Source organism: Gammaproteobacteria bacterium (assembly GCA_016716465.1).
Classification (GTDB): Bacteria; Pseudomonadota; Gammaproteobacteria; order SZUA-140; family SZUA-140; genus JADJWH01.
This window is the reverse complement of the sequence record JADJWH010000001.1, coordinates 170,171-224,715: the sequence shown is the minus strand read 5'-3', so window position 1 is coordinate 224,715 and position 54,545 is coordinate 170,171. Positions and strand designations below refer to the sequence as shown.

The following is a 54,545-nucleotide window of genomic DNA, read 5'->3' as shown; positions in this document are numbered from 1 at the left end:
CGGTCGCGGTCGCCATCGGCGACGGCAGGAAGGTCTGCACCTGGTCGGCGCGGAAACCGTTGTGCTTCAGCCACAGTGCGAGCTGCAGCATGTCCTCGTCCGTGGTGCCGGGATGCGCGGCGATGAAGTACGGGATCAGGTACTGCTCCTTGCCCGCCTCCTTCGAATACTTGTCGAACAGGGCCTTGAATCGGTCGTAGGCGCCCATGCCCGGCTTCATCATCTTCGACAGCGGGCCCTGCTCGGTGTGCTCGGGCGCGATCTTCAGATAGCCGCCCACATGGTGCGTCACGAGCTCCTTCACATAAGCCGGCGACTTCACCGCGAGGTCGTAGCGCAGACCGGAGGCGACCAGCACCTTTTTGACGCCAGGCAGCGCGCGCGCCTTGCGATAGAGCTGGATCAGCGCCGAGTGGTCGGTATTCAGATTGGAACAGATGTCCGGATACACGCACGACGGTCGCCGGCATGCCGACTCGATTTCAGGATCCTTGCAGGCGATGCGGTACATGTTCGCGGTCGGGCCGCCGAGATCCGAGATCACCCCGGTGAAACCGGGTACGGAGTCGCGGATGGCCTCGATCTCGCGCAGGATCGAACCCTCGGAGCGGTTCTGGATGATGCGGCCCTCATGCTCGGTGATGGAGCAGAAGGTGCAGCCGCCGAAACAGCCGCGCATGATGTTGACCGAGAAGCGGATCATCTCCCAGGCCGGGATGTTCTCCGCGCCGTAGGCCGGGTGCGGCCGGCGCGCATAGGGCAGGTCGAACACGCTGTCCAGTTCCGGCATGCTCAGCGGGATCGGCGGCGGGTTGATCCACACCTCGCGCGCGCCGTGGCGCTGGATCAGCGCGCGCGCGTTGCCCGGGTTGGTCTCCAGGTGCATCACGCGCGAGGCATGCGCGTACAGCACGGCATCGTCCTTCACCGCCTCGAAATCCGGCAGGCGAATCACGGTGCGCGCACGGTCGGCGCGCGGGATCTGGCGCTCGAAGCGCACGATCTTGGCGCCGTCCGCGGTCGTCGTCTGTTCGGCGCAGGCGGAACCTCCGGAACCGGCCGGGGCCTTCATCGCGTAGGGATCGGGATGCGCCTCTACCGCGCCCGGCGTGTCGAGATGGGAGGAATCGAGTTCGTACCAGCCGGCCGGCGCTTCCTTGCGCACGAAGGCGGTGCCGCGGATATCGGTCAGCGCGGACACCGGCTCGCGCGCGGCGAGGCGGTGAGCGATCTCGACCACCTGGCGCTCGGCGTTGCCGTACACCAGCAGGTCGGCCTTGGCGTCGAGCAGCACCGAGCGGCGCACCTGGTCCGACCAGTAGTCATAGTGGGCGATGCGGCGCAGGCTGGCCTCGATGCCGCCGATGAGGATCGGCACGTCGTTGAAGGCCTCGCGGCAACGCTGCGCGTAGACGATGACCGCGCGGTCCGGCCGCTTCCCCGCCGCGCCGCCGGGCGTGTAGGCGTCGTTGCTGCGGATGCGCCGGTCCGAGGTATAGCGGTTGACCATCGAATCCATGTTGCCGCCGGTGACACCGAAGAACAGGTTCGGTCGCCCCAGCGCGGCGAAGGCCTCGGCGCTGTGCCAGTCCGGTTGCGCGATGATGCCGACGCGGAAACCCTGCGCCTCCAGCGCGCGCCCGATCACCGCCATGCCGAAGCTGGGGTGATCGACATAGGCGTCGCCGGTGACCAGGATCACATCGCAGGAGTCCCAGCCGAGCGCCTCCATCTCGGCGCGCGACATCGGCAACATCGGCGCGACGCCGAAGCGCGCGGCCCAGTACTTGCGATAGGAGGAAAGCGGACGTGCGGTCTGCATCATGGCTGCCCGGGGATGACGCCGCCGCCCGGAACGCGGACTCAGGGTGAGCGGCCATTATACCCGAGAATCCGCGGTGAATCGCCGCGCATTTTGATTATCCACAAAGGAAGGATGCGATCATTCCGCGGGGGCTATATATCCGCCCCGTTCAGCGCCGCTCGTCCATATGCCGCAGCATCTGCTGATAGTAGCCGGATTCCACCCGCAGATCGGTATCACCGCCGCGGGCGGCGGCAAGGCAGGCGAGCAGATGATTGAGCCGGCGCGCCAGGCGACCTGACTCCTGCGGCTCCTGGGCCATGCGCAGCAGCGCGCGCACGTCATGGATCTCGCGCCGCAGCTGCAGCTCGGGCGGCAGATAGCCGGCATTCCTGAGCAGGCGATAGCCGGCGCGCAGTTCCTCCGGCACCAAGGTATCATCATCGAGATCGAGCGGCCGGCCGGCACCGGGCAGGTTAGCGAATTCACCCCGTTCCACCGCCTCCGCGATGCGCGCCTCGGCGATTTTGTCGATCAGCCACATGAGACGCGCCTCTGATCGGATCGCCGCCGCGAATGCCTCGAAGGACAGGCAAACTCACGCATAACGGACAAACAGGTAGGCGACCGTAGCCGCGACGGGGATCAATACGATTATCGCGACCAGGGTCTTCAGGAATCTTTTCCTTCTCCAGCCACGGAACAGTGCGAGTGCGATCAGTGGAGACCCATAGAGCGCTATCACCATGCAGATATACAGGATATAGCCGGCATGACTCATCGTCATGCGACCCTCACGCGCTGCATACCGGACATGGGTCCAGCCTTACTTTTGTCGTTGCTGTCCGCGGAATCCACGCTGGTACAGCAGCGCGGAGACGGTGATGATCACTGACGCGATCGTCGCATTGACCAGCGCCTGCCTGGCATAGGCCGGATCGGCCCCGAAACCTGAAAAAATGATGTCGTACAGCGCCACCGACAGCATCTGGCCGTTGCCGCCGGCGGTGTACGTGGGCGTGAACACCAGGGAGATTCCGAACACGCGGACGGGGATGCGGATCCATGCCGCCCGGATCTTCGCCGTCGTGAACCAGGTCACCGCCCAGACCGCCAGGGCGGCGATCACGTAGGGAACGAGGAGCAACCACATCAGTGGTGAAAAATCCGACGCCAGGGCGGCGGGCGATGCCAGCAAGACTGCCAACACCGGCACGCCCATCTTATTCATGCCGTCTTCTCTTCCGGCCGGAAGAACTCCCGAGCCCCTCCGCCGCCTTCTCCCGCCCCAGCGCGATCAGTTCCCGCGCGCGGTAGAATTCGAACAGGCGCGCCGAATCGCGCGGGATGGTAACAATGACATCCGGCGTGTAGGCCGCGAGCTTGAGGCGAGTGATGGTGTTCTGCATGGTCTCCATCGACAGGGTGATGATGTCGAAATAACTCCAGTCCGGCTCGCCCTCCTCCGGCAGGAACCGCTCCTGCAGTTCGTCGATGAAGGCCTGGATGCGCGCGCGATAGCTGTCGCCCGCGCCCGTCGCGGGCTCCGCGGCCGCGGCCGCGGGCGCCGGCGTGGCGTTCTCCGGCGGTCCGCTCAGATTCACCGCGATGGTGAGGTCGGTCGCATCGCGCAGGGTCGGGGCGATCGGCAGCGGATTGACCAGGCTGCCGTCGAGCAGGCGGCGTCCGTTGACCCGGTGGGGCGTGAACACCAGCGGCACGGCGATGGAGGCGCGGATGGCGTCGAACAGGGGTCCACGGCTCAGCCACACCTCCTTCTGTTCCTCCACGTCGGTGGCGACCGCGGTAAACGAGATCGGCAGGTCCTCGATGTCGCGCTCCCCGAGCAGCTCGCGCAGGGTGTCGATGATGCGCGCGCCCTTGAACAGGCCCGAGAATCCCAGGTTCGGATCGAGCAGGCGGAGCACGTCGCCCTTGTCGAGCGCCGTCACCCAGTGCCTGTAGGCGTCGAGCTTGCCGGCGGCGTAGATGCCGCCGACCAGCGCGCCCATCGACGAACCCGCGATAGAGCGGATCTCGAAGCCGTTTTCCGTCAGCCACTCGATCACGCCGATATGGGCGAGGCCGCGCGCCCCGCCGCCGCCCAGCACCAGTGAAACCGTCTTGCCCGTCTGCATGCGTCCTTCCGTCCTCCGACGGATCATCATGGTCTGGATGGGGACATGGCGCAAGCCAGCGCGAGGACGTGAACCGCCGGAGGCGCGCCCCGCCCAAGTCAGCCGCCGCCCGGGCGACTGGACCCGCCGACGTCCCGGGGCGTAATATCCTTCCAATTCCGTCAACTACCGGTGTTTTGCTACGCTACGCGCATACTAAAACCCATTGCGAGGAAAACATTCATGACCGGACCCCACAAGCACAACGATCCCGCCCATCAGCCCCGGCGCGACCGGATGTACGAGGAGCACGTGCAGGATCCCTATGTCGCGCGCGGCAAACCGCCGGAACCGGCGGCCTGCCCGGACTGCGGCGCGGTGTTCCACAAGGGACGCTGGCAATGGGGCGAGGCGCCCGGCAAGGCGCACGCGCATCGCTGCCCGGCCTGCCAGCGCATCCATGACCGCGTGCCGGCGGGCGAGCTGGTGCTGGAGGGTGAGTTCTTCGCCGCCCACCGCGACGAGATCACGCACCTGATCCGCCACATCGAGACGAAGGAAAAGGCCGAGCATCCGCTCGAGCGCATCATGGAGGCGCGCGACGACGGCGGCCGCCACGTCATCACCTTCACCAGCCAGCACATCACGCGCGGCGCGGGCGATGCGGTGCACCACGCCTACCAGGGCTCGCTCGATATCCGCGCATCCGAAAAAGACGGATTACTGCGCATTCACTGGCGGCGCTGAGGCGAACCGGCGGTTCCGCCCGGGCGTCACGCCTCCGCGCCGGTGCCGGCCGGAGGCGTGCGCCGCTCCCACATGTGCAGGGTTCCCAGCGCGCGATAACCAAGCCCGGCATACACGGCCGTGCCGAGCGGACTGGCCTGCAGCAGCGAGGTACCCACCGCCCCGCGTCCGCGCGCCTCCGGCACCGTGGCCACCCCGGACACCCCGCAATCGCCGCCCGCTATCGCGTGGGCAAGTACTGCGCCAACCGGTTCTCCGGCCAGTCGCGCGACATATCCCCGCCAGTCGCCCGATGGCCATCTGTTCAGCACCGCCTCGAATGCCGGCGGCGGAAAACCAAAGGCGCGATCGTTGATCCGGCCGATCACGCCGGGATCGCTCGTCTCCGACCAATCGAGATCGCCGGCCTCCGCGAGATCCAGGTCGTTCAGATAGGCCGCCATCGCGACAGGTCTCGAGTCGATCCGATGTCCCCGCGCGGCGAGGAACCCGGCTGCGCCGGCCTCGTTCTCGTCCAGCCAGACGGTCCATGCCCGCACACCCGCCGCCGCATAGGCGTGCTCCAGTTCCTGATAATGGGTAGCCAGGGCGTCGGGATACTCGGGGGCCACCCAGTTGAAGGCGGAACGATCCGGCGTGGCGGGAACGATGGCTGCGACAATCCCGGGCAGATTCAGCAGGCGGCCGTCAGGCGAAGACGCGGCGAAAAGGCGACATTCCTCGCGCAGCAGTTCGCAGACGCGCAGATACAGCGGATCCCTGCCCATTCTCTCCTCCCCTGAACCGCTACGGCGGGTTCTCTATGTTGGCGCGCGCGTCTCCTTCAGACAAGGGCGATCGGTCATGGCGCCAAGCCAGCGCGCGAGAGCAGGATACTGCCGGCGCCAGTCGTGCGCGTAACGCATGTCGATGTACTCGAGCGCTACGGCAAGCGCGATATCGGCGATACTGAAGCGCGCGCCAACCAGCGGCGTGCCGTCGGTGACGTGCGCCTCGGCAAACCTCAGCGCGCCCGCGACCTTGCCTTCCTGCTTCACGAGCACGGCCGGATCCTGCAGTTCCGGCGTCCGCCGCGTCTCCATCAGTCGCGTTACCACCGCATCCAGAACACCCTGCCCGAGCGCGTGCCACCGTTGCGCGCGGAAACGTTCCTCGCCGATCGGCGGTATCAGCGGCGCGCCCCGCAGTCCGTCCAGGTAGTCGATGATCACCGGCGAGTCGAACAAGGCCTCGCCGTCGTCGCGCAACAGTACCGGCACCTTGCCGAGCGGATTCAGCCGCGGCACGTTGCCGGCGGCATCCGTGGGGGCCTCGATGACGAATTCATGCGCGATGCCCTTCTCGTTCAGGAAGGCGCGCACCTTGCGCACATAGGGTGATGTCAGCGTGCCGTACAGTTTCATGATTGCGATACCCTCCTCATCCTGGCCTCATAGAAGCACTATACCCGAGCGATTTGCTAGGGTATAACTCATTGAAATATAGAAATTATTTGTTGACTCCACGCCCGCGCCCGCTTATAAATGTATCCAATATACATTTTTAAGGCCGGCACGGAAATCCTGCGGCCATTTCTGTTTCACAACAACCGACATACCCAAGGGAGGAGAAAAAAATGGCTCAATCACTCTACGATCAACTCGGCGGAGAACCGGCGGTCAATGCGGCGGTGGACATCTTCTATCGCAAGATGCTGTCCGACGATCGCGTCAGCCGCTTTTTCGAAGGCGTCGACATGGACCGGCAGGCCGGCAAGCAGAAGGCCTTCCTGACCATGGTCTTCGGCGGTCCCAACAAGTACACCGGCAAGGACATGTACGAGGGCCACAAGCACCTGATCAAGATGGGCCTGAACGACAGCCATGTCGATGCGGTCATCGAGAACCTGGGCTCCACGCTGAAGGAACTCGGCGTCAAGGATGAATTGATTGCCCAGGTGGCCGCGCTCGCCAACAGCGTGCGCGATGATGTGCTCGGCCGCGGTCACTGACCGATCCGCGCAAACGCCGCCTGCCAGGGACAGGTAGGCGGGCGTCGCTGTTTTTCTTGGACAAACTATAGTCACCGCACCGATGCCGACTCTGATCTTCGAACAGCAAACCTATCAACGCAATCCCGAAGAAACCGTCCTCGACTGTCTGTTGCGGCACGGCGTGGCCGTGCCGCACTCCTGCAAGAGCGGCGTGTGCCAGTCCTGCCTGATGCGCGCTGTCAGACGCCCCGCCCGCCGCGGCGCAAAACGGGCCTAAAGGACAGGCTCAGACAACAGGGCTATTTCCTCGCCTGCGTCTGCAGGCCCGAACAGGATTTCGCGGCGACGCTGAGCGGTCCGGAGCTCATCCGCGTGCCCGCGCGCGTCATCTCGGTAGCGAAACTCTCGCGCAGGATCGCCCAGGTCAGGCTCGAACCCGGCGATGCCATCGAGTACCGCGCCGGCCAGTTCCTCAATCTGTCGCGCGGCGACGGCCTGACGCGCTCCTACTCCATCGCCAGCCTTCCCCACACCGACGATTTCATCGAATTGCACGTGGCGCGCGTCGACCAGGGTCGCATGAGCAGCTGGATCCATGACGAACTCCAGGCCGGCGACGACATCGTGCTCAGCACGCCACGCGGCGAGTGTTACTACCAGGCGGGAAATCCCGACCAGCCCCTGCTGCTGATCGGTACGGGAAGCGGGCTGGCGCCGCTGTACGGCGTCCTGCGTGACGCCCTCTATCATGGACATCGCGGCACGATCTGGCTGTATCACGGCAGCCAGGACCCGGACGGTCTGTACCTGGGCGAGGAACTGCGCGCGCTCGAGCGCGCACACGACAATTTCAACTATGTGCCCTGTCCTGACGCAACGCCCGGGGAAGAGGCCTGCCGCCGCAGTTCGCGCACGAAGCCGCCCTGACCCGGCATCCGGAACTGAAGGGCTGGCGGATCTTCCTGTGCGGTCATCCCGAGATGGTGAAGCAGACAAAGATGAAGAGCTATCTCGCGGGCGCCGCGCTGACGGACATCCACGCCGACCCGTTCCTCCTCGTCGCCCGTTGAGGGCGCGAGGAAATCACCGAAAAAAACGGCCGGACCCGGGCATCCCCGGATCCGGCCGCGCTACTGCCCTACAATGCCACGCCCTTACTTGGACTTCTTCGTGGCGGGCTTAACGGCGGTCTTTGCCTTGGCCTTCAGCTTCGTCAACTCACTCTTGGCGGAATTAAGTTCACCCTTCAACCGTTCCACCTGACTCGCGGCCTCGTCACGCTCGGCCTGAATCGACTGCACCTGCGACTGCAACTGCGCCACCTCGCTCTCCCGCGCCGCGAGAGTGCTGTTGGCCTGAGAGAGCTGCTGTTCCAGGGTTGCCACCTGGTTACGCAACTGTTCGCGTTCCTTTGCACCACACCCCGACAAAAGACCAATGACAACCACAGCGGTCGCCGCTGCGACAGCCATCCGTTTCATATGTACTCCTTGATTGGAAATGCTGGGAAATACCCGAGATAAGAACCACTGCCCAAATGTACCTGGACAGCGCGCGCCTATTATACGCAGGCGCAAACGCGCTTCAATCGGGGGCATCGGCCCGCGCCACGGAACATCACCCTTCCGCAGCGTCCTCCCATACACTCCTCGGGTGCGCGGGCGACTCGCCGCCACGCCCGCAGCCTACCGCAACAATTTGTCGCATTGCCATGTTTTATATGAATTTATCCTCGACATAAACGGCTGCCTGCCTGCGGGACTTGTATGGAAAGACAGCACTGCCGACACCCGCCGCGCTGGTACCGACGCAGTGGGTGGCGATCCTGCAGAAACGGCTGCGGCAATTCGGGATGACGGAGCTGAACGAGGAAGAGTCCGCGGCGGTGCCGGCGTCTCTGGGCGCGGCGCCGCGCGCGCTGATCACCGGTTCCCGGCCCGGGGATGTGCTCCGCGGGCCGGGGATCGGGAACGGCGCGGCGGATCAGGCGCTCGGTTTCTTGCAGGTGTTGATCCCGAGCATCGAATAGGGAGGACACCAGCCCAAGATCGCGGTGGCGATCAGCACCGCTCCAATCGCTCCCCACCAGCTCTGGTACACCAGACCGGCACCTGCAATAGCGAGACCGGCGATCAGGCGCACGGCCCGGTCGATTCCACCCACGTTCTTGGTCATGACTGTTTCCTCCTTGCCAGAATATTCAAATTACCGGAACTGCGATGCACCAAGGATGGAATAGAAAAGCGCCACCCTCGCTGCCCGTGACTAATATACCTTCCCGCCGCCGTCCCGGCACGCGAGTTGCCGCAGTCTGCGGTCAGCACAAGGCCTTCAGGCTGTCGCAGAACTCGGTTTGCCAATCGGGGGCGCACCGCCCTGATCGATCATACCTCCCGCCTACCCCCCCGTTCTCCCGGACTATAGCCCAGGTCCCGCCACGCCCCAATGCCCCGCCCCGGCCGACTGTGACCAATTACAATCGCGCGGAACCTTGATGTACCATGTGTCCCCGACTTCTCCCCGGTCCGCGCCCGTGAACGATCCGCAATTTTTCGCCTCCGCACCGAAAAACCTCGAGGCCTTGCTGGCCGAGGAACTGCGCGGGCTCGGGATCGGCTCGGCCGTCGAAGGTCGCGGCGGGGCGAGTTTCAGCGGCACCCTCGCCGACGCCTACCGCGCCTGCCTGTGGTCGCGCCTGGCCAACCGCATCCTGCTGCCGCTGGCGCGCTTCCCGGCACCGACGCCCGAGGCCCTGTACGAGGGCGTGCAGGGCATTCCCTGGCACGAGCACTTCGACCTCGGCCAAACCTTCGCAATCGACATCATGACCGCCCAGGCGGCCATCAGCCACAGCCATTACGCCGCGCTGAAGGTGAAGGACGCCATCGCCGACCAGTTCCGGGCGCGCACCGGCGAGCGCCCGTCGGTGCGGACCGAGCGCCCGGATCTGCAGATCAACGTCTACCTGCGGCGCGACGAGGCGGTGGTGAGCCTGGATCTCAGCGGGGAATCGCTGCACCGGCGCGGATACCGCACGGCCGGGGCGGCGGCGCCGCTGAAGGAGAACCTGGCCGCCGCGATCCTGTTGCGCGCGGGCTGGGGCGACATCGCGCGCGCGGGCGGCGCCTTCGTGGATCCGCTGTGCGGCTCCGGCACGCTGGTGATCGAGGCCGCCCTGATCGCGGCGGACATCGCACCCGGGTCGCGGCGCGACTACTGGGGTTTCCAGGCCTGGCGGCAGCATGACGCCGGGATCTGGCGCGAGTTGCTGGACGAGGCGGCCGGGCGCCGAGCGCGCGGCCTCCCGCAGCTGCCACCGATTCACGGCAGCGATCTCGATGTACGCGCGGTGCGCGATGCCCACGCCAACGTCGAACGGGCCGGCCTCGACGGACACGTCCACATCGGGAAACACGCGCTGGCGGACTGCACACCCCCCGCCACGGGCGCGAACGGTCTGCTGGCGACCAATCCGCCCTACGGCCAGCGCATCGGCGACGCCGAAGCGCTGCCCGCCCTGTATGCCCTGCTCGGTCGCGTCATGAAGGAGCGCTTCCAAGGCTGGCGCGCCGCCGTGCTCACCGCCGATCCCGAACTGTGCCGCGGCTTCGGCCTGCGCGTGCGACGCATGCACACGCTCTACAACGGCGCGATCGAATGCCGCCTGATGCATTACGAACTCACGCCCGAATGGTTCCACGCCGAGAACGCCGGGCCGGAATCAGGACCGCGTCCGCTGCCGGCGGCCGAGCGCGGCGAGGGGGCGCAGATGTTCGCCAACCGCCTGCTCAAGAACCTGCGCCATCTGCGTTCCTGGCTCAGGCGCGAGGACATCCACGCCTATCGCCTGTACGACGCGGACCTGCCGGAGTACGCGCTTGCGGTCGACGTCTATCAGGGCGAGAAGCTCTGGGTCCACGCCCAGGAATACCGCGCACCGGCCACGGTGGACGAGCGCCGGGCGCGGTTGCGCCTGCGCGAGGCGCTCGGCGTGATCCTGGAGGTGCTGGAGATCCCGCGGGAACAGCTGTACTTCAAGGTACGGCAGCGGCAAAAGGGTGCGGCGCAATACGAGAAGCTGGCGGAGAAGCGCGCCTTCCACGAGATCCGCGAAGGCGGCCTGCGCTTCCTGGTCAACTTCGAGGATTACCTGGACACCGGGCTGTTCCTCGACCATCGCCCCACGCGCACGCTGCTGCGGCAGCTCGCGCCCGGCCGCGCCTTCCTCAACCTGTTCGCCTACACCGGCGCCGCCAGCGTCTATGCCGCGGCCGGCGGCGCCGCCTCGACCGTGACGGTGGACATGTCGAACACCTATCTGGACTGGGCGCGCCGGAACATGATGCTGAACGGCTTCACCGGCGCCGCGCATGAATTCATCCAGGCGGACTGCCTGGAGTGGCTGACGCGGACGGCGGGGAAACGGCGCTTCGATCTGATCTTCCTCGATCCGCCGAGCTTCTCCACCTCCAAGCGCATGGAAGGAACGCTGGACGTGCAGCGCGATCATGTCGCGCTGATCCGCAGCGCCGTCGATCTGCTGAATCCCGGCGGGCTGCTGGTCTTCTCCACCAACCTGCGCCGGTTCAAGCTGGACCGGGACGGGCTGGCCGCGCTCGGCCTGCAGGCGGAGGACCTCTCGCGCGCCACCTTACCCAAGGATTTCGCGCGCGACCCCAGGATCCATCACTGCTGGAAGATCAGCGCGCCGGACGGGCCGCCCGCCGGTCCCGGCGCCGGCGAAACCGCCTGGGAACGCGCCGTCAGGAAGACACGCGGCGGCGCAGGGTCCACTCGGTAAGCAGTTCGCCCGGGGCGATGATGACGCGGTTGCGGCCGCTGCGCTTGGCCTGGTAGAGCGCCTGATCGGCGCACTCGAACAGGGTGACCGCGGTCGGGCAGAAGAACTCCTCGTCGACCGCGCGATAGGTCACCACGCCGATGCTGAGGGTCACCCGTCCCGTGGTCGGCGAAAGGGGATGCGGCAGGGACTTCTCCCACAACTGGCGCCGCATCGTCTCGGCCAGGGTCGCGGCCTCGGCCGCATCGACGCCGGCCATCACCACGACGAACTCCTCTCCGCCGTAGCGCGCCACCCGGTCGCCGCCGCGCTGGAAGCAATCCTGGAGTTCCCGCGCGACGTCGCGCAGGCAGTCGTCACCCTGGCTGTGACCGAAGTGGTCGTTATAGAGCTTGAAGTGGTCCACATCGCACACCAGCACCGACAGCGGCTGCCGGCTGCGGCAGGCGCGCCGCATCTCCTCGTCGAGGATGCGATCCAGATAGCGGCGGTTGAACAGGCCGGTCAGGGGGTCGGTGAGCGCGCTCTCATTGAGCATTTCATTCGCGGCCCGCAGTTCCTCGTTGGTCCGCCGCAGGGCGGCCTCGAGCTGTTTGCGCTCCGAGATATCCTGGATCATGACGGTCAGGCAGCGCGCACCGCCGGCGCTGAACTCGCTGATCGAGAGCCGGACCGGAAACGGCATCCCGTCCTTGTGCCGCGCGATCACTTCCTGGCTGGAGCCGTCGAACCCGCCGCTGCCGGAGACGAAATAATCCTGGCCATCCTCCGGCGCCGGCACCAGCAGCGAGACATGCCGCCCGATCATCTCCGCGGGCCCATAGCCGAACAGGCGGCCGGTGGCGGGGTTCACCGTTTCGATGGCGCCGTCGGCGTCGGTGGCCAGGATCGCGTCGCTCACGCTCTCGAACACGGAACGGAGGCGCTGTTCCTTTTCCAGTATCGTGCGTTCGCCGCGCGTGATGCGGTCGAACATCCGGTTGATCTGGCGTTTGAGCTGCACCATCTCGCCGTAGCCCCGCACCGGCAGGCGCACGCCGCGGTCGCCGCGGGAAAAGGCCGCCACCGCGGCGCCGATGCGCAAGGCCGGCTGCGTCACCAGCAGGGTCAGCACCAGCACCAGGACACCGCCCCCGACCAGCGCCTGCAAACCGATCAGGATGCTCTGGCCCAGCAACTGGCGATTGGACTGGTCCAGGTGGTGGCGCAGATTGAGACGGTAGAACACGAACCCGCAGCGATCGACATGCAGCGTGTGCGCCACCCCCGGGCCGCACACCCGGTTGTAACCGTCGATGACCTCGCTCCCGGCCTGATACTCCACCTGCGCCGCCTCGCGCATGGCCGCGCTGCCCGCCCGCTGCGGGTCGAGCCGCAGGTCGCTCTGCATCCAGTGGCGGCCGATATCGCTGACGCGGTTGGAGGCGACGACGATGCCGTCGGCGTCGGTTACCAGCAGCGCCTTGAGGTCCTGCTCCGAGCTGAAATTGGCGAGGAACGTCGCGAGTTCCTCGTACAAGCCGGGCACGAGATACTGCTCGGCGACACCCTGCACCAGGGTCATACGGTCGCGCACCTTGTCCAGGCCGGACTCCACGATGCGATCATGGGCGAGCGTCCGGCTGGTCAGATAGGCCAACCCGAGAGAGAGGCTGATGAAGACCACCGTCAGCAGCGGAACCAGCAGGCGGATGTTCAACAAGCGCTTCATCGGACCTCGCCCCGCACGAAACCGGCGTTGAACAGCCCACGCGTCTCCGGCGGCGCACGCAACAGCCCGGCGGCGGTCATCACCCGCCCCAGATGCTGCGCCGTCCCCTGGAGTGTCGCCGCATCCCCGTCCAGCAGGGCGACGTTCTGTGCTCGCGACGGAAGACGCAGGCCCTGCAACGATGCCAGCACTTCCTCCGGCGTCGTCTTCAAGCGCTCCGCGAAGACATGCGCCGCGCCGTTCCGGTCCTGATCCAGCATCCCCAGCGCGCGGAACCAGCCGTCGATCAGCAGCTGAACCTGCGCGGGATGACGCTTGATGAAATCCTCGTGCACGACCAGCACGTCGACAATCTCATCGGGCAGTTCCCGGCTGGTGAAGATCTCGTGCGCGCCGGCGTTGAGCAACCGCGTGCGCACCGGCTCAAAGGTGACGACCGCATCGACGTCCCCGCCCAGATAGGCCTTTTCGTGACTGTTGACGTCGACCGAGCGGACCTCGATATCGTCGAGACGAAGGCCGCCCAGTTCCAGCGCGCGCGTCAGCATGAAGGCGCCGAGCGCGCTGCTTTCGACGCCGACACGATGCCCCCGGAGTCCGGCCATGTCGCGGATGCCGGGCCGGGCGAGCACGACGTCCGCGCCGTCGGAGATGTCGTGCACCAGCACGACCTGCACCGGTATGCCATCCTCGCGCAGCCGCATGACCTCGTCGAGGGTGAGCGAGGCGGCCTCGATCGAGCGGTTCCGGAACGCGCGCAGCACCTCGGTCGCGGACGGGTATTCGACCAGGCGTATCCGCTCATCCGGCCAGTAGCCCAGCTTGCGCGCCAGGAACAGCGGTTCATAGCCGGGCCAGACGTTCATCCCGAGCCGCAGGGTGGCGGCCGGATCGTTCCGCGCACAACCCCCGGCCAAGGCGAGCGCGATCAGCGCCCAGACGGCAAGCAGGCCGGGGCGGCGGGGCCGGGGAGAGGGAGTGTGCTGGAAGATCGGGTCCACAGAAGAAGCGCGCATTCCGACGAATCGTGTTTCTGTATCGGAAGGTTGGGAAAAAAACTGTGGCGGGACGGATGGCGAACCGCGCACCCCGCCTGGACGCTCCCGGCACGGGGGATGCACCACCATGGAACACCCCCCGCGGACCGGAGGCGCCCGGCGCGTGACCGCGCGGCTACTGATTGCGCATGTGATCGGCGAGCTGGCTCAGGGCACGGAACAGGTGATCGCTGAGGGTGGCATCGATCCCCGCCTCGGCCAGGGCCTGCGCCATGCACAGCAGCCAGGCGTCACGCTCCTCTTCCCCGATCGGGAACGGCAGATGGCGCGCGCGCAGACGCGGATGGCCGTATTGCTCGATGTACAGCGGCGGCCCTCCCAGCCAGCCGGAAAGAAACTTGAACAGCTTGTCGCGCGAGGATTGCAGGTCCCCCGGATGCAGGGCGCGTATCGCGCGCGCCTGCGGCAGCTGGTCCATCAATTCGTAGAAGCGGTCGACCAGACGGCGCACGCCGTCTTCACCGCCCAGGGCCGCATAGGCCGATGATTCCATCCCGTTCCTCCCTCGCACTTCGTAACGCCACACCGCGCGGGTAACGGGAACTCCGCCGCCGCTCCGATTGACCCCGCTGTCGCGCTTGGCCAGAATAGCACCCTCCGGAGACGCCCCGGAAGCATGCGCACCACGACCCACGGCACCAAGGAGCATTGTCATGAAGCTGTATTTCAAACCGGGCGCCTGCTCGATGGCCCCGCACATCGCCCTGCGCGAGGCGGGCTATGTCTTCGACCAGGAGAAGGTGGATCTCGCCCGGCACCAGACCGCCTCCGGCGAGGACTTCCTGCGCATCAACCCCAAGGGTTACGTGCCCGCGCTGCGTCTCGATGACGGCTCGATCCTCACCGAGTGCAGCGTCATGCTCCAGTACATCGCCGACCACATGCCGGCGTCCGGCCTGGCGCCGAAGGCCGGCACCCTGGAACGCTACCGCCTGATGGAATGGCTTAACTTCCTCGCCACCGAGGTGCACAAGCCCTTCAGCCCGTTCTTCAACCCGAAGGCCCCGCAGGAAATCAAGGATTACAATCTGCGCCTGCTGATGCGCCGGCTGGAATTCCTCGCCGGCCATATCAATGGCCGCCAGTACCTGATGGACGACCGCTTCACCGTGGCGGACATCTACCTGTTCACGTTGCTCAACTGGTGCAATCTGCACGGTGTCGACCTGGCCCAGTGGCCGGCGCTCAAGGACTACATGACCCGCATCGCCGCGCGTCCGTCCGTGCGCGAGACCATGAAGGCGGAAGGGCTGATCAACTAAACCTGGACTTACCCGGAGCTGCCCGGGGACAGGCTCTCGATGGCTTGGGGACAGATTTGAAATCTGTCCCCATTCCCCCAATGAAATGATACGGGGACGGACTTAAGTCCGTCCCCATTCAAATTCAGTCGTGCGCGTAGCTGCGGATGATATAGCCGCCCGACTTCTCGTCGTGCTCGAGCTCGAGCAGCTTGCGCGCCTGCGCCTCCTCCAGCAGCTTGCCGAAGGTGCCGAAGCCGTGATAGGTCTCATTGAAGCCGGGCTTGCGCCGCTTCAGCGCCTGCTTGACCATCGAGCCCCACACCTTGTCCTCCTCGCCGCGCTCCGCGAACAGGTCGGCGACGGTCTCCAGCACCAGGTCCAGCGCCGCCTGCTTCTTGTCTTCCTGCACGCCTTCCTCGGTCTTCTTCGCCTTGGGCTGCGCGCTGCGGCGGCGCGCCCTGGCCTGCTTCTCGGCCCCGCGCACCAGGTCGTCGTAGAAGATGAACTCGTCGCAGTTGGAGATCAGCAGGTCGGAGGTGGACTTCTTCACACCGACGCCGATCACCACCTTGTTGTTCTCGCGCAACTTGCTCACCAGCGGTGAGAAATCGGAGTCGCCGCTGATGATCACGAAGGTATCGACGTGTTCCTTGGTGTAGCAGAGGTCGAGCGCGTCCACCACCATGCGGATGTCGGCGGAGTTCTTGCCGGACTGCCGCACATGCGGGATCTCGATCAACTCGAAGGCCGCCTCGTGCATCGACTTCTTGAATTCCTTGTAGCGTTCCCAGTCGCAGTACGCCTTCTTCACCACGATGCTGCCCTTCAGCAGCAGGCGCTCCAGCACCTTCTGGATGTCGAAGGCGGCGTAGCGGGCGTCCTGCACGCCGAGCGCGACGTTCTCGAAATCGCAGAACAGCGCCATGTTCTCCGTCTTGGTCTTCCCGTTCATACCCCTCCCGTTGCGGCCCTGCATGGCCTGAAAAAACCCGTCCATGATACCCCGACAGGCAGCGCCCGACACCCCGCCGCGGCCCCGATTTCCCCGTCGCGGCGTCCCCGCGTCCGCTGCGAATGGAAAAAAATCCGCGCCCGGCGCCAAAATTCCGTATAATGGCGTCCGTGCCGCGCGGCAAGGTTCGCGCCTCCAGTAACGCCGATTGCGAACCCCACCACCCGCCGCAAATCGCACCCGACCCGATCCGGACCCGTGCGTCCGGGGGCCATTCCAGCAGGAGAATCCATGTCATTCGATACCCTCGGCCTGTCGGCCGCAGTGTTGCGCGCCGTCACCGAACAGGGCTATACCGAGCCCACACCGATCCAGCGCCAGGCCATCCCCGTGATCCTCGCCGGGCGCGACATTCTCGCCGGCGCCCAGACCGGCACCGGCAAGACCGCCGGCTTCACGCTGCCCCTGCTCCACCTGATGAGCGCGCGCGCGCCGGGGGCCGGACGGCGCCAGGTGCGGGCTCTGATCCTGACCCCGACGCGGGAACTCGCGGCGCAGGTCGGCGAGAGCGTCGCCGCCTACGGCCGCCACCTGCCGCTGAAGTCCGCCGTGATCTTCGGCGGCGTCGGCATCAACCCGCAGATCGCCGCGCTGCGCCGCGGCGTCGACATCCTGATCGCCACGCCGGGGCGCCTGCTCGACCACGTCGCGCAGAAAAACGTGGACCTGTCCCGCATCGAGTTCCTGGTGCTGGACGAGGCGGACCGCATGCTCGACATGGGGTTCATCCACGACATCCGCCGCATCCTGGCCCTGCTGCCGAAACAGCGCCAGAACCTGCTGTTCTCGGCCACCTTCCCGGACGAGATCAAGAAGCTGGCGGATTCGCTGTTGCACGACCCCGCCCTGATCGAAGTGGCGCGCCGCAACACCGCGGCCGAGACCGTGACCCAGACCATCCATCCCGTCGACCGGGTGCGCAAGCGCGAGCTGCTGTCCTTCCTGATCGGTTCGCGCAACTGGCGCCAGGTGCTGGTGTTCACCCGCACCAAGCACGGCGCCGACCGCCTCGCGCGCCAGCTCGAGAGCGACGGCATCAGCTGCGCGGCCATCCACGGCAACAAGAGCCAGGGCGCGCGCACGCGGGCGCTGGCGGACTTCAAGCAGGGCACGGTGCGGGTCCTGGTGGCGACCGACATCGCAGCGCGCGGTCTCGACATCGACCAGCTGCCGCACGTGGTGAACTTCGAACTGCCGAACGTGCCGGAAGACTATGTCCATCGCATCGGCCGCACCGGTCGCGCCGGCAACGAGGGCGCGGCGATCTCGCTGGTGTGCGTGGATGAACTCAAACTGCTGCAGGACATCGAACGCGTGATCAAGCGCGCCATCCCGCGCGAGGTCATCGCCGGCTATGAGCCGGACCCGTCGATCCGGCCGGAACCGATCGTGAACGGCCGCAGCGCGCACGGCGGCGGACGCTCGCAGCCGGGACGCGGCGGCGGCCCCGGCCAGCGCCCCGGCCGCCCTGGCCACGGCAAACCATCCGGCGGCCGGCACCACCACGCGCAGACATCGCACCGCCAGGGCGCGGGCCGCCCCCAGCACCAGGGCTCCCGCCGCAGCGGAAACCGCGACGGGGCGTAAGCGCTCCCAAGAGGGGACAGACTTAAGTCTGTCCCCGTTGCGTCAGACTCAAAGACGGTGGGCGGCGCCAGCACTCAGCGCAAGCCGTGACTTGAAACCGGGGACAGATTGTAAAATCTGTCCCCTTTTGTACCTGCCCCTTTCACACCATGCCCGGGCTGCTCAGGTAATCCTCGTAGCATGTAGGGATCGGGGGCGGATTTCTAATCCGTCCCCGTATTCTCACCGCCTTGGCATGTCGCCCGGATAAAGCGTAGCGGCATCCGGGATGACTCAGTCTTGTCCCTTTCACACCACGCCCTGGCTGCGCAGGTAATCCTCATAGTTTCCGTTGAAGGTGGCCACGCCGCGCGGGGTGGCCAGTTCGACGACGCGGGTCGCCAGCGAGGAGACGAACTCGCGGTCGTGGCTGACGAAGATCAGCGTGCCGGGGTAGTGTTCGAGCGCGGTATTGAGCGACTCGATCGATTCCATGTCGAGGTGGTTGGTCGGCTCGTCCATGATCAGCACGTTGGACCGCTGCAGCATCAGCTTGCCGAACAGCATGCGGCCCTGCTCGCCGCCCGACAGCACGCGCACCGGCTTGTCGATCTCGTCGGCCGCGAACAGCAGCCGGCCCAGGGTGGCGCGGATCGCCTGGTCGTCGATGCCTGGCCGCTTCCACTGGCTCATCCACTCGAACAGCGACAGGTCCGCGGTGAAATCCGCCGAATGGTCCTGGGCGAAGTAGCCGATGACGGCGTTCTCCGACCACTTGATCTCGCCTGCGTCCGGCGCGTGCTCGCCGAGCAGGCAGCGCAGCAGCGTGGTCTTGCCGCTGCCGTTGGGCCCGATCACCGCGACGCGCTCGCCGGCCTCCACCAGCAGGTCCAGCCCGGTGAACAGCGGCGGCCCGTCGAAGCCCTTGGCGAGCCCCTTCAACTCCAGCGCCACGCGGTGGATCTTCTTGTCCTGGTCGAAGCGGATGAACGGATTGACCCGGCTCGAGGGCTTGACCTCGTCCAGCTTGATCTTCTCGATCTGGCGCGCGCGCGAAGTGGCCTGCTTGGCCTTGGAGGCGTTGGCGGAGAAGCGGGCGACGAAGGTCTGCAGCTCGGCGATCTGCGCCTTCTTTTTCGCATTGTCGCTCAGCAGGCGCTCGCGCGCCTGGGTGGCGGCGGTCATGTACTCGTCGTAGTTGCCCGGATAGACGCGCAGCTCGCCGTAATCGAGATCGGCCATATGCGTGCAGACGCGATTCAGGAAGTGGCGGTCGTGCGAGATGATGACCATGGTGCTGCTGCGCTCGATCAGCACGTTCTCCAGCCAGCGGATGGTGTTGATGTCCAGGTTGTTGGTCGGCTCGTCGAGCAGCAGGATCTCGGGATCGGCGAACAGCGCCTGCGCCAGCAGCACGCGCAGCTTCCAGCCCGGCGCCACGGCGCTCATCAGGCCGGTGTGCTGTTCCAGCGGGATGCCGACGCCCAGCAGCAGCTCCCCGGCGCGCGCCTCCGCGGTGTAACCGTCCAGCTCGGCGAATTCGACCTCCAGCTCGGCGGCGCGCAGGCCGTCGGCCTCGTCCATCTCCGGTTTGGCATAGATCGCGTCGCGCTCGCGCTTCACCGCCCACAGGCGCGCATGGCCCATGATGACGGTATCCAGCACGGTGTGCTGCTCGAAGGCGAACTGGTCCTGGCGCAGCTTGCCGATGCGCTCGCCGGTATCGACGCTGACGTTGCCGGCGCTCGGCTCGAGGTCGCGGCCGAGGATCTTCATCAGGGTCGATTTGCCGCAGCCGTTCGCGCCGATCAGGCCGTAACGGTTGCCGTGGCCGAACTTGACCGAGACATTTTCGAACAGGGGCTTCGCCCCGAACTGCATCGTGAGGTTGGCGGTAGCCAGCAAGACACGCTCCCTATACACGTCATCCCCGCGCAGGCGGGGATCCAGGATTTGTCGATCCTGATCAGACTGGATTCCCGCCTGCGCGGGAATGACGAGTTAATCGGATTTCCGCAGGATAAATGGTAAACGAGGTAACCAAAGACGCGACGCGCCTCCGCAAAATAAGAACCCCGCCACGAGGGCGGGGTTCCGGTCTAACTCTGCGTGGGCAGTGTCGGACGCTTACAGCGGACGCACGTTCTCCGCGGCCGGGCCCTTCTGGCCCTGGGTGATTTCGAACTGCACCTGCTGACCTTCGGCCAGCGACTTGAAGCCGCTGCCCTGGATCGCGGAGTGATGCACGAAGACATCCTTGCCGCCGTCGGAGGGGGTGATGAAGCCGAAGCCCTTGCTATCGTTGAACCACTTCACAGTACCTGTCGTCACGGAAATACCTCAATCAAAAAATTTTAATGTTTGCAGTAGTTCTTGTTGTGCAAGTCTGCGGAGGGTCTTCCGTACTACAGGAGGGCGACACCGAACTGCCACAAGAAATAAGCTGCGACCGGGCTACTATACAGAAACCCGCGGCGGACAGCAAAGCACATTGTTACGGCCGCCAAGCGCATCACACCGCCTCGGGCCCGCGGCGGCCCGCCCGCCCCCGGACAGGCCGTGGCAACAGTCGCCCGCCCGGCGCGAAACCCACTGTTTACCCAATGATTGTCCTGGATATTTTTTAACCGGCTTCGCTCCCCAACAACTCGAGCAACTGCGGCCCGTAACGCTCCAGCTTGCGGGCGCCGATGCCGTCGATGGCGGACAGGGCATCCAGATCGCGCGGCCGGGCGACGGCCAGCGCGGCGAGCGTGCTGTCGTGGAAGATCACATAGGCCGGCACCGACTGCTCGCGCGCCTGCCCGGCGCGCCAGGTCTTCAGGCGTTCCAGCAGCGCGGTCTCCGCCGGCGATGCCGCATCGGACCATGCCGCGCGCTGGCGCGCCGCCGGCTTCGCCTTGCGCGGTATGGCGCGGCGCAGTTCGATGCGCTGCTCGCCCTTCAGCACCGGACGGCTCGCCTCGGTCAGCCGCAGGGCGCCGAAGGCCTCATGATCGGGGCGCGCATAGCCCAGCGCCACCAACTGGCGGAACACGCCGCGCCAGGCGGTCTCATCCAGCTCGGCGCCGAGCCCGAACACCGCGAGGCCGTCGTGTCCATACTGGCTGACGCGCTCGGTGGCGCGGCCGCGCAACACGTCGATCAGGTGGCCGGCGCCGAAACGCTGGCCGGTGCGGTACATGCACGACAGCGCCTTGCGCGCCGCCTCGGTGGCGTCCCAGGTCTCGGGCGGCTCCAGGCAGGTGTCGCAGTTGCCGCAGGGCCCGGCCTGTTCGCCGAAATAGGCGAGCAGGCGCACGCGGCGGCAGCCGGCGGTCTCGCACAGGCCGAGCAGCGCCTCCAGCTTGTTCGTGGACACGCGCTTGTATTCCTCGCTGCCCTCCGACTGCTCGATCATGCGACGCTGCTGCACCACGTCACCCAGGCCATAGGTCATCCAGGCGTCGGCGGGGGCGCCGTCGCGGCCGGCGCGACCGGTCTCCTGGTAATAGCCCTCGATGCTCTTGGGCAGGTCGAGGTGGGCGACGAAACGCACGTCGGGCTTGTCGATGCCCATGCCGAAGGCGATGGTGGCGACCATGACGACGCCCTCCTCGCGCTGGAACCGCGCCTGGTGCTCCGCGCGCGCCTCGGCGGTCATGCCCGCGTGGTATGGCAAGGCGCGCACGCCCTGCCCCGCCAGCCAGGCGGCGGTCTCCTCCACCTTGCGGCGCGACAGGCAATAGACGATGCCGGCCGCGCCGGCGTGCGTCGCGCGGATAAAGCGCAGCAGTTGCGTCCGGGCATCCTGCTTGTCGACGATGGTGTAGCGGATGTTCGGGCGGTCGAAGCTGGAGACGAACACGCGCGCCTCGCCGAGGGCGAGGCGGCGGATGATCTCGGCGCGTGTCTGCGGATCGGCGGTGGCGGTGAGCGCGATGCGCGGCACCTGCGGAAAGCGCTCGTGCAGCAACGAAAGCTGGAGGTACTCGGGGCGGAAATCGTGGCCCCACTGCGAGACGCAATGCGCCTCATCGATGGCGAACAGCGCGAGCTCCGCGTCCTCCAGGGCGCCCAGCATGCGCGGCATCACCAGGCGCTCGGGCGCGCAATAGAGCAGGTCGATCTCGCCCTTGCGCAGCGCGCGCTCGGTGGCCGCCACCGCGTCGGCGTCGAGGGTGGAGTTGATCAGCGCGGCGCGCACGCCAAGCTGGCGCAGCGCGTCCACCTGGTCCTGCATCAGCGCGATCAGCGGGGAGACCACCAGCGCGGTGCCGCGGCGCAACAGGGCGGGCAACTGATAGCACAACGACTTGCCGCCGCCGGTCGGCATCAGCACCAGCGCATCGCCGCCCGCCGCCACGTGCCCGACGATCTCGCGCTGGGCGCCGCGGAAGGCCGGGTGGCCGAATACCTCGTTCAGCAGGCGCAGCGCCTCGTCGGAGGCGGCGCCGCGCTCAGCGGACATCACGCATGGCGGTGGTCACGGGAATCACGCGGGGACCGGGGCGATGTCAGGCGCGCGACATATAGGCGCCGGTCTCGGTATTGACCTTGATCACGTCGCCCGGCCCCAGGTATTCCGGCACCTGCACGATCAGCCCGGTGCTCAACGTCGCCGGCTTGGTGCGGGCGGAGGCCGAGGCGCCCTTGATGCCGGGGGCGCACTCGGTGATGGCGAGCGTAATGGTCGGCGGCAGCTCGATGCCGAGCACCTTGTCGTCCGCCACCAGCGCGGCCAGGCCTTCGATCCCCTCGCCGATATACTGGAGCTCTTCCTCGATCGACTCCTCCGGCACCGTGAACTGCTCGTAGCTCTCGCTGTCCATGAAGGTGCAGCCGTCGGCGTCGCGGTACAGGAACTGCACCGGCCGGCGCGCGAACTCCACCTCCTCGACCGGCTCGTCGCCCTTGAAGCCGCGCTCGAACTTCTGCCGCGTGACAATGTTGCGCCCGCGCACCTTGTACAGCGTATTGCCGCTGCGCGACGAGGCCGTCTGTACCGTCGTCTGCAGGATCAGGATGTTCTGGCCCTCCACCTGGATGACCATGCCGCGCTTCACTTCGTTTGCCTTCATCGATCTCCCGTCAACTTAATTTATGGGGACGGATTTCAAATCCGTCCCCTTCCCTTTGACCCTGAAAATTTGGGGTCAGAGTAAAAACTCGGCTGCTATCCCTGAACAAGACTGATACATACTGGAGTTTTTACTCTGACCCCAAATTTTCCCACTGACTTACTCATCGCAGGAATAGCCCAGCAGGGAAAGCCCCTCTTCCAGATAATCGGCGGCGAGCGGGGTCGCGAGCAGGTATTCGGCGGTGCGCGGGTTCCAGCTCTCCTCCGCCGTCGCCAGGGCGTCCTCCCATTCCGCCTCGAGGAAGTCGCCGCGACCGAGCCACATCAGCGCGACCAGGGCCACCTGCTGGTCCGGCTCGAGGTCATCGATGGCGGAGCGGGTCTCGTCATAGGTGAGGTCGTCGCCGTGGTCCGCCAGGACCTGCAGCGCCCAGTCGTCATTGGCGCTGCCGGTCACCTCGGGCAGCACCACCTCTTCCTTCGCCTGGAACTCACGGATGCCGGTCAGGATCCGGCAGACGGTTTCCGGATTGATCTGGTCGAGCATGAGGGCCTCGCTCAGTTTGCGATAGTCGGGGCTGATTCTATAACAGGCTGGGGACAGACTTAAGTCTGTCCCCATACCTGTCCCCCTGTCCCCCGACTCACGTCCGTCCCCTCGCCGGCGATGGCTAGCGCCGCTTGCCCAGCAGCGAACCCAGTACGCCGCGCACGATCTGGCGCCCGAGCGAACTGCCGATGGCGCGCGCCGCGCTCTGCGCCATGGCCTCGACCGGCGTCTGCCGCCCGCGCGGGACCCGCGCGAGCACCGGCTGCTCGCGCTGCGCGCGCTCGACCGCCGCCTGCTGCGCCTCGACGTCGGCGCGCTGTTTCAGCGCCTCGTAGGCGGAAACCCGGTCCAGCACCTGGTCATAACGCCCCCTGAGCGGGGAACGCGCCAGCCGCTCGGCGCGCTCCGCGTCGGTCAGCGGACCGATACGCGACTCCGGCGGACAGATCAGCGCGCGCTCCACCGGAGTGGGCCGGCCCTCGGCGTCCAGCACCGAGACCAGCGCCTCGCCCACCCCCAGTTCGGTGATGACCCTGGCGGTATCGAGCCCCTCGTTGGCGCGGAAGGTCTGCGCCGCGGCCTTGACCGCCTTCTGGTCCTTGGGCGTGAAGGCGCGCAGCGCGTGCTGCACACGGTTGCCGAGTTGACCCAGCACGTCCTCGGGGATGTCGAGCGGGCTCTGGGTGACGAAATACACGCCGACGCCCTTGGAGCGGATCAGGCGCACCACCTGCTCGATCTTGTCGACCAGCGCCTTGGGCGCGTCGTCGAACAGCAGGTGCGCCTCGTCGAAGAAGAACACCAGGCGCGGCCTGTCGGGGTCGCCGATCTCCGGCAACTGCTCGAACAGTTCGGCGAGCAGCCACAGCAGGAACATCGCATACAGGCGCGGGCGCGTCATCAGCGCGGTGGCGTCGAGCACGGAGATGACGCCGTTGCCGCTGAAATCCGCCTGCATCAGGTCGGCCAGGGCGATCTGCGGCTCGCCGAAGAACTGTTCCGCCCCCTGCTGCTCCAGCACCAGCAGGCTGCGCTGGATGGCGGCGATGCTGACCGTATTCATATTGCCGTACGCCGCCTGCAGATCCTTGGCGTGCTCCGCCACCCAGGTCAGCATCGCGCGCAGGTCCTTCATGTCGAGCAGCAGCAGGCCCTGGTCGTCGGCGACCTTGAACACCGCGTGCAGCACGCCGGTCTGGGTATCGTTGAGCTCGAGCAGGCTGGCCAGCAGCAGCGGCCCCATGTCGGACACGGTGGCGCGGACCGGATGGCCGCGCTGGCCGAACAGATCCCAGAACAGGGTCGGGTAGGCGCGCTGCGTGTAATCCTGCAGGCCGAGATCGGCGACGCGGCGGGAGATCCTGTCGTGCGGGACGCCGGCGGCGGCGAGCCCCGAGAGGTCGCCCTTTACGTCGGCCATGAATACCGGCACCCCCGCGCGCGCGAAGCCCTCCGCGATGACCTGCAGCGTCACCGTCTTGCCGGTGCCGGTCGCGCCGCTGATCAGGCCGTGGCGGTTCGCCATGCGCAGCGGCAGGGTGATGACGCCGCCCGCGTGTCCGCCGATACGTACGCCGCCGCTCATGAGTGCACCCGCTCAGCCGAAATGGCACACGTAGTGGAGCGTCTCCAGCGCCTCGATGTCGAAGCGGCTGTTGCCTGCCACCTTAAACGACTGACCCGCGCCGAAGGTCTGCCAGTCGGACGCGCCCGGCAGGCGCACGCGGCAGCGGCCGTCGGTCAGCTCCATTACCTCGGGCGCGCCGGTATTGAAGGTGAGCGGCGCGCCGGGCAGGATCACGCCGACGCTCTTGCGGCCGCCGTCCTTGAACAGCACCGTGTGCGAGACGCACCGGCCGTCGAAATACACATTCGCCTTCTTCACCACGCTGACATCGTCGAACTGGCTCACCACACCTTCCCCCGTCGCAAGATCATCCGAATCACGTCGAAACCGCTGGGCGTATCTTACTGCCTGTGCGCCTCCCCGATCCATACACGCCCCGTTCTTTTTCGCGGCGGGACGGGCTATGATGGCGCCATGCAGCGCCATGAAACCGGATCCGCCCTGAGTTCCCGTCTGATCACCGTCGGGATCATCGCCGTCCTGCTGGTGATCGCCTTCCTGATGCTGCCCAGGGGCTTCAGCGACGACCTCTCGCGCATCGGCCAGGGCACCAACGTGGTCGTGCTCACCCACAACAAGGAAGCGGTCCAGAGCCTGGACCTGATGACCCTGATGAACGATATCCGCGCCGACTACGCCGGCCAGATCGAGTTCCTCGCCGTCGACATCGACACCGCGCCGGGCCAGGCCTTCATGGAGCACGAGCAGATCGGCGGCAGCGCCCTGCTGCTGTTCGGCCCCGACGGCGCGCGCCGCGGCGTGCTGGTCAGCGTGCGCGACCAGCAGACGTTGCGCGCGGCGCTGGACAATGCCTTCGGCATCAGCCGCTGACCTGGCCTCTCAACAACCAGACGTTCTCCCGCGCCGCGCATTTCCCCTTCAGTCCGCCGACGACCTCCACGCTGGCGAGCCGGGTCAGATCATAAATGTTCCGATAGTGCCGGCCCACTTCCTCGTCGCTGACCGAAAACGGCGGCCCCTCCGCGAGGGACTGATCGTACTCATAACAGACCAGCAACTGCGGAGCCCCGGCCGTGATCTGCGCCAGGTGCGCCGCGTAGCGTCCGCGCATCCCGGCGGGCAGTGCCACCAGCGCCGCCCGGTCGTACACCGCATCAACCGGACCGAGCATCTGACCTGACAACTGGAAGATATCACCGACGAAGATGTCGATGCCCTCGGCGCGGTAACGGCTCAAGGCGCCAACCTCCATGACTTCGGGCTCCACCCCGAGATCCGTGAACAACTGCTCGATGGCGATCCGGCTCAGCTCGGCCCCGGCGACGCGATAGCCGCCGGCGCGCAGCCAGGCGATGTCGAGCGTCTTGCCGCACAGGGGCAGAAATATCCGGCCGCCCGGCTCCGGCGCGAGTGCACTGAAATGCCGGACGAGATGCGGATTGGCCTCGCTGCCGTGAAAGCCGATGTCATTCGTTTCCCATTTTCGATGCCAGAAACCTGCGTCCACACTGATATCCTCCTCAACACCAGCTCGCCTGGTCCTCCGGCCGCTGCAGCATCTCCTGCACGTTGGCCGCGATGACCTTGTAACCGACGTTGCCGTACAGCTTCTGCCGCCCCTCGTTCAGCACGTAGGTCGGGCTGCCGCCGACAGACAGCTCCTTGCACAGTTCGAGGTCGCGGCACAGCTCCGCCATCGCGGTGCCGTCCTCGAGCACCGACCGGATCGGCGCCAGCGGCAGGCCCAGCCCGGCGGCCAGTTCGAACTGGACGTCCTGCCGCGCGATGTTGCGCGCGTCGCGGAAAAAGGCCAGGCGCAGGCGCCACATCAGTTCCTCGAACACGTCCCGGCCCGGCGCCTCGCCCGCGCCGCGCGCCGGGAGGATACCGTTACCGATCAGATGCTGAATCGCCTTCAGGAACAGGTGCGGACTCGCCGACGAGACGGGGGCATCGTCCAGCCACAGGCGCGGATGCACCTCGACATGCGGGAAGCGGCTCGCCGTCTCGTGCACATGCGCCGCGTACGCCTCCATCCCGCCGCGCGCGGCCCAGCCCGTCTCGATCCGGTGCGCGACGGCGCCGAATACCGGGATGAAGCGGTATTCGAACCCGATGCGCGCGCCGAAATTGGCCCGCAGCTCATCCACGCGTATCTGCGACACATAGGCCCAGATACACAGCAGGTCGGAGAAATAGGTCAGCTTGATCGAACTGGAGTCGCTCATGGTGAGTCTGAAAGCCTTTTCATCGTAGCCCGGATGAAGCGCAGCGGAATCCGGGGATCATGCGTTTTTCCACTCATCACCTTAACGAGAATACCTCTGTTCATTCTCACAATACCCTGGATCCATTTCATTCCATCCGGGCTACGCCCGCTGAGCGCCCGGAGAGAGGACCCTGGATACGCGGTTTCAGGACCCCGGAAACTTCCGATGCTGCGGCAAGTTGTCCGTGATTTCGTACCATGGCGCCTTCGAGTCCACGAAGATGTGGCACAGCGGACGCACTCCGGGATCATCGTCCAGCGACCCCATCGCCAGTCCGTAGTTGTCCGGCTCAGGGTCCCAGGAATTCACCATCGCCGAGCCGCATACCCGGCAGAACCTCTTGATCGTATCCGCGGAGGAGCGATAGCTGGTCAATAACTCCTCTCCCTGTATAAAACGCAACGAAGATCTGGGGACGGAGAGTCTCGCCCGGAAGGCCGTGCCGTGAAATTTACGGCACATCGAGCAATGACAATACAGCGCCGTTCCCACCGGGCCGATGATCTCGTAGCGGATTCCCCCGCACAGACAACCGCCTCTCAGCATATTCCCCTCCTGGCGCCCGACAGACACGGACACACCGCCCGAGTTCACGCGCGCACGCCCGGGCCGCCTCAGAATTTCCCGAGGAAATCCTGCTTCCCGACCTCGACGCCGTTGTGGCGCAGGATCGCGTAGGCGGTGGTGACGTGGAAATAGACGTTTGGCAGCGCGTAGGTGAGCAGATAGGTCTGGCCGGGGAAGGTCAGCGTACCGTGGCGCATGGTGAGCGTGATGGTACGCTCTTCCGAGCCGTCGATCTGTTCGGGCCTGAAGGTAGCGAGGAAGTCCACGGTCTTGCGCACGCGCGCGATCAGTTCGGGGAAGGTGGCCTCGGTGTCCTCATAGCGCGGCGGGTCCATGCCGGCGAGGCGCGCGGCGCTGCCCTTGGCGTTGTCGGTCGCGATCTGCACCTGGCGCGCAAAGGGGAACATGTCGGGATAGAGCCGGCTGCCGATCAGCACGGCGGGGTCGATCTTCTTCGCCTCGCAGTGCGCGGCGGCCTTCTCCAGGATACCGGTGAGGTTGGTCAGTACGCGTGTCAGCGGGGGAACGCAGGCCTGGTACATCGAGATCGTCATCGCCGTTTCTCCGTCAGTTCATGGCTCATCTGTGCGTCGCGGCGCGCACGGCGCGCCTGCCCGCCAGCATAGCACGGGGACGACGCCCCGCGGTTGTCCGCCCGCGCCCGACTGTGATACAAGGATGTACCCAACCAGGAGGCCCGACATGCAACGAATGATCACGACCCTGTGCACCGCCCTCGCCCTGTTCGCCCTGACCACGGCGCAGGCGGCCGGCGACCGCAAGACGGTGGAGCAGGTGTATCAGCAGAAGACCGCCCTCAGCGGCCAGCAGGTCGCCGTGCACGGCAAGGTCGTCAAGGTCAACAACGGGATCATGAACAAGAACTTCCTGCACATCCAGGACGGCACCGGCGCGGACGGCAGCAACGACCTCACCGTCACCAGCCAGGACACCGCCGAGATCGGCGACGAGGTAACGGTCACCGGCACCCTGGTCATCGACCGCGACTTCGGCGCCGGCTACACCTACCCGGTCATCGTCGAAGAGGCGAAGATCAGCAAAGAATAGTAATGGATAACGGGTGATGGGTGATGACCGGGTTTAATCACCCATTACCCATCACCCATCACTCCTTACACCTCACGCCTCACGCCTCACCGGATTCATAACGCCCGTTCCCCCGCCGCCGCCAGCGTGCGGCGCTTCCTGCGCATATGGCGCAGCTTCAGCAACAGCACCGAGAGTGTCAGCAGAAAGGTGATGCCGTTCGCCGCCATCAGTGGCGACGAACCCAGCGCGATGCCGTACAGCGTCCACAGCAGCAGGCCGGCGCTGTAGAGCGAGAAGGTCAGCAGTGAAATATCCTCCGCCGTGCCGGAACGCCAGATCTTCAGCACCTGCGGCACGAAGGCGATCGTCGTCAGGACGCCGGCCAGGGTGCCGATCAGCTCGACCGGATTCATGAGGCCTCGAGCAGTCCGGCCAGATACCGGAACAGTTGCCGCCCCGAGCGGGACGGCTTGCCGAGCGCGCGCTCCTCGCGCGCGGCGGCCGCGAGCCGCCTCAGCGGGTCGAGTTCGATCTCCGGAAACCGCGCGCCCAGCTCGTCCAGCACGGCGGCATCCCCCGCGACCAGCGCATCGCGCCACTGCTCCACCTGCTGGAACGCGCGCGCCTCGTCGCGCCGCGGCTGATCGACCCGGTCCAGCTCGCGCGTGATCTGCGCGGCGTCCGCCGCGCGCAGCAGTCCGGTCAGGTAGCGAAGCTGACGCGCGAGCGCGCCGCGCTCGAAGCCCTGCGCCGCCAGCAACTCCGTGCGCAGCTCGTCATCGAGCGGCAGCTTTCCCAGTCGCGCCGCCGGAAGCGCGATGAGCCGCTGCGCCAGCGCGCGCAGGGAATCGGTCTCGCGTTTCAATTGCGATTTGTTCGGGCGCCCCGCGTTACCGTTCTCGTCGTCTTCCCGCTTCATCCGTCATCCCGTCCTGTCCGCGCGCCCGTAACGATCGGCGGTGCAGTTGTGCTAGAGTCGCCCCGGAGGACATCATGTTCAACGCCTACGCGCTCATCATCGGTCTCTTCATCGTCGGCGGCCTCGTCACCGCCGGCTGGGGCTGGCGCCTGATCGTCCGCGCGCGCGCCATGCGCGACTGGCCGGCCGCGGAAGGCGTCGTCGAAACCGCGGAAGCCAGCGGCGGCGAAGACGACCTGCTGCCGCATATTGTATTCAGTTACCGAGTGGACGGGAAAACCTATCGCCACCTCCTGGAACTCCCGCCCGGAGCACTGCCCTCGCCCGAGCTGGCCGCGTCCTGGCGGCGCAACTACCCGGTGGGCGGCCGGATCACGCTCTATTATGATCCCCGGCGGCCGGACACCGCCGTGCTCGAACAGGGCGGCGGGGCGGGCGACTGGCTCATCTTCGGGCTCGGCGCCGCCGCGACGCTGCTCGGCCTCGCCATGCTGCTGATCTGAACTCGCCCCGACCCGTGAAGACCGCCATCCTCTGGTTCCGCGACGACCTGCGCCTGGCCGACCAGCCCGCGCTGATGGCGGCCCTGCGCGCGGCGGAGACCCTGATCCCGCTGTATATCCATGACCCGCGGGCGGCGGCACCGTGGGTGCCCGGCGCGGCCTCGAACTGGTGGCTGCACCACAGCCTCGTGGCACTCGATGCCGACCTGCGCGAGCGTGGCTCGCGTCTCGTCATCGCCCGCGGCGACAGCGCCGACATCCTCGCCCGTCTGTGCGCCGCGCACAATGTCGGCGCAGTGCACGCCCTGCGGCGATTCGAGCCGGCCCTCGCCGCCTGCGACCGCCGTGTCAACGAACGGCTCGCCGCAGCGGGCGTCGAACTGCGTCTGCACGCAGGCGCGACGCTGCTCCCGCCGGAACACATGCTCAAGTCCGACGGCACTCCGTTCAAGGTGTTCACGCCGTTCTGGCGCCGGCTGCAGGAGCGTTACGCGGCAACACCGCCCCTGCCTGCCCCGAACGCGCTGCCGCTGCCCGCGGATGCGCCCCCGAGCCTGCCACTGGAGGCGCTCGGGCTGCTGCCGCGGATCCCGTGGGATCGCGGCTTCTACAACCACTGGACGCCGGGCGAGCGCCAGGCCGGACGACAACTCGCCCGGTTCGCGCAGGACGCGCTGGCGGACTATGCGCGCGCGCGCGACGTCCCCGCCTCGGCCGGCACCTCGCGGCTGTCGCCGCACCTGCACTTCGGCGAGCTGAGTCCGCGCCAGGCCTGGTGGACGCTTGCCGGCGGCGCGGACGCCGGCGCGCTCGATGCGCGCGGGGCCGAGACCTGGCTGCGCGAACTCGCCTGGCGCGAATTCGCCCGTCACGTGCTGCATCACTTCCCGCACACCAGCGACGCGCCGATGGATCCGCGCTTCGAGCGCTTTCCCTGGCACGATGACGCGATGCGCCTCGCGGCCTGGCAAAGCGGGCAGACCGGGATCCCGATCGTCGATGCCGGCATGCGCGAGCTGTGGCACAGCGGCTGGATGCACAACCGCGTGCGCATGCTGGTGGCGTCCCTGCTCACCAAGAACTGCCGCGTGGACTGGCGTGCAGGCGCGCGCTGGTTCTGGGACACGCTGGTCGACGCCGACCTCGCCAACAACAGCCTGGGCTGGCAGTGGACCGCCGGCTGTGGCGTCGACGCGGCGCCGTATTTCCGCATCTTCAATCCGGTGTTGCAGGGGAAGAAGTTCGATCCGCAGGGTGAGTACGTGCGACGCTGGGTGCCGGAGCTGGCCGCGCTGGAGACGCGCTACCTCCACCAGCCCTGGACCGCGCCCGCCTCCGTGCTCGCCGCGCACGGGATCACGCTGGGCCGGACGTACCCCCACCCGATTGTCGACCTCGCCGCGAGCCGCGCCGAGGCGTTGGCGATATATAAAAACATGGGGACGGAATTCCATTCTGCCCCACGCAATTCGTAGCCCGGATAAAGCGCAGCGGCATCCGGGGATGTCCCTCCCGGATGCCGGCGCTATGCGCCTCTATCCGGGCTACGAGAACCTTGGCCCAAATCCAGAATCGGGGAAGAGTGAATTTTACCTGCGTGCAATGCGTTGGCTTGGGGACGGATTTGAAATCCGTCCCCGATCGGATTGATTGCGCTCAGCCCACCGGGTTCTCCAGCGTCCCGATCGGTTCGATGGTGATGGCGACGCGGTCGCCGGGGCGCAGGAAGCGCGGCGGGGCGGAACCGGCGCCGACGCCGGCGGGCGTCCCGGTGGAGAGAATGTCGCCCGGCTGCAGCGTGACGAAGGCCGACAGCGCCGCGACCAGGGTCGGGATGTCGAAGATCATTTCCGCTACTACGCCCTCCTGGCGCAGCTCGCCATTGACCCGGGTCAGGATGCGCAGCGTGGCCGCGTCCGGGATCGCATCGCGCGTCACCAGCGCCGGTCCCAGCGGGCAGAAGCCATCGAGGCTCTTGCCCAGGAACCACTGCTGGTGCCGCTTCTGCAGGCGGCGTGACGTGACGTCGTTGAGGATGGTGTAACCGTACACGTGATCGAACGCCGCGACGCGCGCGATGCCGCGGCCGCCGCGCCCGATCACCACCGCCAGCTCGCCCTCGTAGTCGGCGGACTCGGTGGGATCCTGGCTGGCCGGGATCGGCTCAGCGGGTCCGATCACGCTGGACGTGGCCTTGGTGAAGAAGATCGGGACCTCGGGTACCGCCTCCGCCCCCGGGCCGGCCGTGCCCTGGGCGCGCACCTCATTGACGTGATCGCGGTAGTTCTTGCCCACGCAGAAGACATTGCGCACCGGCCGCAGCGGCGCGCACAGGCGCAGCCGCGCGAGCGGCAGGCGCGCGACACCGGAGGCAAGCGCGTTCCGCACCTCGCGCAGGCCCGCCTCACCCAGCGCGATCAGGCCCGGCATGTCACGCGGCAAACCCGGCGCCGCCCGCGCCAGGTCCACCACCTCGCCGCGCCCCGGGTCCAGCACGCCGATATGCCCGGCGCCGGATTCAATGAAGGTCACGAGATGCATACCGATCTTCCTGGCGCGGATCGTGCGCCCGACTCAGTCCTTTGACCTGAGTCCTGATTTCAGTGTTCGTGCCCGCCGACCCCGTGCGCGTGCCCGTGCGCGATCTCCTCCTCGGTCGCATCGCGCACGTCGACCACGTCGATCGCGAACTGCAGCGTGCGGCCGGCCAGCGGGTGATTGGCGTCGACGTCGAGCGTGGTCAGGCCGACCTTGAGCACGATCACCGAGCGCGGTCCGTAGGGAGTATTGACCTGCACCATCATGCCGGGTTCGAATTTCGTCCCCTTGGCGGCATGCAGCACATGGCTCTTCGAGATGCGCTGCACTGCGTCGTCGTTGCGCGCGCCGTAACCCTTCTCCGGCGGCACCGTCACCTCCAGGTGATCGCCGGCCTGTTTGCCGGCCAGGGCCTCCTCCACCCCGGGGATCATCGAATCGTAGCCGTGCAGGTAGACCAGCGGATCGCCCTCATGCGAATCCTCCAGGGTCTCCCGCCCCGACTCGTTGACCCGGTAATGAAACGTGACGACCTTGTTCTTTTCAATCTGCATGGGTAGCTCCAGGGATAGATTTGGATCAGATCCGGCTGCCACGCGCCGGACGCGCCGCGGCACCGCCGCTACGTTACTGGGTCGCGGGACTTTGTGCAAATACGGCTTCCCGTCCGGGGACGGATTTCAAGGCCGTCCCCCGTGGCATGGCCTGGTTGTCTCACTGCCGTGTTCGCCGTATGGTATAGCCTACGTTTCCTGCCGGATATCTCCCGATGATCGTCGTCGAATCCTTCCGCGGCCGCCCCGTCACCGACCTCGGCGTCGAGGTCGTCGAGCGCAAGGGGACGGGACATCCGGATACGCTGTGCGATTCGATGATGGAGGCGATCTCTGTCGCGCTGTGCCGGGAATACCTGCGCGAGTTCGGCGCCGTACTGCACCACAATATCGACAAGGGCCTGCTCGCCGCCGGCCAGGTGGACAAGGGCTTCGGCGGCGGACGGGTGCTGCGGCCGATGGAGCTCACCATCGGCGACCGCGCCACCTTCACCGCGGCCGGCAAAACGATCCCCGTCGCCGAGATCGCCGTCGAGACCGCGCGCGCCTGGCTGAAACGGCATCTGCGCCACGTCGATCCGCTGCATCATCTCGACACCCGCGTCATGCTGGCGCCCGGCTCGGCCGAGCTCACTGACATCTTCGCGCGTCCCGGCGCCGTGCGCGCCGCCAACGACACCTCCGCCGCCATCGGCTACTGGCCGCCGAGCCCGACCGAACGCGCGGTGCTGGAACTGGAACATCACCTCAACTCGCCCGGTTTCAAGGCGCGCTTTCCCGAGACCGGCGAGGACGTCAAGGTCATGGGCCTGCGCCACGGCGTTGCGCTCGAGCTGACCGTGGCCATGCCGCTGCTGGCCGCGCATATCGACAGTGAGGCGGCATACTTCGCGCGCAAGGCGACCATTGGACACGCGATGGAGGAATTCGCGCGCCGCTTTACCGCCTTCAAGGAAATAACGATCCGGCACAACGCGCTCGACGCACCCGGCCGGGGCCAGGGCGGCGTCTATCTCAGCCTGCTCGGCACTTCCGCGGAGGACGCCGACTCCGGCCAGGTCGGGCGCGGCAACCGCGTCAACGGCCTCATCGCGCTCAACCGCCCGCTCGGCGCCGAGGCGGTGGCGGGCAAGAACCCGGTCAGCCATGTCGGCAAGATCTACAACGTGCTCGCGCACCGGCTCGCGCGCGAGATCCAGGAAAGCATCGCCGGCATCCGCGAGGCCTACGTGCTGCTGCTGAGCCGCATCGGCGACCCGGTCGACCGGCCGTGGATGGCCTCGGCGCAACTGTTGCTGGAGGATGGCGTCGAACTCGATGACGTGCGCGCGCCGGTCGCGCGGAAGATCGAGCAGGCACTCGCGGGCATGGACACCTTCTGCGCGGAGCTCAGCGCAGGCAAGTATCCGGTGTGCTGAGCATCTTACCCATGGGGACAGATTTCAAATCTGTCCCCATGGATGGAACCGGGGACGGAATTCAATTCCACCTGCGTGTCAGAAGGGCAACGGAATCCGATTGGAGATGGGAATGGCGGAACCCCTTACCTGCGTGCAGGATGGGGGACGGAATTGAATTCCGTCCCCGGCCTCATCGATCGGAAGTGGGGACAGATTTAAATCTGTCCCCACTTCCTAAGATTCCCGCAGCGCCACCGTGATCGGGATGCGCGCGGCGCGCAGCGCGGGCAGCAGGCCGCCGAGGAAGCCGATGCCCAGCGCCCACTGCAGGCCCTGTAACAACAGCCCCGGCGTCACCTGGAACTGGAACACGACCTGGCTGAAGTTGCCGCCCAGCGTCGAGACGGTATAGCCGTTGAACAGGACGTAGGCGATCGCGGCGCCGAGCACGCCGCCCGCCAGCGCGAGCAGCATCGACTCCAGCAGCACCGCCACTACCACCGGCGCGCCGGTGAACCCGAGCGCGCGCAGCGTGGCGATCTCACGCGCGCGCGCGGCGATCGCCGCGTACATGGTATTGATCGCGCCGAACACCGCGCCGATCGCCATGATGATGGCCACCCCGGTGCCCAGCACGCGGATCACCCGGGTGAGCTGTTCCGACTGCTTGTTGTAATACTCGCGCGTGGTCTCCACGTCCACCTTCAGGCGCGGATCGTCGCCCAGTGCCGTGCGCATGCGCTCCAGCCCCTGCGCGCCGTCCAGGCGCAGCGTCACCGACTGGAAGCCGTTGCGCCGGTAGGCGGTGGCAACGGTTTCGGCGTCACCCCACAGCTCCGAGTCGTGCGCGTCGCCGGAGGCGAACGCCCCCACGATGCGCCAGCTCTGGTTGTTGAGCCGGATCTCGGCGCCGGGCTCGATGCCGCTGAAGCGTCGCAGGGCGCCCTGCCCGACCACGAGCTCGCGCAGGCCGGGCTCGAAGCGCCGGCCGGAGATCAGCCGCACCTGCGGGCGCACCTGCCACGCGCCCGGCCCCACGCCGCGCACCACCACGTTCGCGTCGGTCCCGGAGGAGCGCAGCGGGACGTTGGCGATCACCACCACCTCGGGCGAGGCGAGCGGCACCTCCCGCGCGTCGCGCGCCACGCCCGGCGCCTGCGCGACCAGCGTCACGTCGGCGCGCTCCAGCCCGGAGGACACCTCGGCCTCGGACCCCGCGCGCAGCACGATCGCCGTGTCGTCGCTGCCCGATTCCTTCAGCGTGGCCTCGAAACCGGCTGCCATCGACAGCAGCGCGACCAGCACCGCGACCACGCCGCCGATACCGACCACGACCACCGAGGTGCCGCCGAGACGCTGCGGGATGGTGGACAGGCCACTCGCGGTGATGGCCAGTGCCTGGCGGCCGGGGCGCGTGTACCACAGCCAGGCCGCCAATGCCGGGCTCAGCGCGAGCAGCACGCGCGGCGCCGACATCCACGCGACCACGGCGCACAGCGCCGCGAGCGCGATGCCGGCGCCGAGGAGGAATGATCGCAGCGCGCCCATCGCCCCGTCCTCAGCGTCCGCTCAGCGCGTCGACGATGCCGAGACGCATCGCCCGCAGCGCGGGTGGCAGGCCGACCGCGATCCCGATCGCCAGGGCCAGCGCCAGCCCCAGCCACCAGGTCTGGGCCGCCATCGGCAGGTCGAACTGTCCACCGCTGGCGGCGTTCAGCACCGGCAGGCTCAGGCGCGCGAGCACGAGCCCCGCCGCGCCGCCAAGCGCCAGCAGCAGCATCGACTCCGCCAGCACGATGAACAGGATCAGGTGACGGGTGAAGCCGAGGGTCTTGAGCACGGCCAGCTCGGGGATGCGGTCCCGGATCGCCTGCGCCATGGTATTGCCGGTGAGCAGGATCAGCGCGAAGAACACCGCGCCCATGATCGCGGTGACGATGAGGCCGATGTCGCCGATCTGCTTCGCGAAGGAGAGCTGGAAATCGCGTTCGCTCTGGCTCTTGGTCTCGTCGGAGGAATTCGCGAACAGGCGGTCGATGGCCAGCGCGATGCGATCGACATGCGCCGGGTCGTCCACCTGCACGATGTACCAGCCCACGGTGCCCTGGCCGAACTCGCGCGCCTCGTCGAAGTACGCGTAGTTGAAGAACAGCTGCTGCTCCATCCCGCGCAGCTCGGGCTGGGCCGCATGGAAGATGCCGACCAGATCCAGCGTCCACACGATGCTGCCGTCCCTGGTGGGAAAGATGGTGGCCTGCAGCGGGATCCGGTCGCCGAGTTTCCAGCCGAAGCGTTCCGCCAGCGCCGCGCCGACGATCGCGCCGGTGCGCGTCGAGACGAAGGCCTGCCGCTGCGCCGCCGGCAGCACGATCTCGGAATGGATGTCGAGAAAGGGCTGCGGGCTGATCGCGATGGTCGGAAAGAAGTTCTTCGCGTCCTGGTAGATCCCGCCGAACCAGTTGGCCCAGGCGATGCGGCGCACGCCGGGCACCGCCCGTATGCGGTTGAGCTGCGCGAAGGGCAGCGGCTGGATGATGGAGAAGCGCGAGGTCACCACCAGGCGGTCGATGCCGGCGAGGTTCTGCGGCGCGGTGAAGGCCACGCGCACGGCGTCGAGCAGGCCGAACAGCGCGAAGGCCATCGCCACCGACAACAGCGTGAGCAGGGTGCGCGCCTTCTTGCGCCGCAGCCCCATCCAGATGAGGTGGAGATACTTCATGGTCCCGCCTCAGGCGGACGCGTCCGCCCCGACCAGCGATCCCTTGTCGAGGTGCAGCACGCGCCGGGCGTATTCCGCGGCCCGCGGATCGTGGGTCACCATGATCATCGTCTTGCCGTACTCGCGGTTGAGGCGCTGCAGCAGGGTCAGCACTTCCTCGGCCGAGTGGCGGTCGAGATCGCCGGTGGGCTCGTCGCACACCAGCAGGGTCGGATCCGACACGATGGCGCGCGCGATGGCGACGCGCTGCTGCTGCCCGCCCGACAGCTCGCCGGGGCGGTGCCCGACGCGATCGCCCAGGCCGACCAGCTCGAGCGCGATGCGCGCGTTGTGCCGCCGCTGCGCCGCGCTCAATCGCGTCAGCAGCAGCGGCAGCTCGACGTTCCTCTGCGCCGTCAGCATCGGCAGCAGGTTGTAGAACTGGAAGATGAACCCCACATGCGCCGCGCGCCAGCGCGCCAGCTCGGTGGCGGAAAGGGTGTCGATGCGCCGGCCCGCGACAGTGATGCTCCCGGCGCTCGGCGTATCGATGCCCGCGATCATGTTGAGCAGCGTCGTCTTGCCCGAGCCGGACGGCCCCATCAGGGCGAGGAAGTCCCCCGGGGGCACGTCGAGATCGATGCGATGCAGCACTTCGATGCGCTGGCGGCCGCGCTCGTAGGACTTGCTGACGTCGCGGATCTCGATCAATGCCGACATGAGTCCTCTCCGGAACCGCCCGACTCAGCCGCCCGGCCCGACCTTGACCCGCATGCCGTCGGCGAGCGCCGCCGGCGGGTCGCGTACCAGGACCTGGTCGACGCTCAGGCCATTCGCGACCAGCACCCTGTCGCCGTAGGCCTGGCCCGGCGTAATCTCCAGTCGCCGCACCCGCTCGCCGTCGAGCACGAATACCACGCTGGCGCCGTCGCGCCGCGCGATCGCCGCGGCCGGGACCAGCACGCCGGACGGCGCGGCGTCGGCGCCGCCTTCCTGCAGGAACGTCACCCGCACGCCCATATCGGGGACGATGCGCGTGTCCTTCTCCTCCAGTGCGACACGCACCTTCACGGTCGCCTTGCTGCGGTCCGCGGTCGGAATGATGGCGATCACCCGCGCCGGGATGCGCCAGTCGGGATAGGCGTCCAGCGCCGCCGCGACCGGCTGGCCGGGACGCACGCGGTTGATGAAGGCCTCGTTCACGTCGACCTCGATCTCGAGCGAGTCCATGTCGACGATGGTGGCGATGCCGGTGCGGGTGAAACCGCCGCCGGCGGAGATCGGCGAGACGATTTCGCCGGGCTGGGCCGGGACCGCGACCACGACGCCGGCGAAGGGCGCGTGAACCACGGTGTTGTCGAGATTGACCTGTGCGACCTGCAACTCGGCACGGGCGACCTCCACCTGGCCGCGCTGGGCGGCGAGCTGGGCATCGAGCGAGGCGACGCGCGTGCGCGCGTCCTCCAGCGCCTGCTGCGGCGTCAGATCGCGCGCCTTGAGTTCCCGCTGGCGTTGCAGGTCGCGCGCGGCCTGGTCGGCCTCGGCCTCGAGCTGTCCGAGCTGGGCCTGGACCGCGCGCAGTCGCGCCTGCGCCAGGCCCACCTGGGTGCGCTCGTCGACATCGTCGAGCCGCGCCAGTATCTGATCCCGCGCCACCGCGTCGCCCTCCTCGATCAGGACGTCGGCGAGCTTGCCGGTGATCTTGAAGGATACGGTCGCCTCGCGCCGCGCCGTCACGTATCCGGTGGCGTCCAGCACCGCGACGCCGCCCGCGAGCGCGGCGGGCGACTGCGTCGTCACGGTCTCGACCGGCACGGGACGCGGGGCCAGCATCAGCGCCGCGATGCCGCCCAGCACCGCCAGCGCGATGACGCCGGCCGCGATCCAGTAACGGCGATTCATCCGACCGCGGCCGTCGCGCTGCCCGGGATCCAGGCGCAGTTGTTCCAGCAGATTCTGATCATTCATGGCATGTCGTTCCAGGGAGCCGGCGCGGGTTCAGGCCCGCCGCGCGGCGGATGATGAGGGGGATGCGTGTGCGCCATTATATCTCACTCACGGCGGCGCCCCCCGTAAACACAAAGCCCCCGGCTGTGTGGACAACCGGGGGCCCCTCTCCTCTCCTGTCTCGGGGCGTCGTTACGGCGCCCCGCGGTCCGCATCGCGAACCGGTTCTAGCCCCTTCTCAGATGTATGGCATCACGAGAACCGATGCCCCTACCAGGCAGGCCGGGATCAGCGTGATCATCAATGCGACAACTCGATTGTGCATAGCAATTTCCCTTTCGTATTGGTTCCATGTTTTTGTCGTATGCCCACAAGCACAAAGATCGAAGACGAAAAAATGACGCTATACCACTGACTTAGAACACGCTAACAATAAACAGTTCCGCAGAGTAATTCAATGCTACTAGCCAGGACGGGCGATGCCGGGCAGGACCTCGCCGCCCGGCCCGGGGTAGAACGAGGATGCATGCCGGCGGGAGGACGTACCGGCATCTGCGGCGGCTAGCGTCTGTCGATGGGGATGTAATCGATCTGGGGCGAGCCGGTATAGATCTGACGCGGGCGCATGATGCGGGCGTTGGCGTCGTCGTGCTGCTCCTTCCAGTGCGCGACCCAGCCCGGCAGGCGGCCGATGGCGAAGATGACCGTGAACATATTGGTCGGGATGCCCATGCCGCGCAACAGGATGCCGCTGTAGAAGTCGACGTTCGGATAGAGCTTGCGCTCGATGAAATACGGATCGGCCAGCGCGAGGTCCTCCAGCTTGCGCGCGATGTCGAGCAGCGGATCCTTGTAGCGCAGGTTCGGCAGCACCTTCTCGCACAGCGTCTTCAGCATCCGCGCGCGCGGATCGAAATTGCGGTAGACGCGATGGCCGAAACCGTACAGGCGGAACGGATTGTTCTTGTCCTTGGCGTCGCGGATGCACTGCTCGGGCGACAGGCCGCCGCGGTGGATGCGCTCGAGCATCTCGATCACTTCCACGTTCGCGCCGCCGTGTAGCGGCCCCCACAGGGCCGAGACGCCGGCCGCGCAGGAGGCGAACAGGTTCGCACGCGCCGACCCGACCACACGCACCGCCGTCGTGCTGCAGTTCTGTTCGTGATCCGCGTGCAGGATGAAGATCAGGTTCAGCGCCTCCTCGATCTCCGGCGGCGCGACATACTGCCGGTACGGCAGCGAGAACATCATGTGGAGGAAGTTCGCGCAATAGCGCAGGTTCGGATCCGGGTAGATGAACGGCAGGCCGCGCGAGCGGCGGTAGGAGAAGGCCGCGATGGTGCGCACCTTGCTGATCAGGCGCGCGGCGGCCTCCACCAGCTTGTCGGCATCCTCCAGCTCGAGAAACTGCTTGTGGAAACAGGCCAGGTTACTGACCATGGCGGACAGGATCGCCATCGGCGGCGCGTCCGTCGGGATGTAGTGGAACTGGTTCTTGAGTCCCTCGTGCAGCAGTTCGTTCGCGGTCAGGCGCTCGCGGAAATAGGCGAGTTCGGGCGCCTTCGGCAGATGGCCGAAGATCAGCAGCCAGGCCACCTCGACGAAGCTCGGGCTGTGCGCGAACTGCTCGATCGGGATGCCGCGATAGCGCAGCACGCCCTGCTCACCGTCGATGTAGGTGATGGCGCTGCGACACACCGCGGTGTTGGCGAGCGCCGGATCGAACGTGGTCAGGCCGGTCTGGCCCAGCAACTGGGAGACGTCGACGGCGGGCCGGCCTTCCGACCCCGTGACGAGCGGGAGTTCGATCTGCTTGTCCTTGACCGTCAGAATGGCCTTTTCCGTCATGACCTTACCCCAATCAGCGCTGCTTAAGAAAACATAATCTAGCACACTTGCGCGGGCTTCCGGAAAATCCGCGCGCGTTCAGCCCCGGTTCAGCATGCGCGTGCCAGGATGACATCGAACCCACTGGCAAGGAGACGCACATGAACACGCTGACCCCCACCACCGGCCTGGCCATCCTGACGCTGATGCTGGCGCCCACCGCCTACGCCGATCATGCACGGCAAGATGGCCATCGTCCGCAACACCGCGGGCACGACGGCTACGCGCGCGTCGTCCGCGTCGAACCCGTCATCCGGGAGATTGTCGTGCGCGCACCGATGCGTGAGTGCCGCCTGGAGGAAACCCGTTACCCGACGCATGACCACCCGCGCCGCGACGTCGTGGGGCCGATGATCGTCGGCGGCATCATCGGCGGCGCGCTCGGTCATCAGATCGGCGCCGGATCCGGCCGGGACGCCGCCACCCTGCTCGGCGCACTGATCGGCTCCTCGATCGCGCGCGACGCCGCGCAGGGCGGGACACCGGTGAGCTACGCGACCGTCCATGAGGAACGCTGCCGCATCGTGCATCGCACGCGGGTGGAACACCGCACCGAAGCCTACCGCGTGACCTACCGCCATCGCGACGAGCCGCACGGCACGCGGACGCACCATGATCCGGGTACGCACAAGTACCGGTCCAGGGATTAAGCGAAGGATCGAATCGTGGCCCGGATGGAGGGCAGCAACATCCGGGGATGGCCGGGCCCCCGGATGCCGGCGCTCCGCGCCTGTATCCGGGCTACATGATTTATCCAGACTGCATGTGATACCGGGATTACGCGCTGATCGCCGACACGGCCGGAAAAGGAATCGTAGCCCGGATGGAGCGCAGCGGAATCCGGGGACAAGTCGACTCAGTCCTGAGTCCTGGCTCCCGATCCCCCGAGATCGATCTCTCCCCGATACTCGAACGGATACTTGAGCGCCCGGTGCAGGGGTTTCACATGACCGGCGAGGCGGTAGCTGAAGGTCTTCAACTCGCCGCTGCCCAGTCGCTGGATCTGTCCGAGGATGCCGGTGATGCCGCTGGTCACCTGCACTTCGACCAGCGCTTCCCCGAAGGCGGGCAGGGTCACGCGCTGGTCGCTGAGGCCGTGGGCGAATTCCTCGTCATTGAGGTACAGACGGAATTCCATGCCCGCGATCGGCAGCTCGACGTCGTTGGGATTCTGCACGCGCAGGCTGAGGCGGTAGCGTTGCTCGAACACGCCGAACTGCTCGAGCTGGAGGTCCGCCAGGCTGACACGCGGCGACTCCAGCCGCGGCGCCAGGGCGGCGCAGGCGAACAGGCCGAACGCCAGCGCGAACAGCGCGATGATCCGTCCTATCGGTCGGCATGGGCCCATGCGCGCGGTCCGCGGGGTCACAGCGACAGCACGAACATCACCAGGCGTTCGATGTCCTCGTCGGAGACCCGTGGCGAATAGGGCGGCATCGGGATGCCGCCGGTCACCTCGGTCCAGTTGCCCTGGCCACCCGTCTTCACCTTCTGCACCAGCTTGGCCATGGCGTCGGGATTGCCCTTGTATTTGGCGCTGACGTCCTGCCAGGCGGGACCGACCAGCTTCGCATCGATCTTGTGGCAGGCGAGACAACCGCCCTTCTGCGCCAGGGCCAGACCCTCGTCCCGGCTTGGCACGCCGGCCGGCGCGGTCGTGGCGGGGCGTTGCGTGGTCATCACCTCAGGCGCGGGGGCCGCCGGTTCCGCCACCCCGGGCTCCGGCGCCGGGCCCGGTCCAGATGCTGACGCGGCAGCGGGCGGCTCCGGCGCCGGCTGCTGCCCGCCAGCCGTGTCCTTCGGCGCCGGCGTCGGCGTGGACGGCCCCGCCTCCTCCCTGCCACAGGCGGCCGCCAGCAGCGCCAGGGCCAGCACGAGCATGATCGCCTTCATAGGAGTCTCCTCAGGATGTTTCGCCTCGCGTCCTTCCCGTCGTCCGTGGCGGACGTCAATCCCGCCCGGCCTTCAACAGCTCCCAGTATTTCTCGTAGACTTTCACTGCGTCGCCGACATCGACCTGGAACTCGGTGTTCTTGAGATCCATCGTGTTGGGATAGACCGTGCGGTCGTTACGCAGCGTCTCGTCGAGCAGCGCCAGGCTGCCCATGTTCGGCGTGGCGTAACCGATCTCCTCGCTGATCGCCTTGCCCACCTCGGGGCGCAGTACGAAGTTGATGAAGCGGTAGGCGCTGTCGACGTTGCGCGCGTTCTTCGGGATAACCAGGCTGTCCATCCACAGCGCGGCGCCCTCTTCCGGATAGATATATTCGATGGCGGGATTCTCGCCGTGGGCCTGGTACGCCTCGCCGTTCCAGATCATGCCGGCGTCGGTCTCGCCCTCCAGATAGGGCATGCGCGGCGCCTCGGAGTCATAGACGCGCACGTTCGGCACCAGCGTGGTGAGCTTCTTGTAGGCGGCCTCGATCTGTTTCGGGTCGGTGGAATTGCCCGAATATCCCAGCACGCGCAAGCCGACATGGAACACCTCGCGCATGTCGTTGGTCAACAGCAGGCGGTCCTTGAACTCGGGCCGCCACAGATCGGCCCACTTGGTGACCGAACCGGGCTTGACCTTATCGGTGTTGATCGCGATGCCGGTACTGCCCCACAGATAGGGGACGCTGTATTCATTGCCGGGATCGAAAAAGCGGTTGAGCAGCTTGGGGTCGATCTTGTCGAACCCGATGAGCTTGCCCTTGTCGATCGGCGCCAGCAGACCTTCCTTGCGCATCTTGCTCACATAGTAGGTCGAGGGCACCACCAGGTCGTAGCTGTTCTTGGCGTCGACCAGCCGCAGCTTGGCGTACATCGCCTCGTTGCTGTCGAAGGTGGAATACACCACCTTGATCCCGGTCTCCTTCTCGAACCCCTCGATCACCGACTCGGGCAGGTATTCCGACCAGTTGTACAGGTACAGTACCTTGTCCGCGGCGAGCGCGGACGCGGAGACCAGCGCCAGGGCGGCGCACAGCAGGAGACGGCGGAATTTCATGCGGGATTTCCTTCTCGTTTGGCCAATAGAAAATGCGAAAGCGCGAGCGCGGCCAGCGACAGCACCAGCAGCACCGTGGCAAGGGCGTTCACCTCGGGCCGGATGCCGAGCCGGACCATGGAATAGATGCGCAGCGGGAGGATCTCGAAGGTCGGACCGGTGACGAAGGTGCTCACCACGACGTCGTCGATCGACAGCGTGAAGCCGAGCAGCCAGCCCGCGAGCACGGCGGGGAAGATGATGGGCAGCAGCACGGTCCGAATCATGTGGAACTCCCCGGCCCCGAGATCGCGCGCGGCCTCGAGGATCTGCGGATTGAAGCCGACGAGACGAGAATATACGGTCACCACCACGAAAGGCAAACAAAAGGTGATGTGCGCGAGCAGCAGCGACACGAAACCGAGCTGGAGACCGACCAGGATGAACAGGGTCAGCAGGGAGATCGCCAGCACGATGTCCGGCGACATCATGACGACGAACAGCATGCCGTTGAACAGTGCCTTGCCGCGGAAGCGGTAGCGCTGCAGCGCGATCGCGGTCAGGGTTCCGACCAGCGTGGTCAGCGTCGCGGCGCACACCGCGAGCAGCAGCGAATTGGCGGCCGCGCGCAGGAGCAGCTCGTTGTCGAGCAGGCGGGCGTACCAGTCGAGGCTGAAGCCGCCCCAGCGATAGGGGTTCTTGGAGGCGTTGAACGAGTACGCGACCAGCACCGCGATCGGCGCATAGAGCAGCAGATAGACCACCCACAGATAGGCGTGCCTAAGCCGGCGCCACATCGCTCCCCCGCCGCCGGATGAGTTTCACGCTGCGGTAATAGGCCAATAGCAGCAGCGCCATCACGATGGTCAGCATCAGGCTCGCCGCGGCGCCGAACGGCCAGTCGCGCGCGTCGAGAAACTGGTTCTTGATGATGTTGCCCACCAGCAGGTTCTTGGCCCCGCCGAGCACGTCGGCGGTGAAGAACATGCCCATCGCCGGCAGCAGCACCAGCAGACAGCCGGCGATGACGCCGGGCAGCGTGAGCGGGAGCACCACGCGCACGAAAGTCCCCCAGTGGCCCGCACCGAGATCGTAGGAGGCCTCGAGCAGGTCGCGGCGCAGCTGCTCGAACACGGCGTAGAGCGGCAGGATCATGAACGGCAGCAGAATGTACACCAGACCGGCGATCACCGCGCCCTCGGTGTACAGCATGCGCAGCGGCGCGTCGATCAGGCCGAGCGCGAGCAGCAGGTCGTTGACGAGGCCGTTGGTCGAGAGCAGCAGCTTCATGGCGTAGGTGCGCACCAGCGAGTTGGTCCAGAACGGCACGATCACCAGGAAGATCAGCAGCGGCTTCAGGCGCGCCGGAAAGCGGCTCACCGCGAAGGCGAAGGGATAACCCAGCAGCAGACATACGACCGTGGTCACCGCCGCCATCCACAGCGAGTGCAGCATCACATCGCCGTAGAGCGGATCGAGCAGGCGGGTGTAATTCTCCAGCGTGACGGGCAGCCGCACGAATTCCAACTCGTCCCGCTGCAGGAAGCTGCTGGCGAACACCAGCAGATTGGGCAGCAGGACGAAGACGATCATCCAGCCCCAGGTCACCGCCAGCACGGCGGTCTTGAACGGCGTCCTAGTCTTCATGCGGCAACAGCTTCTCCCAGCCCGGCACCCAGCTCACCCGCACCGGCTCGCCGCGCCGGTAGTCGAAATCGGGATCGTTTTCGTCGAAGAATTCGCTCGCGCGCACCTCCTGCCCGGTATCGAGCCGCACCACGGAGTCGAGCGTCATGCCCTTGTAGTTGCGTTCGATGACCTGGCCCGGGATGCCGCGCCCGGCGTCGGGCGGCAGCAGGCGCAGATCTTCCGGACGCAGCAGGACGTGCAGCCGCGTCCCGGGGTCGCAGCGCCTGCCGCGCGCCTGCAGCTCGACCGTGCGCCCCGCCATGCGCACGCTGAGCCGGTCGGCCTCGCGCGCCGCCTCCACCTCGGCGTCGAAGACGTTGATCTCGCCGACGAAGCGCGCCACGAACAGGCTGCGCGGATTCTCGTAGACGTCGCGCGGCGTGCCGACCTGCTCGATCGATCCCTCGCGCATCACCACCACGCGATCGGACATCGACAGCGCCTCCTCCTGGTCGTGGGTCACGAACAGAAAGGTGATGCCGAGCTCGCGCTGGATGCGCTTGAGCTCGTACTGCATCTGCTTGCGCAGCTTGAAATCGAGCGCGCTGAGCGGCTCGTCGAGCAGCAGCAGACGCGGCCGCTTCACCACCGCGCGCGCGATCGCCACGCGCTGCTGTTGACCGCCGGAGAGCTGGTCCGGCCGGCGCGTGGCCAGCTCCTGCAGCTGCACCACGGCGAGCGCCTCGTGCACGCGCGCCGCGATCTCCTCGCGCGGGCGCCGCTCGGCGCGCAGGCCGTAGGCCACGTTGTCGAACACGTTCATGTGGGGGAACAGCGCGTAACTCTGGAACACCGTATTGACCGGGCGCTCGTTCGGAGGCAGGCCGACGATGTCGACGCCGTCGAGCAGGATCGCGCCCGCGTCGGGCTGCTCGAAGCCGCCGATCAGGCGCAGGATGGTGGTCTTGCCGCAGCCCGACGGTCCGAGCAGCGTGATGAATTCCCCGTGGTGGATCTCGAGGTCAGTCGGCGCCAGCACCTGCCTGCCGCCGAACGATTTGGAAACACCGCGGAGTTGCAGCAGTATATTATTGTTCTCCACCGACCCGCCGTCCCGTACCCTTGAGGCCACATTCTAGCGGCTGCCACAGCCAATCCAAAGATGTTTCCCCGCGTCCGACCGTGACCGCGACACGCACCATTGCAGGGCGGAGCCGCCGGTCAATTAGGGGACGGATTTAAATCCGTCCCCTTCTAAACGCGCCCCACTCGATGGGGACAGACTGGTGACATGGCGGGGGCGGATTCAATCCGCCCCACTCGATGGTGACAGACTGAAAGTCTGTCACCTAGGGCACGCAGCGATATACTTCGAACACCTGTTTGCCGTCCTTGGGCTTGCCGATCGGGACGATGGTATCGCCCTTCAGATCCGCCGCCGCCGAGTTGCGCGCCAGCGCCTCGAGTTCCTGCTGCACACGCTCCGGGGCGCGGTCGATGCCCGCCAGTTCGGCCTTCACGCTCGCGGTGGTCGTCCCGAGCCGCTTGCAGTGCGTCACCTCCGCGGCGCTCAGCACGCGCGTCTTTTCTCCCGCCGGGGTCAGCTCGACCCAGGCGCAGGCCTGCAGTGTCATGGCGATAGCGGCCACCATCGCGATCTTGTTCACCTTCACGTTCCGCTCCTCGTTGAATTCCGGTGTTCACCCGCTGCTGCGACATCGGTTCCGGGCCTCCCGACGCCGCGAACAGGATAGCGGATTCCGCCCGCTTCCACGACGCCCGGAACGCCGCGCCGCCGATTCTTTCACGGGCCTGTCGGCCGGCCGGCCGTCGAAACAGCGAGGGGTTTCATGAATAAGTCACTGATCATACTGGTCGTTTCGATTCTCAGCGCGAGTACGCCTGCTCAGGCTTCGCAGGCGCGGGTCGCAGGGCATGGGGACATGCAGGGAATGGGGACAGATTTCAAATCTGTCCCCATGTTGATTTAATGCAGCCATCTGCGCTCGGCGCGCTCGCGGGCGGTCTCCGCCTCGATGCGCGGCTCCGGCGGTGTCGCGCGGTAGGGCTCCATCTCGATATGCCGGACGCGCCCGCCGAACAGCACGATCTCGCCGCCGTAGCGCGCGCTGCCGTCGCTGGAAAACTCGAACTGGAACTCGCGCCAGATCGCCATCCGGCCGTCCTCGTCACGGCGCAGGCGCAGGCGCGTGAGCGACACCGTGTCATCGAGAAAGGTCACGCCGACCTCGCCGCAGCGGCGTCGGCCCGCCTCGCGCGCGAGCTCCTTCGCGCGCATCGCGTCGTACCAGTACCAGCCGCCCCCGATGATCAGGGCCAGGAAAAACCCTTCCGCGAAACTCAGCATGCGGCCATCCTAGCACACGCCGTGCCGCGGCCGATCGGGGAAGGGCGGGACAGGGGCGGGTACGGGGCCAGATTTAAAATCTGTCCCCGGGGGGATGTGTCCCCGTGCAGGAACAGGGCTGGATTTGAAATCCGTCCCCATTCTTATATGATGCACGCTCCCCTTCGACCGGACCCAAGGAGAACCATGAATCCGTGCCCCTGCAATTCAGGCCAGGACTATGAGGCCTGCTGCGGCCCGGTAATCCGCGGCGAGCACCCCGCGGCCACCGCCGAGGCGCTGATGCGCTCGCGCTACAGTGCGTTCGCGCGCAAGGAACTCGATCATCTCGAGACCAGCCTGCACCCCGATTCGCGCACCGACCACGATCCGGAAGCCACACGGCGCTGGGCGGACAAGGCGGAATGGCTCGGGCTGGAGATCGTCGACAGCACGGGCGGCGGTCCCGAAGACGAGGAAGGGACCGTCGAGTTCATCGCCACCTACCGCCAGAAGGGCGTGACCCACGCCCACCACGAGGTCGGCGAATTCCGCCGTCACAAGGGACGCTGGTATTACACCGACGGCCACATGGTGACCCCCGGCACCGTGCGCAACGAAGGCCCCAGGGTCGGCCGCAACGACCCCTGCCCCTGCGGCAGCGGCAAGAAATACAAGAAGTGCTGCGGGTAGGGGACGGATTTCAAATCCGTCCCCATCAAGCCGGGGGCAGACTATGTCTGTCCCCGCACCTAATCCAAATCCATCCCCATCCAGCTGGTGACAGACTTAAGTCTGTCACCACACCTAATGTTTCCCCGGCTCCGCCGTAATCTTCTTCCAAAAATAAGCCCGTACCGGAGTCATTCCCGTACGCATCAACCTGGGGACAGACTTAAGTCTGTCCCCATACCTAAACCAACCCTGTCCCCGCGCCTGTTCATTTCCGCGCCAGCCAGATGACATGACGCGCGCCGCGCTTGCCGTGCGCGCGCACGCGCAATTCCTCCACCTCGAATCCCGTTTTCCGAAGGCGCGCATGGAACTTGCGGTCCGGCGCCGCCGACCATACCGCGAGCACCCCGCCGGGACGCAGCGCGGACTGTGCGGCGTTCAGACCAGCGGCGCCGTATAACCAGTCGTTCGCCTTCTGGGTCAGGCCTTCAGGGCCGTTGTCCACGTCGAGCAGGATCGCATCATACGCGCCGTCCGCCGCGCGCAGCAGGCCGCCGACATCGCCCTCGTGCACGCCGACGCGCGCATCGTGCAGCGGGAACCCGGCGCAGCCGCCGAGCGGCCCGCGATTCCAGCGCACGACCGCCGGCACCAGTTCGGCCACCGTCACTGCGGCGTCCGCGCCGAGCATGCGCAGGGCCGCCGCCAGCGTGAAGCCCATGCCGAGTCCGCCGATCAGCACGCGCGCGTTGCCGGCGAGCCGCGCGCAGGCGGCCTCGGCGAGCCGGTCCTCCGAACCATGGGTACGGCTGTTCATCAGCTCGTTGTAGCCGATGCGGATCGAATACTCGTCACCGCGCCGGTAGAGCTGCAGCGTGCCGCCGTCAGGCACCGCTGCGCTGTCGAGTCGTTCCCACGGAATCATGCCGGCCTCGCCCGGAGCATGCCCGGGCTCCACTGCGCACCCTCAGGCGCCACGGGATGCGGGAGGGACACGATCGCGGCTCCGGTCATCAGAGTTCGATCAGCCGGTCCGGCAGTTCGTTGCGATCACCCGGCGCCGCGGGAAAGTGCCCGGCCAGCAGCTCACCGCAGCTGTTCACAGCCTGCACGAAACCCTCCCCCACCTGGCCCGTCCGCAGCCGCGCGGTGAACTCCGCCACCACGCGCTCCCAGGTCCCCGCCGGCACGCGCGCGTCGATGCCGCGATCGGCGAGGATCTCGACGTGGCGCTCCGCGACGCTGACGAAGATCAGCACGCCGGACCGGCCGGCCGTCGCGTGCAGGTTCTGCTCGACGAACTGCGCCAGCGCCAGCCGGTGCGCGCGCGCCTGTTGCACCGCGCGCGGGATCAGGCGCATCTTCAACGGCGTCAGATTGAACACCAGGGCCAGCACCAGGAACACGATGACCTGGACCGCGTAGACCGCGTCCGCGCGCAGATCGCCGAACAGCAACAGTGGACCCGGGAGCGTCAGCGCGACCAGCGCCGCCCACAGCAGCGGGATATACAGATAATGATCGGCGGCGCGCGCCACCACGGCGACCAGCTCGCCGGAGGTACGCGCCTCGGCGGCAGCGATCGCCTGCGCGATCTCCCGCCGGTCGCGCTCGCTCAGGAAGACCATGTTACCACCGCCCCGAGGCCCCGCCGCCGCCAAAGCTGCCGCCGCCCCCGCGGAATCCGCCGCCGAAGCCGCCGCCGCGACGTCCGCCCGGATACGAACCGCCGCGCCCGATGCCCGGCAGGCCGCTGCCCGGCCCGCCGCCGGCGCCGAGCATCAGGTGAAACACGGCGACCAGCACGCCCATGACCAGACCGAGCAACAGCGACCCCAGCACCAGCCAGCCGATCAGCACCGCCCCGCCGCCGAGCAGGCCGGCCGACACGCGCCGCGCGCGCAGCAGGCGCGCGAGCATCTCGCCGGCGATGGTGAGGAAGATGAACAGCGACATGAAACTGCCGGCGGGGTCCTGGCCGTCGCCACGTTTCTCGGGCAATGGCTGATAGGCGCCGTCGATGACCTGCAGCACGGCGCGCGCACCAGCCACGATGCCGCCCGGCATGTCGCCGGCGCGAAAGCGCGGCAGGATCACGCCACGGATGATATTGTGTGCGAGGGCGTCGGTGAGCGTGCCCTCCAGGCCGTAGCCGACCTCGATGCGCACCTCGCGCTCCTTCGGCGCGACGAGCAGCAGTACGCCGTTGTTGCGCGCCGCCTGGCCGATGCCCCAGTAACGGCCGAGCTGGTAACCGAAGTCCTCGATGGCGTAGCCCTGCAGCGAATCGACCGTGACCACGACGACCTGGTTGCTGCCGGCGCGTTCATGCGCGGCCAGCATCTCGTCCAGCTCGGCGCGCGCGGCGGCAGGCAGGATGTCCGCCTGGTCCACCACGCGGCCGCTGAGCGCGGGGAAGGCCGGCGCGGCGGCGCAGACGGCCGCGCCCAGCAGCGCGACCGCGGCCATCGCCCATGTCGCCCACGCGCGCATCGCGAACGGGGCCGGCTAGAACTTGACCTCGGGCGCCTGCTCGACGCCGGGCGCGGCGGTGAAGTTCTCCTTCACCTCGGCGTCCCCGTACAGCACCGCCTTCCAGATGCGGCCCGGGAAGGTGCGGATCTCGGTGTTGTAGCGCTGCACTGCCGCGATGTAATCGCGCCGTGCCACCGCGATGCGGTTCTCAGTGCCCTCGAGCTGCGACTGCAGGGTGAGAAAATTCTCGTTCGACTTCAGATCGGGATAACGCTCGACCACGACCAGCAGGCGCGACAGGGCCGAGGTCAGCTGGTCCTGCGAGGCCTGGAACTGCCGGAAGGCATCCGGGTTGGTCAGCACGTCCGGCGGCAGTTGCAGCTGCGACACCTTCGCGCGCGCCTCCACCACCTCGGTCAGCACGCGCTCCTCCTGCGCCGCGAAACCCTTCACCGTATTGACCAGATTGGGCACCAGGTCGGCGCGCCGCTGGTACTGGTTCAGCACGTCGCTCCAGGTCGCCTTGACCTGCTCGTCATAGGTCGGGATATTGTTGATGCCGCAGCCGCCGAGACCGAGCAGCACCGCCGCGAGCATCACCCCCGCGCCGAGCCCCTTCAACCGATAGATCGCCTGCTTCATCGCCACCCCCTGTCGAATAGTCCTTCGCATCGAATCAAAAAAACCTGTCCCCGGTTTCACGCCCGCTCCGGCGACGGCCGCCGCCGCACGGCGCGCCACAGACGGCGCAGAAAATATGCCACGACCAGCATGAACAAGGCCAGCAGGACCAGAAAGCCCACGGGATGGAACAGCGCCATCCACCACCCCGACACCAGCAGCGCCTCCTCGCCCAGCGAGGCGGTCACATTCGACACCGGCTCGGGGGAGGCATTGATGAGCGCCCGGCTGCCGGTCTTTGCCAGATGCGTGCCGGCCGCGATCGATCCGCCCAGCAGCAGCGCGATAGCCTGCGCCGCCGCGCCGCTGTCGGCGAAGAAGGCGGCGGCGAGCGCGGCGCCGGCCGGGATGCGGATGAAGGTGTGCACCGAGTCGGACAGGCTGTCGAGCCAGGGCAGCTTGTCGCCGAAGAATTCCGCCAGCGCGAACAGGCCGGCGCAGCCCATCACCAGCGGATGCTGGAGAATCTCGAGCGCGGCCGGCAACTGCAGTATCCCCAGGCGATGGAGCAGCCCGAGCGCGAACAGCACCAGATACAGGCGCAATCCCGCGCCCCAGGCGACCGCCGCCGCGATGGCGGCATGCGGGAGCAGTTCGGCGTTCACGCCGGCCCCACCGGGTAGACGGTCATCAGGCGCGGGTTCACACCGGCATCGGCTGGCGGTCCATCAGGCGCAGCCAGCCGCGCACGATGCGATACAACACCCACAGGCCCGCGACCCAGGCGATCGCGATCGCCAGCGGGATCCCGATGAAGGTGAGCGCCAGCAGCACGGCGAGCAGCACCCACGCGGCGGCAAACCAGAAGGTGCGTATCTGCCAGCGGAAGTGCGACTCGAGATAGGTGCCGCGCACCTCGCCGCGCTTGAGGTAGTTGATGACCACGGCGATGATCGACGGCCAGCCGGTCAGAAATGCAGTAACGATAAAGGCCGGACTCAGCAGTCCGCTGAAGGCGCTGAAGGCGTGCAGGCCATAGATGACATAGGTCAGGGCGATCCACCCTTCCGTCGTGCGCGCCTCCGCGGGCAGGTTCTGTTCGGGACCGTTCATGGCGCCATCCTATACGTTAAGCTCATGGGTAAACACGCTTTTCCGTCTTTCATCCGGTACCGGCGGGAAACCGGTGGCCTGCTCCCGGCAGATCGCCAATAATAGACGCGAGGATCTGATCCCACCGGCTCCGGGACAACGATACATCCAATCATGGAGGTGACGTTATGAACAAGCAAGAGCTGGAAACCACCGCGCGGGCCATGGTGGCCGATGGCAAGGGCCTGCTGGCGATGGACGAGAGCACGCCGACCTGCGGCAAGCGCCTGCAGGCGGTCGGCGTCGACAACACCGAGGCGAACCGCATCACCTATCGCGAACTGCTGCTGGGCGCGCCGGGTCTCGGCGACTACATCAGCGGCGCGATCCTGTACGACGAGACCCTGCGCCAGAAGACGCACGATGGCACGCCCTTCCCCAAGCTGGCGGAGCGGCAGGGCATCCTCCCCGGTATCAAGGTGGATACCGGCGCCATGGACCTCGCCGGTCATCCGAATGAAAAGGTCACCGAGGGTCTCGACGGCCTGCGCGGACGCCTGGCCGAATACCGCGACCTGGGCGCGCGCTTCTGCAAATGGCGCGCGGTCATCACCCTCGGTGCCGGTATCCCGAGCCGTGCCTGCATCGAGGCCAACGCGCACGCGCTCGCGCGTTACGCCGCACTGTGCCAGGAGGCCGCGCTGGTGCCGATCGTCGAGCCGGAGGTGCTGATCGACGGCGACCATACGATCGAACGCAGCTTCGAGGTCACGCTGGAGACTCAGCGCGCCGTGTTCGAACAGCTCTACCGCCAGGGCATCCTGTTCGAGGGCATGGTACTCAAGCCCAGCATGGTCATTGCCGGGAAGAAATGCGCGCGGCAATCCAGCCCGGAACAGGTCGCCGAGTGGACCTTGCGTTGCCTGCGCGCCACGGTGCCCGCGGCGGTGCCCGGTATCGCCTTCCTGTCCGGCGGACAGGGTGACGAGCAGTCGACGCAGAACCTGAACGCGATGAACGTGCTCGGCCACGAACTGCGCCTGCCCTGGCGTCTGACCTTTTCCTATGCGCGCGCGCTGCAGCACCCGGCGTTGGTGAAATGGTCCGGCAAACCCGCCAACGTCGAGGCCGCGCGCCGGATCTTCCTGCATCGCGCCCGCTGCAACAGCA

General features: G+C 66.9%; 61 protein-coding genes and 1 pseudogene (2 of these 62 running past the window's edge). 15 read left to right on the top strand and 47 right to left on the bottom strand.

The features are described 5' to 3' along the window. The 5 genes from IPM20_01145 to IPM20_01125 form a co-directional block, all read right to left on the bottom strand. Window positions 1-1,822: the 5' portion of a YgiQ family radical SAM protein gene (locus IPM20_01145; protein MBK9130238.1), read on the bottom strand. Its footprint begins 413 nt before the window's first position; 1,822 of the gene's 2,235 nt are visible here — the first part of the coding sequence; its start codon is at window positions 1,820-1,822; the stop codon falls past the left edge of the window. Between the two features lie 151 nt (window positions 1,823-1,973). Further along, window positions 1,974-2,348, bottom strand: a complete 375-nt coding sequence (locus IPM20_01140; GenBank protein MBK9130237.1) for a DUF1992 domain-containing protein — start codon at window positions 2,346-2,348, stop codon at window positions 1,974-1,976. A gap of 54 nt (window positions 2,349-2,402) precedes the next feature. Beyond that, on the bottom strand, window positions 2,403-2,591 hold the full coding sequence (locus IPM20_01135) for a hypothetical protein (protein ID MBK9130236.1): 189 nt from the start codon (window positions 2,589-2,591) through the stop codon (window positions 2,403-2,405). A 39-nt stretch (window positions 2,592-2,630) separates the two neighbouring features. Beyond that, window positions 2,631-3,026 carry a hypothetical protein gene (locus IPM20_01130; GenBank protein MBK9130235.1) on the bottom strand — a complete coding sequence of 132 codons (396 nt, stop codon included), beginning with the start codon at window positions 3,024-3,026 and terminating at the stop codon, window positions 2,631-2,633. Between the two features lies 1 nt (window position 3,027). After that, the gene (locus tag IPM20_01125) at window positions 3,028-3,942 is read right to left on the bottom strand and encodes a patatin-like phospholipase family protein (protein MBK9130234.1); all 915 of its coding nucleotides are present in this window, start codon (window positions 3,940-3,942) and stop codon (window positions 3,028-3,030) included. A gap of 222 nt (window positions 3,943-4,164) precedes the next feature. Between IPM20_01125 and IPM20_01120 the strand changes: the two genes are divergently transcribed. Then, entirely contained in the window at window positions 4,165-4,668 is a 504-nt protein-coding gene (locus IPM20_01120; GenBank protein ID MBK9130233.1) for an ATPase, read from the top strand. A 26-nt stretch (window positions 4,669-4,694) separates the two neighbouring features. Here IPM20_01120 and IPM20_01115 read toward each other — a convergent pair whose 3' ends face one another. After that, on the bottom strand, window positions 4,695-5,435 hold the full coding sequence (locus IPM20_01115) for a GNAT family N-acetyltransferase (protein ID MBK9130232.1): 741 nt from the start codon (window positions 5,433-5,435) through the stop codon (window positions 4,695-4,697). A 33-nt stretch (window positions 5,436-5,468) separates the two neighbouring features. After that, the gene (locus IPM20_01110) at window positions 5,469-6,071 is read right to left on the bottom strand and encodes a glutathione S-transferase N-terminal domain-containing protein (GenBank protein MBK9130231.1); all 603 of its coding nucleotides are present in this window, start codon (window positions 6,069-6,071) and stop codon (window positions 5,469-5,471) included. 212 nt (window positions 6,072-6,283) lie between these two features. Here IPM20_01110 and IPM20_01105 point away from each other — a divergent pair, with 212 nt between their 5' ends. Both IPM20_01105 and IPM20_01100 read left to right on the top strand, forming a co-directional pair. Continuing rightward, complete coding sequence (locus tag IPM20_01105) at window positions 6,284-6,658, top strand: group 1 truncated hemoglobin (GenBank protein ID MBK9130230.1); 375 nt, start codon at window positions 6,284-6,286, stop codon at window positions 6,656-6,658. A gap of 82 nt (window positions 6,659-6,740) precedes the next feature. After that, a pseudogene (locus IPM20_01100) lies at window positions 6,741-7,710 on the top strand (2Fe-2S iron-sulfur cluster binding domain-containing protein). A gap of 84 nt (window positions 7,711-7,794) precedes the next feature. On the opposite strand, the gene IPM20_01095 reads toward IPM20_01100, so the two are convergent. Further along, window positions 7,795-8,121 carry a hypothetical protein gene (locus IPM20_01095; protein ID MBK9130229.1) on the bottom strand — a complete coding sequence of 109 codons (327 nt, stop codon included), beginning with the start codon at window positions 8,119-8,121 and terminating at the stop codon, window positions 7,795-7,797. A 281-nt stretch (window positions 8,122-8,402) separates the two neighbouring features. Between IPM20_01095 and IPM20_01090 the strand changes: the two genes are divergently transcribed. Next, entirely contained in the window at window positions 8,403-8,669 is a 267-nt protein-coding gene (locus tag IPM20_01090; GenBank protein ID MBK9130228.1) for a hypothetical protein, read from the top strand. Here IPM20_01090 and IPM20_01085 read toward each other — a convergent pair. Beyond that, window positions 8,624-8,815, bottom strand: coding sequence for a DUF2892 domain-containing protein (locus IPM20_01085; GenBank protein ID MBK9130227.1), 192 nt, complete (start codon window positions 8,813-8,815; stop codon window positions 8,624-8,626). The two genes, IPM20_01090 and IPM20_01085, sit on opposite strands and share 46 nt — an antisense overlap. Window positions 8,816-9,134: 319 nt before the next feature. Here IPM20_01085 and rlmKL point away from each other — a divergent pair, with 319 nt between their 5' ends. After that, window positions 9,135-11,441, top strand: coding sequence for a bifunctional 23S rRNA (guanine(2069)-N(7))-methyltransferase RlmK/23S rRNA (guanine(2445)-N(2))-methyltransferase RlmL (gene rlmKL, locus IPM20_01080; protein ID MBK9130226.1), 2,307 nt, complete (start codon window positions 9,135-9,137; stop codon window positions 11,439-11,441). Here the strand turns inward: rlmKL and IPM20_01075 are convergent. From IPM20_01075 to IPM20_01065, 3 genes are all read right to left on the bottom strand, one after another. Then, window positions 11,404-13,152, bottom strand: a complete 1,749-nt coding sequence (locus tag IPM20_01075; GenBank protein MBK9130225.1) for a diguanylate cyclase — start codon at window positions 13,150-13,152, stop codon at window positions 11,404-11,406. The genes rlmKL and IPM20_01075 overlap by 38 nt on opposite strands. Further along, the gene (locus tag IPM20_01070) at window positions 13,149-14,168 is read right to left on the bottom strand and encodes an ABC transporter substrate-binding protein (GenBank protein ID MBK9130224.1); all 1,020 of its coding nucleotides are present in this window, start codon (window positions 14,166-14,168) and stop codon (window positions 13,149-13,151) included. The genes IPM20_01075 and IPM20_01070 overlap by 4 nt, the downstream gene beginning before the upstream one ends. A gap of 157 nt (window positions 14,169-14,325) precedes the next feature. Further along, the gene (locus IPM20_01065) at window positions 14,326-14,703 is read right to left on the bottom strand and encodes a group II truncated hemoglobin (protein MBK9130223.1); all 378 of its coding nucleotides are present in this window, start codon (window positions 14,701-14,703) and stop codon (window positions 14,326-14,328) included. Window positions 14,704-14,863: 160 nt separating this feature from the next. Between IPM20_01065 and gstA the strand changes: the two genes are divergently transcribed. Beyond that, on the top strand, window positions 14,864-15,472 hold the full coding sequence (gstA, locus tag IPM20_01060) for a glutathione transferase GstA (GenBank protein MBK9130222.1): 609 nt from the start codon (window positions 14,864-14,866) through the stop codon (window positions 15,470-15,472). A gap of 124 nt (window positions 15,473-15,596) precedes the next feature. Here the strand turns inward: gstA and IPM20_01055 are convergent, their stop codons facing one another. Then, on the bottom strand, window positions 15,597-16,406 hold the full coding sequence (locus IPM20_01055) for an NYN domain-containing protein (protein ID MBK9130221.1): 810 nt from the start codon (window positions 16,404-16,406) through the stop codon (window positions 15,597-15,599). 291 nt (window positions 16,407-16,697) lie between these two features. Here IPM20_01055 and IPM20_01050 point away from each other — a divergent pair, with 291 nt between their 5' ends. Next, window positions 16,698-18,053 (top strand): DEAD/DEAH box helicase, encoded by a 1,356-nt coding sequence (locus tag IPM20_01050; protein MBK9130220.1) that lies wholly within the window; start codon window positions 16,698-16,700, stop codon window positions 18,051-18,053. 288 nt (window positions 18,054-18,341) lie between these two features. Here the strand turns inward: IPM20_01050 and IPM20_01045 are convergent, their stop codons facing one another. The 7 genes from IPM20_01045 to IPM20_01015 all read right to left on the bottom strand — a co-directional run bounded on the left by IPM20_01045 (window position 18,342) and on the right by IPM20_01015 (window position 25,556). Next, a complete protein-coding gene (locus tag IPM20_01045) occupies window positions 18,342-19,937 on the bottom strand; it encodes an ABC-F family ATPase (GenBank protein ID MBK9130219.1) in 1,596 nt (531 codons plus the stop codon). Window positions 19,938-20,159: 222 nt separating this feature from the next. Next, window positions 20,160-20,363, bottom strand: a complete 204-nt coding sequence (locus tag IPM20_01040) for a cold-shock protein (protein MBK9130218.1) — start codon at window positions 20,361-20,363, stop codon at window positions 20,160-20,162. Between the two features lie 292 nt (window positions 20,364-20,655). Further along, window positions 20,656-22,482 (bottom strand): DNA helicase RecQ, encoded by a 1,827-nt coding sequence (gene recQ / locus IPM20_01035; GenBank protein MBK9130217.1) that lies wholly within the window; start codon window positions 22,480-22,482, stop codon window positions 20,656-20,658. Between the two features lie 46 nt (window positions 22,483-22,528). Next, window positions 22,529-23,092, bottom strand: coding sequence for an elongation factor P-like protein YeiP (gene yeiP, locus IPM20_01030; GenBank protein MBK9130216.1), 564 nt, complete (start codon window positions 23,090-23,092; stop codon window positions 22,529-22,531). Window positions 23,093-23,251: 159 nt separating this feature from the next. Further along, window positions 23,252-23,641 carry a DUF3775 domain-containing protein gene (locus tag IPM20_01025; protein ID MBK9130215.1) on the bottom strand — a complete coding sequence of 130 codons (390 nt, stop codon included), beginning with the start codon at window positions 23,639-23,641 and terminating at the stop codon, window positions 23,252-23,254. A gap of 124 nt (window positions 23,642-23,765) precedes the next feature. After that, window positions 23,766-25,229 carry a DUF853 family protein gene (locus IPM20_01020; protein MBK9130214.1) on the bottom strand — a complete coding sequence of 488 codons (1,464 nt, stop codon included), beginning with the start codon at window positions 25,227-25,229 and terminating at the stop codon, window positions 23,766-23,768. Window positions 25,230-25,241: 12 nt separating this feature from the next. After that, window positions 25,242-25,556, bottom strand: coding sequence for a pyrimidine/purine nucleoside phosphorylase (locus IPM20_01015; protein ID MBK9130213.1), 315 nt, complete (start codon window positions 25,554-25,556; stop codon window positions 25,242-25,244). Between the two features lie 129 nt (window positions 25,557-25,685). On the opposite strand from IPM20_01015, the gene IPM20_01010 reads away from it, so the two are divergent. Then, window positions 25,686-26,102 carry a hypothetical protein gene (locus tag IPM20_01010; protein MBK9130212.1) on the top strand — a complete coding sequence of 139 codons (417 nt, stop codon included), beginning with the start codon at window positions 25,686-25,688 and terminating at the stop codon, window positions 26,100-26,102. Here IPM20_01010 and tmpT read toward each other — a convergent pair. From tmpT to IPM20_00990, 4 genes are all read right to left on the bottom strand, one after another. Further along, window positions 26,092-26,739, bottom strand: a complete 648-nt coding sequence (gene tmpT / locus IPM20_01005) for a thiopurine S-methyltransferase (protein MBK9130211.1) — start codon at window positions 26,737-26,739, stop codon at window positions 26,092-26,094. The genes IPM20_01010 and tmpT overlap by 11 nt on opposite strands. A 13-nt stretch (window positions 26,740-26,752) precedes the next feature. Further along, window positions 26,753-27,460 carry a disulfide bond formation protein DsbA gene (locus tag IPM20_01000; protein ID MBK9130210.1) on the bottom strand — a complete coding sequence of 236 codons (708 nt, stop codon included), beginning with the start codon at window positions 27,458-27,460 and terminating at the stop codon, window positions 26,753-26,755. A 186-nt stretch (window positions 27,461-27,646) separates the two neighbouring features. Continuing rightward, on the bottom strand, window positions 27,647-28,048 hold the full coding sequence (locus IPM20_00995; GenBank protein MBK9130209.1) for a GFA family protein: 402 nt from the start codon (window positions 28,046-28,048) through the stop codon (window positions 27,647-27,649). Window positions 28,049-28,116: 68 nt separating this feature from the next. Next, window positions 28,117-28,623, bottom strand: coding sequence for a DUF1993 domain-containing protein (locus IPM20_00990; GenBank protein ID MBK9130208.1), 507 nt, complete (start codon window positions 28,621-28,623; stop codon window positions 28,117-28,119). A 148-nt stretch (window positions 28,624-28,771) separates the two neighbouring features. On the opposite strand from IPM20_00990, the gene IPM20_00985 reads away from it, so the two are divergent. Continuing rightward, entirely contained in the window at window positions 28,772-29,137 is a 366-nt protein-coding gene (locus tag IPM20_00985) for a hypothetical protein (GenBank protein MBK9130207.1), read from the top strand. A 95-nt stretch (window positions 29,138-29,232) separates the two neighbouring features. Here IPM20_00985 and IPM20_00980 read toward each other — a convergent pair whose 3' ends face one another. Both IPM20_00980 and IPM20_00975 read right to left on the bottom strand, forming a co-directional pair. Beyond that, window positions 29,233-29,532 (bottom strand): SemiSWEET transporter, encoded by a 300-nt coding sequence (locus IPM20_00980; GenBank protein MBK9130206.1) that lies wholly within the window; start codon window positions 29,530-29,532, stop codon window positions 29,233-29,235. Continuing rightward, complete coding sequence (locus IPM20_00975) at window positions 29,529-30,038, bottom strand: DUF615 domain-containing protein (GenBank protein MBK9130205.1); 510 nt, start codon at window positions 30,036-30,038, stop codon at window positions 29,529-29,531. Before IPM20_00975 ends, IPM20_00980 begins: the two co-directional genes overlap by 4 nt. 74 nt (window positions 30,039-30,112) lie before the next feature. Between IPM20_00975 and IPM20_00970 the strand changes: the two genes are divergently transcribed. Next, complete coding sequence (locus tag IPM20_00970; GenBank protein MBK9130204.1) at window positions 30,113-30,541, top strand: DUF3592 domain-containing protein; 429 nt, start codon at window positions 30,113-30,115, stop codon at window positions 30,539-30,541. A gap of 14 nt (window positions 30,542-30,555) precedes the next feature. After that, window positions 30,556-32,016, top strand: coding sequence for a deoxyribodipyrimidine photo-lyase (locus IPM20_00965; GenBank protein ID MBK9130203.1), 1,461 nt, complete (start codon window positions 30,556-30,558; stop codon window positions 32,014-32,016). Window positions 32,017-32,197: 181 nt separating this feature from the next. Here IPM20_00965 and IPM20_00960 read toward each other — a convergent pair whose 3' ends face one another. Continuing rightward, complete coding sequence (locus tag IPM20_00960; protein MBK9130202.1) at window positions 32,198-33,082, bottom strand: fumarylacetoacetate hydrolase family protein; 885 nt, start codon at window positions 33,080-33,082, stop codon at window positions 32,198-32,200. 59 nt (window positions 33,083-33,141) lie between these two features. Then, a complete protein-coding gene (locus tag IPM20_00955) occupies window positions 33,142-33,633 on the bottom strand; it encodes a peptidylprolyl isomerase (GenBank protein ID MBK9130201.1) in 492 nt (163 codons plus the stop codon). Between the two features lie 215 nt (window positions 33,634-33,848). On the opposite strand from IPM20_00955, the gene IPM20_00950 reads away from it, so the two are divergent. Then, on the top strand, window positions 33,849-35,051 hold the full coding sequence (locus IPM20_00950; protein MBK9130200.1) for a methionine adenosyltransferase: 1,203 nt from the start codon (window positions 33,849-33,851) through the stop codon (window positions 35,049-35,051). A 216-nt stretch (window positions 35,052-35,267) separates the two neighbouring features. Here IPM20_00950 and IPM20_00945 read toward each other — a convergent pair whose 3' ends face one another. The 5 genes from IPM20_00945 to IPM20_00925 form a co-directional block, all read right to left on the bottom strand. After that, a complete protein-coding gene (locus tag IPM20_00945) occupies window positions 35,268-36,581 on the bottom strand; it encodes an ABC transporter permease (GenBank protein ID MBK9130199.1) in 1,314 nt (437 codons plus the stop codon). Between the two features lie 10 nt (window positions 36,582-36,591). Next, entirely contained in the window at window positions 36,592-37,752 is a 1,161-nt protein-coding gene (locus IPM20_00940) for an FtsX-like permease family protein (GenBank protein ID MBK9130198.1), read from the bottom strand. Window positions 37,753-37,761: 9 nt separating this feature from the next. After that, complete coding sequence (locus tag IPM20_00935; protein MBK9130197.1) at window positions 37,762-38,451, bottom strand: ABC transporter ATP-binding protein; 690 nt, start codon at window positions 38,449-38,451, stop codon at window positions 37,762-37,764. 24 nt (window positions 38,452-38,475) lie between these two features. Beyond that, complete coding sequence (locus tag IPM20_00930; GenBank protein MBK9130196.1) at window positions 38,476-39,699, bottom strand: efflux RND transporter periplasmic adaptor subunit; 1,224 nt, start codon at window positions 39,697-39,699, stop codon at window positions 38,476-38,478. A gap of 540 nt (window positions 39,700-40,239) precedes the next feature. Then, on the bottom strand, window positions 40,240-41,526 hold the full coding sequence (locus IPM20_00925) for a citrate synthase (GenBank protein MBK9130195.1): 1,287 nt from the start codon (window positions 41,524-41,526) through the stop codon (window positions 40,240-40,242). A 140-nt stretch (window positions 41,527-41,666) separates the two neighbouring features. Between IPM20_00925 and IPM20_00920 the strand changes: the two genes are divergently transcribed. Continuing rightward, on the top strand, window positions 41,667-42,215 hold the full coding sequence (locus tag IPM20_00920; GenBank protein ID MBK9130194.1) for a glycine zipper 2TM domain-containing protein: 549 nt from the start codon (window positions 41,667-41,669) through the stop codon (window positions 42,213-42,215). Between the two features lie 206 nt (window positions 42,216-42,421). On the opposite strand, the gene IPM20_00915 is transcribed toward IPM20_00920, so the two are convergent. The 8 genes from IPM20_00915 to IPM20_00880 all read right to left on the bottom strand — a co-directional run bounded on the left by IPM20_00915 (window position 42,422) and on the right by IPM20_00880 (window position 48,533). Beyond that, window positions 42,422-42,913 (bottom strand): LEA type 2 family protein, encoded by a 492-nt coding sequence (locus tag IPM20_00915; protein ID MBK9130193.1) that lies wholly within the window; start codon window positions 42,911-42,913, stop codon window positions 42,422-42,424. A gap of 17 nt (window positions 42,914-42,930) precedes the next feature. Continuing rightward, entirely contained in the window at window positions 42,931-43,245 is a 315-nt protein-coding gene (locus IPM20_00910) for a c-type cytochrome (protein ID MBK9130192.1), read from the bottom strand. 268 nt (window positions 43,246-43,513) lie between these two features. Continuing rightward, window positions 43,514-44,557, bottom strand: a complete 1,044-nt coding sequence (locus IPM20_00905; GenBank protein ID MBK9130191.1) for an extracellular solute-binding protein — start codon at window positions 44,555-44,557, stop codon at window positions 43,514-43,516. Further along, complete coding sequence (potC, locus tag IPM20_00900) at window positions 44,554-45,333, bottom strand: spermidine/putrescine ABC transporter permease PotC (protein MBK9130190.1); 780 nt, start codon at window positions 45,331-45,333, stop codon at window positions 44,554-44,556. The genes IPM20_00905 and potC overlap by 4 nt, the downstream gene beginning before the upstream one ends. Continuing rightward, window positions 45,317-46,183, bottom strand: coding sequence for a spermidine/putrescine ABC transporter permease PotB (potB, locus tag IPM20_00895; GenBank protein ID MBK9130189.1), 867 nt, complete (start codon window positions 46,181-46,183; stop codon window positions 45,317-45,319). The genes potC and potB overlap by 17 nt, the downstream gene beginning before the upstream one ends. Continuing rightward, complete coding sequence (gene potA, locus IPM20_00890) at window positions 46,173-47,252, bottom strand: spermidine/putrescine ABC transporter ATP-binding protein PotA (protein ID MBK9130188.1); 1,080 nt, start codon at window positions 47,250-47,252, stop codon at window positions 46,173-46,175. Before potA ends, potB begins: the two co-directional genes overlap by 11 nt. A gap of 262 nt (window positions 47,253-47,514) precedes the next feature. Beyond that, window positions 47,515-47,838: a DUF4156 domain-containing protein gene (locus IPM20_00885; protein MBK9130187.1), complete on the bottom strand. Its 324-nt coding sequence runs from the start codon at window positions 47,836-47,838 to the stop codon at window positions 47,515-47,517. Window positions 47,839-48,152: 314 nt separating this feature from the next. Beyond that, window positions 48,153-48,533 carry a DUF3301 domain-containing protein gene (locus tag IPM20_00880; GenBank protein MBK9130186.1) on the bottom strand — a complete coding sequence of 127 codons (381 nt, stop codon included), beginning with the start codon at window positions 48,531-48,533 and terminating at the stop codon, window positions 48,153-48,155. Between the two features lie 186 nt (window positions 48,534-48,719). On the opposite strand from IPM20_00880, the gene IPM20_00875 reads away from it, so the two are divergent. Beyond that, entirely contained in the window at window positions 48,720-49,205 is a 486-nt protein-coding gene (locus IPM20_00875) for a YchJ family protein (GenBank protein MBK9130185.1), read from the top strand. A gap of 247 nt (window positions 49,206-49,452) precedes the next feature. Here the strand turns inward: IPM20_00875 and IPM20_00870 are convergent, their stop codons facing one another. From IPM20_00870 to IPM20_00845, 6 genes are all read right to left on the bottom strand, one after another. Then, window positions 49,453-50,112, bottom strand: coding sequence for a hypothetical protein (locus tag IPM20_00870; GenBank protein MBK9130184.1), 660 nt, complete (start codon window positions 50,110-50,112; stop codon window positions 49,453-49,455). Between the two features lie 88 nt (window positions 50,113-50,200). Next, window positions 50,201-50,815, bottom strand: coding sequence for a TPM domain-containing protein (locus IPM20_00865; GenBank protein MBK9130183.1), 615 nt, complete (start codon window positions 50,813-50,815; stop codon window positions 50,201-50,203). A gap of 1 nt (window position 50,816) precedes the next feature. Next, window positions 50,817-51,680 carry a TPM domain-containing protein gene (locus IPM20_00860; protein MBK9130182.1) on the bottom strand — a complete coding sequence of 288 codons (864 nt, stop codon included), beginning with the start codon at window positions 51,678-51,680 and terminating at the stop codon, window positions 50,817-50,819. A 15-nt stretch (window positions 51,681-51,695) separates the two neighbouring features. Further along, window positions 51,696-52,304 (bottom strand): LemA family protein, encoded by a 609-nt coding sequence (locus IPM20_00855; GenBank protein ID MBK9130181.1) that lies wholly within the window; start codon window positions 52,302-52,304, stop codon window positions 51,696-51,698. A 56-nt stretch (window positions 52,305-52,360) separates the two neighbouring features. Then, window positions 52,361-52,936, bottom strand: a complete 576-nt coding sequence (locus tag IPM20_00850) for a DUF4126 domain-containing protein (GenBank protein MBK9130180.1) — start codon at window positions 52,934-52,936, stop codon at window positions 52,361-52,363. 49 nt (window positions 52,937-52,985) lie between these two features. Next, a complete protein-coding gene (locus tag IPM20_00845; GenBank protein MBK9130179.1) occupies window positions 52,986-53,396 on the bottom strand; it encodes a hypothetical protein in 411 nt (136 codons plus the stop codon). A 167-nt stretch (window positions 53,397-53,563) separates the two neighbouring features. Here IPM20_00845 and IPM20_00840 point away from each other — a divergent pair, with 167 nt between their 5' ends. After that, a protein-coding gene (locus IPM20_00840; GenBank protein MBK9130178.1) for a fructose-bisphosphate aldolase class I crosses the window boundary here: on the top strand, window positions 53,564-54,545 show its 5' portion. It continues 53 nt past the right edge of the window; only the first 982 of its 1,035 coding nucleotides appear in the window; its start codon is at window positions 53,564-53,566; its stop codon lies off the right edge, out of view.

What these genes read in the sequence shown, in the direction of transcription:
- IPM20_00935 (MBK9130197.1), bottom strand. Translation starts at nt 38,451, where the DNA reads ATGTCGGCATTGATCGAGATCCGCGACGTCAGCAAGTCCTACGAGCGC.
- IPM20_00875 (MBK9130185.1), top strand. Translation starts at nt 48,720, where the DNA reads ATGAATCCGTGCCCCTGCAATTCAGGCCAGGACTATGAGGCCTGCTGC.
- IPM20_00910 (MBK9130192.1), bottom strand. Translation starts at nt 43,245, where the DNA reads ATGACCACGCAACGCCCCGCCACGACCGCGCCGGCCGGCGTGCCAAGC.
- recQ (MBK9130217.1), bottom strand. Translation starts at nt 22,482, where the DNA reads ATGTCCGCTGAGCGCGGCGCCGCCTCCGACGAGGCGCTGCGCCTGCTG.
- IPM20_01140 (MBK9130237.1), bottom strand. Translation starts at nt 2,348, where the DNA reads ATGTGGCTGATCGACAAAATCGCCGAGGCGCGCATCGCGGAGGCGGTG.
- IPM20_00865 (MBK9130183.1), bottom strand. Translation starts at nt 50,815, where the DNA reads ATGGTCTTCCTGAGCGAGCGCGACCGGCGGGAGATCGCGCAGGCGATC.
- IPM20_01010 (MBK9130212.1), top strand. Translation starts at nt 25,686, where the DNA reads ATGCAGCGCCATGAAACCGGATCCGCCCTGAGTTCCCGTCTGATCACC.
- IPM20_01050 (MBK9130220.1), top strand. Translation starts at nt 16,698, where the DNA reads ATGTCATTCGATACCCTCGGCCTGTCGGCCGCAGTGTTGCGCGCCGTC.
- IPM20_00915 (MBK9130193.1), bottom strand. Translation starts at nt 42,913, where the DNA reads ATGGGCCCATGCCGACCGATAGGACGGATCATCGCGCTGTTCGCGCTG.
- potC (MBK9130190.1), bottom strand. Translation starts at nt 45,333, where the DNA reads ATGTGGCGCCGGCTTAGGCACGCCTATCTGTGGGTGGTCTATCTGCTG.
- rlmKL (MBK9130226.1), top strand. Translation starts at nt 9,135, where the DNA reads ATGTACCATGTGTCCCCGACTTCTCCCCGGTCCGCGCCCGTGAACGAT.
- IPM20_00845 (MBK9130179.1), bottom strand. Translation starts at nt 53,396, where the DNA reads ATGAACGGTCCCGAACAGAACCTGCCCGCGGAGGCGCGCACGACGGAA.
- IPM20_00995 (MBK9130209.1), bottom strand. Translation starts at nt 28,048, where the DNA reads ATGCTGAGAGGCGGTTGTCTGTGCGGGGGAATCCGCTACGAGATCATC.
- IPM20_01135 (MBK9130236.1), bottom strand. Translation starts at nt 2,591, where the DNA reads ATGACGATGAGTCATGCCGGCTATATCCTGTATATCTGCATGGTGATA.
- IPM20_00860 (MBK9130182.1), bottom strand. Translation starts at nt 51,680, where the DNA reads ATGCGCGCGTGGGCGACATGGGCGATGGCCGCGGTCGCGCTGCTGGGC.
- IPM20_01110 (MBK9130231.1), bottom strand. Translation starts at nt 6,071, where the DNA reads ATGAAACTGTACGGCACGCTGACATCACCCTATGTGCGCAAGGTGCGC.
- IPM20_00960 (MBK9130202.1), bottom strand. Translation starts at nt 33,082, where the DNA reads ATGCATCTCGTGACCTTCATTGAATCCGGCGCCGGGCATATCGGCGTG.
- IPM20_01025 (MBK9130215.1), bottom strand. Translation starts at nt 23,641, where the DNA reads ATGCTCGACCAGATCAATCCGGAAACCGTCTGCCGGATCCTGACCGGC.
- IPM20_00880 (MBK9130186.1), bottom strand. Translation starts at nt 48,533, where the DNA reads ATGCTGAGTTTCGCGGAAGGGTTTTTCCTGGCCCTGATCATCGGGGGC.
- IPM20_01130 (MBK9130235.1), bottom strand. Translation starts at nt 3,026, where the DNA reads ATGGGCGTGCCGGTGTTGGCAGTCTTGCTGGCATCGCCCGCCGCCCTG.
- IPM20_01070 (MBK9130224.1), bottom strand. Translation starts at nt 14,168, where the DNA reads ATGCGCGCTTCTTCTGTGGACCCGATCTTCCAGCACACTCCCTCTCCC.
- IPM20_00940 (MBK9130198.1), bottom strand. Translation starts at nt 37,752, where the DNA reads ATGAAGTATCTCCACCTCATCTGGATGGGGCTGCGGCGCAAGAAGGCG.
- gstA (MBK9130222.1), top strand. Translation starts at nt 14,864, where the DNA reads ATGAAGCTGTATTTCAAACCGGGCGCCTGCTCGATGGCCCCGCACATC.
- IPM20_01095 (MBK9130229.1), bottom strand. Translation starts at nt 8,121, where the DNA reads ATGAAACGGATGGCTGTCGCAGCGGCGACCGCTGTGGTTGTCATTGGT.
- IPM20_00855 (MBK9130181.1), bottom strand. Translation starts at nt 52,304, where the DNA reads ATGAAGCAGGCGATCTATCGGTTGAAGGGGCTCGGCGCGGGGGTGATG.
- IPM20_01125 (MBK9130234.1), bottom strand. Translation starts at nt 3,942, where the DNA reads ATGCAGACGGGCAAGACGGTTTCACTGGTGCTGGGCGGCGGCGGGGCG.
- IPM20_01120 (MBK9130233.1), top strand. Translation starts at nt 4,165, where the DNA reads ATGACCGGACCCCACAAGCACAACGATCCCGCCCATCAGCCCCGGCGC.
- IPM20_00925 (MBK9130195.1), bottom strand. Translation starts at nt 41,526, where the DNA reads ATGACGGAAAAGGCCATTCTGACGGTCAAGGACAAGCAGATCGAACTC.
- IPM20_00950 (MBK9130200.1), top strand. Translation starts at nt 33,849, where the DNA reads ATGATCGTCGTCGAATCCTTCCGCGGCCGCCCCGTCACCGACCTCGGC.
- IPM20_01020 (MBK9130214.1), bottom strand. Translation starts at nt 25,229, where the DNA reads ATGAGCGGCGGCGTACGTATCGGCGGACACGCGGGCGGCGTCATCACC.
- IPM20_01115 (MBK9130232.1), bottom strand. Translation starts at nt 5,435, where the DNA reads ATGGGCAGGGATCCGCTGTATCTGCGCGTCTGCGAACTGCTGCGCGAG.
- IPM20_01055 (MBK9130221.1), bottom strand. Translation starts at nt 16,406, where the DNA reads ATGAACGGGAAGACCAAGACGGAGAACATGGCGCTGTTCTGCGATTTC.
- IPM20_00905 (MBK9130191.1), bottom strand. Translation starts at nt 44,557, where the DNA reads ATGAAATTCCGCCGTCTCCTGCTGTGCGCCGCCCTGGCGCTGGTCTCC.
- IPM20_00980 (MBK9130206.1), bottom strand. Translation starts at nt 29,532, where the DNA reads ATGAATCCGGTCGAGCTGATCGGCACCCTGGCCGGCGTCCTGACGACG.
- IPM20_01075 (MBK9130225.1), bottom strand. Translation starts at nt 13,152, where the DNA reads ATGAAGCGCTTGTTGAACATCCGCCTGCTGGTTCCGCTGCTGACGGTG.
- IPM20_01085 (MBK9130227.1), bottom strand. Translation starts at nt 8,815, where the DNA reads ATGACCAAGAACGTGGGTGGAATCGACCGGGCCGTGCGCCTGATCGCC.
- potB (MBK9130189.1), bottom strand. Translation starts at nt 46,183, where the DNA reads ATGAAGACTAGGACGCCGTTCAAGACCGCCGTGCTGGCGGTGACCTGG.
- IPM20_00955 (MBK9130201.1), bottom strand. Translation starts at nt 33,633, where the DNA reads ATGCAGATTGAAAAGAACAAGGTCGTCACGTTTCATTACCGGGTCAAC.
- IPM20_01105 (MBK9130230.1), top strand. Translation starts at nt 6,284, where the DNA reads ATGGCTCAATCACTCTACGATCAACTCGGCGGAGAACCGGCGGTCAAT.
- IPM20_00920 (MBK9130194.1), top strand. Translation starts at nt 41,667, where the DNA reads ATGAACACGCTGACCCCCACCACCGGCCTGGCCATCCTGACGCTGATG.
- IPM20_01000 (MBK9130210.1), bottom strand. Translation starts at nt 27,460, where the DNA reads ATGAGCGACTCCAGTTCGATCAAGCTGACCTATTTCTCCGACCTGCTG.
- IPM20_00990 (MBK9130208.1), bottom strand. Translation starts at nt 28,623, where the DNA reads ATGACGATCTCGATGTACCAGGCCTGCGTTCCCCCGCTGACACGCGTA.
- IPM20_00930 (MBK9130196.1), bottom strand. Translation starts at nt 39,699, where the DNA reads ATGAATGATCAGAATCTGCTGGAACAACTGCGCCTGGATCCCGGGCAG.
- yeiP (MBK9130216.1), bottom strand. Translation starts at nt 23,092, where the DNA reads ATGAAGGCAAACGAAGTGAAGCGCGGCATGGTCATCCAGGTGGAGGGC.
- IPM20_00985 (MBK9130207.1), top strand. Translation starts at nt 28,772, where the DNA reads ATGCAACGAATGATCACGACCCTGTGCACCGCCCTCGCCCTGTTCGCC.
- IPM20_01065 (MBK9130223.1), bottom strand. Translation starts at nt 14,703, where the DNA reads ATGGAATCATCGGCCTATGCGGCCCTGGGCGGTGAAGACGGCGTGCGC.
- IPM20_00945 (MBK9130199.1), bottom strand. Translation starts at nt 36,581, where the DNA reads ATGGGCGCGCTGCGATCATTCCTCCTCGGCGCCGGCATCGCGCTCGCG.
- IPM20_00970 (MBK9130204.1), top strand. Translation starts at nt 30,113, where the DNA reads ATGTTCAACGCCTACGCGCTCATCATCGGTCTCTTCATCGTCGGCGGC.
- IPM20_00870 (MBK9130184.1), bottom strand. Translation starts at nt 50,112, where the DNA reads ATGATTCCGTGGGAACGACTCGACAGCGCAGCGGTGCCTGACGGCGGC.
- IPM20_00975 (MBK9130205.1), bottom strand. Translation starts at nt 30,038, where the DNA reads ATGAAGCGGGAAGACGACGAGAACGGTAACGCGGGGCGCCCGAACAAA.